The 57,671-nt window shown below is 50.4% G+C and carries 48 protein-coding genes (1 of these 48 running past the window's edge); 13 read left to right on the top strand and 35 right to left on the bottom strand.

Features of this window, described 5'->3' with window-relative positions:
• Positions 1 to 2,137 carry the 3' portion of a YidC/Oxa1 family membrane protein insertase gene (locus tag JSQ97_RS04790; RefSeq protein WP_205075008.1) on the top strand. The gene continues 569 nt to the left of window position 1, outside the view, so the window shows 2,137 of its 2,706 coding nt (coding positions 570–2,706); its start codon lies off the left edge, out of view; it ends in the stop codon at positions 2,135 to 2,137.
• Positions 2,138 to 2,203: 66 nt separating this feature from the next.
• On the opposite strand, the gene JSQ97_RS04785 is transcribed toward JSQ97_RS04790, so the two are convergent.
• Both JSQ97_RS04785 and JSQ97_RS04780 read right to left on the bottom strand, forming a co-directional pair.
• Entirely contained in the window at positions 2,204 to 3,970 is a 1,767-nt protein-coding gene (locus tag JSQ97_RS04785; protein WP_205075007.1) for a hypothetical protein, read from the bottom strand.
• Between the two features lie 113 nt (positions 3,971 to 4,083).
• A complete protein-coding gene (locus tag JSQ97_RS04780) occupies positions 4,084 to 5,583 on the bottom strand; it encodes a DUF3943 domain-containing protein (RefSeq protein ID WP_205075006.1) in 1,500 nt (499 codons plus the stop codon).
• Between the two features lie 148 nt (positions 5,584 to 5,731).
• Between JSQ97_RS04780 and JSQ97_RS04775 the strand changes: the two genes are divergently transcribed.
• A complete protein-coding gene (locus tag JSQ97_RS04775; RefSeq protein WP_205075005.1) occupies positions 5,732 to 6,982 on the top strand; it encodes a CDP-glycerol glycerophosphotransferase family protein in 1,251 nt (416 codons plus the stop codon).
• Here the strand turns inward: JSQ97_RS04775 and JSQ97_RS04770 are convergent, their stop codons facing one another.
• From JSQ97_RS04770 to JSQ97_RS04750, 5 genes are all read right to left on the bottom strand, one after another.
• Complete coding sequence (locus JSQ97_RS04770; protein ID WP_205075004.1) at positions 6,983 to 8,104, bottom strand: phosphotransferase enzyme family protein; 1,122 nt, start codon at positions 8,102 to 8,104, stop codon at positions 6,983 to 6,985.
• A gap of 249 nt (positions 8,105 to 8,353) precedes the next feature.
• Complete coding sequence (locus JSQ97_RS04765) at positions 8,354 to 10,387, bottom strand: DUF5107 domain-containing protein (protein ID WP_205075003.1); 2,034 nt, start codon at positions 10,385 to 10,387, stop codon at positions 8,354 to 8,356.
• A gap of 14 nt (positions 10,388 to 10,401) precedes the next feature.
• Positions 10,402 to 11,202, bottom strand: coding sequence for a carbohydrate ABC transporter permease (locus tag JSQ97_RS04760; protein WP_486389578.1), 801 nt, complete (start codon positions 11,200 to 11,202; stop codon positions 10,402 to 10,404).
• A gap of 86 nt (positions 11,203 to 11,288) precedes the next feature.
• A complete protein-coding gene (locus JSQ97_RS04755; protein WP_205075001.1) occupies positions 11,289 to 12,203 on the bottom strand; it encodes a carbohydrate ABC transporter permease in 915 nt (304 codons plus the stop codon).
• Positions 12,204 to 12,401: 198 nt separating this feature from the next.
• Positions 12,402 to 13,640 (bottom strand): ABC transporter substrate-binding protein, encoded by a 1,239-nt coding sequence (locus JSQ97_RS04750; RefSeq protein WP_205075000.1) that lies wholly within the window; start codon positions 13,638 to 13,640, stop codon positions 12,402 to 12,404.
• 184 nt (positions 13,641 to 13,824) lie between these two features.
• On the opposite strand from JSQ97_RS04750, the gene JSQ97_RS04745 reads away from it, so the two are divergent.
• Entirely contained in the window at positions 13,825 to 14,748 is a 924-nt protein-coding gene (locus JSQ97_RS04745; RefSeq protein ID WP_205074999.1) for a helix-turn-helix domain-containing protein, read from the top strand.
• Positions 14,749 to 14,760: 12 nt separating this feature from the next.
• Here the strand turns inward: JSQ97_RS04745 and JSQ97_RS04740 are convergent, their stop codons facing one another.
• From JSQ97_RS04740 to JSQ97_RS04655, 18 genes are all read right to left on the bottom strand, one after another.
• Positions 14,761 to 16,755 (bottom strand): AMP-dependent synthetase/ligase, encoded by a 1,995-nt coding sequence (locus JSQ97_RS04740; RefSeq protein ID WP_187384407.1) that lies wholly within the window; start codon positions 16,753 to 16,755, stop codon positions 14,761 to 14,763.
• Between the two features lie 144 nt (positions 16,756 to 16,899).
• The gene (locus JSQ97_RS04735; RefSeq protein WP_205074998.1) at positions 16,900 to 19,032 is read right to left on the bottom strand and encodes a methyl-accepting chemotaxis protein; all 2,133 of its coding nucleotides are present in this window, start codon (positions 19,030 to 19,032) and stop codon (positions 16,900 to 16,902) included.
• A 268-nt stretch (positions 19,033 to 19,300) separates the two neighbouring features.
• Positions 19,301 to 21,313 (bottom strand): alpha-amylase/4-alpha-glucanotransferase domain-containing protein, encoded by a 2,013-nt coding sequence (locus JSQ97_RS04730; protein ID WP_239446942.1) that lies wholly within the window; start codon positions 21,311 to 21,313, stop codon positions 19,301 to 19,303.
• Positions 21,314 to 21,467: 154 nt separating this feature from the next.
• Positions 21,468 to 22,031 (bottom strand): hypothetical protein, encoded by a 564-nt coding sequence (locus tag JSQ97_RS04725; RefSeq protein WP_205074996.1) that lies wholly within the window; start codon positions 22,029 to 22,031, stop codon positions 21,468 to 21,470.
• The gene (locus JSQ97_RS04720; protein WP_205074995.1) at positions 22,024 to 22,644 is read right to left on the bottom strand and encodes a hypothetical protein; all 621 of its coding nucleotides are present in this window, start codon (positions 22,642 to 22,644) and stop codon (positions 22,024 to 22,026) included. The genes JSQ97_RS04725 and JSQ97_RS04720 overlap by 8 nt, the downstream gene beginning before the upstream one ends.
• Complete coding sequence (locus JSQ97_RS04715) at positions 22,641 to 23,108, bottom strand: hypothetical protein (RefSeq protein ID WP_205074994.1); 468 nt, start codon at positions 23,106 to 23,108, stop codon at positions 22,641 to 22,643. Before JSQ97_RS04715 ends, JSQ97_RS04720 begins: the two co-directional genes overlap by 4 nt.
• A complete protein-coding gene (locus JSQ97_RS04710; RefSeq protein ID WP_205074993.1) occupies positions 23,105 to 24,181 on the bottom strand; it encodes an RnfABCDGE type electron transport complex subunit D in 1,077 nt (358 codons plus the stop codon). The genes JSQ97_RS04715 and JSQ97_RS04710 overlap by 4 nt, the downstream gene beginning before the upstream one ends.
• Entirely contained in the window at positions 24,178 to 25,584 is a 1,407-nt protein-coding gene (locus JSQ97_RS04705) for a 4Fe-4S dicluster domain-containing protein (protein ID WP_205074992.1), read from the bottom strand. Before JSQ97_RS04705 ends, JSQ97_RS04710 begins: the two co-directional genes overlap by 4 nt.
• Positions 25,581 to 26,978, bottom strand: coding sequence for a hypothetical protein (locus JSQ97_RS04700; protein ID WP_205074991.1), 1,398 nt, complete (start codon positions 26,976 to 26,978; stop codon positions 25,581 to 25,583). Before JSQ97_RS04700 ends, JSQ97_RS04705 begins: the two co-directional genes overlap by 4 nt.
• Before the next feature lie 5 nt (positions 26,979 to 26,983).
• Complete coding sequence (locus JSQ97_RS04695; RefSeq protein WP_205074990.1) at positions 26,984 to 27,466, bottom strand: divergent PAP2 family protein; 483 nt, start codon at positions 27,464 to 27,466, stop codon at positions 26,984 to 26,986.
• Positions 27,467 to 27,561: 95 nt separating this feature from the next.
• On the bottom strand, positions 27,562 to 27,966 hold the full coding sequence (locus tag JSQ97_RS04690; protein ID WP_205074989.1) for a GtrA family protein: 405 nt from the start codon (positions 27,964 to 27,966) through the stop codon (positions 27,562 to 27,564).
• Between the two features lies 1 nt (position 27,967).
• Positions 27,968 to 29,794, bottom strand: coding sequence for a hypothetical protein (locus JSQ97_RS04685; protein ID WP_205074988.1), 1,827 nt, complete (start codon positions 29,792 to 29,794; stop codon positions 27,968 to 27,970).
• Between the two features lie 14 nt (positions 29,795 to 29,808).
• On the bottom strand, positions 29,809 to 30,666 hold the full coding sequence (locus tag JSQ97_RS04680) for a glycosyltransferase family 2 protein (protein ID WP_370590036.1): 858 nt from the start codon (positions 30,664 to 30,666) through the stop codon (positions 29,809 to 29,811).
• Between the two features lie 199 nt (positions 30,667 to 30,865).
• The gene (gene truB, locus JSQ97_RS04675) at positions 30,866 to 31,930 is read right to left on the bottom strand and encodes a tRNA pseudouridine(55) synthase TruB (RefSeq protein ID WP_205074987.1); all 1,065 of its coding nucleotides are present in this window, start codon (positions 31,928 to 31,930) and stop codon (positions 30,866 to 30,868) included.
• A 6-nt stretch (positions 31,931 to 31,936) separates the two neighbouring features.
• Positions 31,937 to 32,347, bottom strand: a complete 411-nt coding sequence (gene rbfA / locus JSQ97_RS04670) for a 30S ribosome-binding factor RbfA (RefSeq protein WP_205074986.1) — start codon at positions 32,345 to 32,347, stop codon at positions 31,937 to 31,939.
• Positions 32,344 to 34,971 carry a translation initiation factor IF-2 gene (infB, locus tag JSQ97_RS04665; RefSeq protein ID WP_205074985.1) on the bottom strand — a complete coding sequence of 876 codons (2,628 nt, stop codon included), beginning with the start codon at positions 34,969 to 34,971 and terminating at the stop codon, positions 32,344 to 32,346. The genes rbfA and infB overlap by 4 nt, the downstream gene beginning before the upstream one ends.
• An 8-nt stretch (positions 34,972 to 34,979) precedes the next feature.
• Positions 34,980 to 36,452: a transcription termination factor NusA gene (nusA, locus tag JSQ97_RS04660; RefSeq protein ID WP_205074984.1), complete on the bottom strand. Its 1,473-nt coding sequence runs from the start codon at positions 36,450 to 36,452 to the stop codon at positions 34,980 to 34,982.
• A gap of 62 nt (positions 36,453 to 36,514) precedes the next feature.
• Entirely contained in the window at positions 36,515 to 36,973 is a 459-nt protein-coding gene (locus JSQ97_RS04655; protein ID WP_205074983.1) for an LSm family protein, read from the bottom strand.
• Positions 36,974 to 37,167: 194 nt separating this feature from the next.
• Here JSQ97_RS04655 and JSQ97_RS04650 point away from each other — a divergent pair, with 194 nt between their 5' ends.
• From JSQ97_RS04650 to miaA, 3 genes are all read left to right on the top strand, one after another.
• Positions 37,168 to 37,794 (top strand): HAD-IA family hydrolase, encoded by a 627-nt coding sequence (locus JSQ97_RS04650; RefSeq protein WP_205074982.1) that lies wholly within the window; start codon positions 37,168 to 37,170, stop codon positions 37,792 to 37,794.
• 525 nt (positions 37,795 to 38,319) lie between these two features.
• The gene (locus tag JSQ97_RS04645; protein WP_205074981.1) at positions 38,320 to 39,576 is read left to right on the top strand and encodes a class I SAM-dependent rRNA methyltransferase; all 1,257 of its coding nucleotides are present in this window, start codon (positions 38,320 to 38,322) and stop codon (positions 39,574 to 39,576) included.
• A complete protein-coding gene (gene miaA, locus JSQ97_RS04640; protein ID WP_205074980.1) occupies positions 39,577 to 40,554 on the top strand; it encodes a tRNA (adenosine(37)-N6)-dimethylallyltransferase MiaA in 978 nt (325 codons plus the stop codon).
• Positions 40,555 to 40,660: 106 nt separating this feature from the next.
• On the opposite strand, the gene JSQ97_RS04635 is transcribed toward miaA, so the two are convergent.
• Positions 40,661 to 40,879 carry a hypothetical protein gene (locus tag JSQ97_RS04635; protein ID WP_021331480.1) on the bottom strand — a complete coding sequence of 73 codons (219 nt, stop codon included), beginning with the start codon at positions 40,877 to 40,879 and terminating at the stop codon, positions 40,661 to 40,663.
• 55 nt (positions 40,880 to 40,934) lie between these two features.
• Between JSQ97_RS04635 and JSQ97_RS04630 the strand changes: the two genes are divergently transcribed.
• Positions 40,935 to 41,738 (top strand): TatD family hydrolase, encoded by an 804-nt coding sequence (locus JSQ97_RS04630; RefSeq protein ID WP_205074979.1) that lies wholly within the window; start codon positions 40,935 to 40,937, stop codon positions 41,736 to 41,738.
• Here JSQ97_RS04630 and JSQ97_RS04625 read toward each other — a convergent pair.
• A complete protein-coding gene (locus tag JSQ97_RS04625; protein ID WP_205074978.1) occupies positions 41,713 to 42,063 on the bottom strand; it encodes an Hpt domain-containing protein in 351 nt (116 codons plus the stop codon). The two genes, JSQ97_RS04630 and JSQ97_RS04625, sit on opposite strands and share 26 nt — an antisense overlap.
• A 329-nt stretch (positions 42,064 to 42,392) precedes the next feature.
• Between JSQ97_RS04625 and lepB the strand changes: the two genes are divergently transcribed.
• On the top strand, positions 42,393 to 44,138 hold the full coding sequence (gene lepB / locus JSQ97_RS04620; RefSeq protein ID WP_205074977.1) for a signal peptidase I: 1,746 nt from the start codon (positions 42,393 to 42,395) through the stop codon (positions 44,136 to 44,138).
• 116 nt (positions 44,139 to 44,254) lie between these two features.
• Here the strand turns inward: lepB and JSQ97_RS04615 are convergent, their stop codons facing one another.
• Positions 44,255 to 45,049 (bottom strand): type III pantothenate kinase, encoded by a 795-nt coding sequence (locus tag JSQ97_RS04615; RefSeq protein ID WP_205074976.1) that lies wholly within the window; start codon positions 45,047 to 45,049, stop codon positions 44,255 to 44,257.
• A 34-nt stretch (positions 45,050 to 45,083) separates the two neighbouring features.
• Between JSQ97_RS04615 and hisS the strand changes: the two genes are divergently transcribed.
• Positions 45,084 to 46,391: a histidine--tRNA ligase gene (hisS, locus tag JSQ97_RS04610; protein WP_205074975.1), complete on the top strand. Its 1,308-nt coding sequence runs from the start codon at positions 45,084 to 45,086 to the stop codon at positions 46,389 to 46,391.
• Between the two features lie 17 nt (positions 46,392 to 46,408).
• On the opposite strand, the gene JSQ97_RS04605 is transcribed toward hisS, so the two are convergent.
• The 4 genes from JSQ97_RS04605 to JSQ97_RS04590 all read right to left on the bottom strand — a co-directional run bounded on the left by JSQ97_RS04605 (position 46,409) and on the right by JSQ97_RS04590 (position 49,220).
• The gene (locus tag JSQ97_RS04605; protein ID WP_205074974.1) at positions 46,409 to 46,762 is read right to left on the bottom strand and encodes a hypothetical protein; all 354 of its coding nucleotides are present in this window, start codon (positions 46,760 to 46,762) and stop codon (positions 46,409 to 46,411) included.
• Between the two features lie 8 nt (positions 46,763 to 46,770).
• Positions 46,771 to 47,202: a hypothetical protein gene (locus JSQ97_RS04600; RefSeq protein WP_205074973.1), complete on the bottom strand. Its 432-nt coding sequence runs from the start codon at positions 47,200 to 47,202 to the stop codon at positions 46,771 to 46,773.
• A 188-nt stretch (positions 47,203 to 47,390) separates the two neighbouring features.
• Entirely contained in the window at positions 47,391 to 47,954 is a 564-nt protein-coding gene (locus JSQ97_RS04595) for a hypothetical protein (RefSeq protein WP_205074972.1), read from the bottom strand.
• 57 nt (positions 47,955 to 48,011) lie between these two features.
• Entirely contained in the window at positions 48,012 to 49,220 is a 1,209-nt protein-coding gene (locus JSQ97_RS04590) for an LIC_12708 family protein (protein ID WP_187384435.1), read from the bottom strand.
• A 65-nt stretch (positions 49,221 to 49,285) separates the two neighbouring features.
• Here JSQ97_RS04590 and secA point away from each other — a divergent pair, with 65 nt between their 5' ends.
• From secA to JSQ97_RS04570, 4 genes are all read left to right on the top strand, one after another.
• The gene (gene secA / locus JSQ97_RS04585) at positions 49,286 to 52,093 is read left to right on the top strand and encodes a preprotein translocase subunit SecA (RefSeq protein WP_205074971.1); all 2,808 of its coding nucleotides are present in this window, start codon (positions 49,286 to 49,288) and stop codon (positions 52,091 to 52,093) included.
• 251 nt (positions 52,094 to 52,344) lie between these two features.
• Positions 52,345 to 52,626 (top strand): BrnT family toxin, encoded by a 282-nt coding sequence (locus tag JSQ97_RS04580; RefSeq protein WP_205074970.1) that lies wholly within the window; start codon positions 52,345 to 52,347, stop codon positions 52,624 to 52,626.
• Entirely contained in the window at positions 52,613 to 52,822 is a 210-nt protein-coding gene (locus JSQ97_RS04575) for a hypothetical protein (protein WP_205074969.1), read from the top strand. The genes JSQ97_RS04580 and JSQ97_RS04575 overlap by 14 nt, the downstream gene beginning before the upstream one ends.
• 111 nt (positions 52,823 to 52,933) lie before the next feature.
• On the top strand, positions 52,934 to 53,788 hold the full coding sequence (locus JSQ97_RS04570; RefSeq protein ID WP_205074968.1) for an arginase family protein: 855 nt from the start codon (positions 52,934 to 52,936) through the stop codon (positions 53,786 to 53,788).
• Positions 53,789 to 53,919: 131 nt separating this feature from the next.
• Here the strand turns inward: JSQ97_RS04570 and JSQ97_RS04565 are convergent, their stop codons facing one another.
• From JSQ97_RS04565 to JSQ97_RS04555, 3 genes are all read right to left on the bottom strand, one after another.
• Positions 53,920 to 55,038: an N-acetylneuraminate synthase family protein gene (locus JSQ97_RS04565; protein ID WP_205074967.1), complete on the bottom strand. Its 1,119-nt coding sequence runs from the start codon at positions 55,036 to 55,038 to the stop codon at positions 53,920 to 53,922.
• 255 nt (positions 55,039 to 55,293) lie between these two features.
• On the bottom strand, positions 55,294 to 56,916 hold the full coding sequence (locus tag JSQ97_RS04560; protein ID WP_205074966.1) for an SPOR domain-containing protein: 1,623 nt from the start codon (positions 56,914 to 56,916) through the stop codon (positions 55,294 to 55,296).
• Between the two features lie 20 nt (positions 56,917 to 56,936).
• Positions 56,937 to 57,464, bottom strand: coding sequence for a hypothetical protein (locus JSQ97_RS04555; RefSeq protein ID WP_205074965.1), 528 nt, complete (start codon positions 57,462 to 57,464; stop codon positions 56,937 to 56,939).
• Positions 57,465 to 57,671: the final 207 nt, after the last annotated feature.

Below are 57,671 nucleotides of genomic sequence, written 5' to 3'. Positions count from 1 at the left end.
TCTCGTTCTCCTGTACAAATCGCCGGCGGGTCTCGTCCTCTACTGGACGATGAACAACGTCTTTTCACTCGTAAAAAATATCTTTTACAAAATAAAACGCCCGCTCCTTGTCCTGTATATCATACTGTGCGCTTGCATTTTGGGAGCCGATTATTTTTTACTCTTCAAACATAACGGCCTTTTCCACAAACGGATTTTGCTCACCTGCGTGCTTTCGCTGCTGCTCTTCACACCGCTCGCCGTAAAGCTTTTGCAGCGCCTGCTCGACACCGCTCTTTCCCCGCTCGTCGAAGATAAAAAATTGCGTTTTACGCTTTTTATCGCTTCGGCAGTATCGTTGTGCCTGCTCGCAGGCTTTGTGATCCCCTCCTACGTTATCAATTCATCAGCCGTTGAATTCGCCGACATCGACGGTTACGGAAGCCCGCTCGCCTTTTTGCTCGAGTCGACGATGCAGATGCTCGGTCTCTGCGTTTTTTGGCCCGTCTGCATCTATTTTTTATTCAGGTCCCGCATACAAACGCTCATCACGCTTTTTTTGACGACGGTGCTCATAGCGGGCATCGTCAACACTTTTTGCTTTTCGGGCGATTACGGAACACTGTCGCGCCTCATCACTTTTTCGACATCGATTTCACAGCCGCCGAAATTAATAATAATTGTTAATATCCTTGCGATACTTGCCGTCATCGCTTTACCGATCGTCGTTATCGCACTCGGACGGCAAAAGATCTTACACGGTATCGTATCGATCGTCCTCATCGCAGAATGCGCCGTGACCGCCTTTCACGCTTTTTCGATACAGAGCGCATACCGCTCGTATAAAAAAGATATCGCACACTCGGTTCAAGAAGCGTCGTCGGTTACTCCGGTATTTCACCTGTCGAAAGACAAATTAAACGTCGTCGCCTTTATGCTCGACAGAGCGGAAAACGCCTACGTCAAACCGATATTCGATGCCTATCCCGAATTATACGATCAGTTCGAAGGCTTTACGCTGTACAAAAACACGGTGTCGTACAATCAGGGAACGCTGCTCGGCGCGCCTCCGCTTTACGGCGGCTACGAATACACGCCTTATGAAATGAACAAGCGTGCGGATCAAAAACTCGTCGACAAGCACAACGAAGCGCTGCTCACCGTGCCGCGCATCCTTACCGAACAGGCCGATTTCCGCTCGACGGTTTCCGATTTGAGCTGGGCGAATTACAGCTGGATCCCCGATATGAGCATCTGCGATCCGTACGAAAAGATCACCGGCGTCAACACCGAGCGAAAATACACGAGCCTTTGGATAAAACAGAATTCCGACAAAGTGAAACCGAATATCACGAGCAGCGCCCTCAAACGCAATCTCGTGTGGTTCAGCCTTTTTAAAATGGTTCCCGTCGTCATGAGAGACAGCGTATACGACGACGGCTTATGGTGGGGGTCGGACAGTCAGACAAATGACAATACGGAATTCATCGACTACTATTCCGGTCTCGCGTTTTTGCCGGAACTCACCGATTTTACCGCCGATACGAATATGTACTGCATGATCGTAAACGAAACGACGCATTCCAATCAAACGCTGCAGGCACCGGACTTTACGCCTGCGGCAAAAGTAACCGACAGAGGCCCCGAAGCCATCGCGGATTTCGGCGGCATCGGCGGAAATATCGCTGCTTTGAAACTGCTCGGAAAATGGTTCGACTATTTAAAAGCGAACGGCTGCTACGACAATACGCGCATCATCCTCGTAGCCGATCACGGTATCGGAACGTCGGACGGCAAGAAGCTCGATTTTCCCTCAGACTGGCCGATGTCGTACAACCCCGACCACCTCCACCCGCTTTTGCTCGTAAAGGATTTCAATGCTTCGGGAACTTTGACGATCAATCACGATTTTATGACGAACGCCGACGTGCCGTCGATCACGCTGAAAGATATCGTAAAAGATCCGATCAATCCCTTTACAAAAAAACCGATCGTCCCGATTCCGCCGGATGAAAAAAAAGCGTCCGGCGTCGTGCTGACGCATAACTGGCAGCCGGGCGCAAATTTGATCAATAAATTCCGCGTACCCGATGCGGACTGGTATACGATCTCAAAGGATATGTTCGACATTGCAAACTGGGAGCAGGGCGTTCACTGATCGAAAAAATCACCTTTAGCGATTTTTTCGGGATTTCGACGAGTTGTAAGTCGCTGTGTACGCGAGTTACAACATCGTATAGGTGCACGAAAGCGAAAGCTCGATACCGTGTGCAAAGGAGCCGCTCACGTTTTTATTGTTAAAAACAAAGGAATACGAAGTTTGCGCGCCGAATTGAAAATGCTTATTCAAAATATAGTTTCCTTTCAGCGTAATGCAGTTCGTATACTGCACGATCCCCGTAAGACGGTGGGTGCGTGCGAGCGAAGCGGCGTCGGAAGCGGAAAGCCCCTGCGTGCCGCCCTTTTTTTTATATATTTTATACAGCACGGACGGATAATAGCTGTAATACTTTTTGCCGCCTTCTACGTCGATCTCGTTTCCGAAAAGGCCGAACGAGTTCGTGCCGTGCGCGACGAAGAGGTATTCGAAATCCGCCGACCATTTGCCCGGCTGCACGTAGCCGACTCTCGCCTGCGCTCCGATACAGTCCGGCCCGAACGGAGTGCCGATCCACGAACAGATCGGTATGTTGCAGTTGTCCTGCATATCGAAGCGCTCTCGGTACAGCGACCACTCGGCGCCCTGCTTGACGTAGCAAAACGGCGTCGTATAAACGGCTTCCGTCGTCGCGATCCAATAGCCTCCCCCGCTTTCGGGAAACGTCAGCTCTACGCCGAGCTGCACACCGAAGCTGTCGGGGAAAGTTTTTCCCGTTTCCGACTCCAGTTCTATCGCCGACTGTATTTCGTTCTGTGCATACAATCCGTATATGCGCACGTTTTTACACGGCACGATATCGAAATCGATCCCCATATATGCGCAGACATGCGCTTCTCCGTAATACGGATCGTCTTCCGGGCTGATATATTCCGTCCACGCGCCGAACGAGTGCATGATCATGAGCGGATTTAAAAAACGGAACTCAAAGGGACGGGAAACGAGTGTTCCTTCGATAACGCCGGCGCGTATCCATTTAAAAGGCGCAGCTTCGATCCTGTGCGTATATAAAAATTTATCCCGTGCGATTTCGACGACGTTCATGCCGTACCTGATGTGCGGCGAATAGAGATTGAACTGCACGTAGGCGTCCGTCTCGAACGTCGAATTATAAATGATGCTGCCGGTCTGCGTTTTTCCGATGCGCATCCCCTCGTGCGCAATATTGACATTGACGCCCCATTTGTTAAAATACGCGCCCGCGCTTCCGTAGGCGTTGCGCGGCCACAAAAAATCGAAATCGTTAAAATCGTACGGCAAATTCGTAAAATTTCCGTCATTCGACATTCCCCAAAAACTCTTTGCAAAGCACGGATCCGTTTCGATGACGAAGGCGTTTCCGAAAGTAAGATAAAGAGGAACGGTGATAAAGGGATCCGATGCGTCGCTTCCGATAAACGACGATGCGGCACCGTAGGGTTTCGGTCCCGCGTGCCCCGTATAATCGGTCGCAAACGTCCAATCGATATCGCCCGTACTTTTGTACATAAGAGACGGCTTTGCGATCATATTGAAACCGAAAGCAACGTCTCCGTATTTCAAAGAAAACGCATCGCGCTTCAAAAATGCTTGCGCTTTTTCATAGAGCTTTTTTCCCGAATCCGACAGCGCGTCGTAATCGATATCGGCCATATACATTTTGATTTCGGAAACCGGAAGCGGCGCGTTGTCCGCAAGAGAAATCCTTCCCGATTCGGAATTGAGCATATACAGGGCGTCGTATATCCAGTGCTCCGACGGAATAAGCTGCTGAGAACTGTGAATTTGCGCAAAGCAAAAATGCGAAATCGATAAGAGAACGCACAGCGTGCAGATTTTTTTTACGCTCGTCATATCGCTATAATAATGATATTGGAGATGAATGTCGAGATTTTATTCGTACGGGTGATCAAGCGTTCGCCGTAAAGTGCGCGCGTATCTTTTCTCCGCGATGCGTATGCAGCATTTTAAAAACAGCGCTTCACGTACAGTTTCCAATCGCTTGTCGTTTGAAAGACGTCGAGTCCTCTTTTGTAGAAGCCGAATTTTTGATACAAAAAAAACGACAGCCCCGCATAATAATTTTTATAGATACGGTGTTCGTAGCCCGCGTTCCCGTACCAGATGAGGTTGTACCCCGAAGAACCTTCGGGAGGAGCGGAACCGGGTATCGTGTAAAACGCACTGAACGCTCCTTCGAGAAAAAAAGTTCCCGCCCAAGGGTTCGACGCTTTAAATCCCGTCTTTGCGTTTCCTCCGATGCCCAAATCGTAGAGACGCTGTTCGCTCCCGTCGTATATCGATTTTCGCTTGTTCGCTTTGAGATTAAAATAATAATCGGACGCACCCAAGTATGTAGCTCCCATGCCGCTTTTCCATTCGATCGTCCACTCGTGCGGCAAAGCGTATCTTTGGCGCACCGAAAAACCGAACGAATTGTTTTGATAATTCACATCCGTCGCCATGATAAAATCATACGACAGATCGAGGGCAAGCGTTGTCGCAAGCGTATCGCTCGCATCGAAAACCCACGAGCGCAGCAATCCGTTTGCAAATATTTTTATATCGTAATAATTTCCGTCAAAGCCCGCGTCGGTCGAAAGCGTAAACTGTTCGAAGGGCTTTTGTACGTCGCGCACGTACGGGCTTCCGTATACGAGGTCGAAACCGATGCCGCCTGAGACGGCATTTCGGTAACCGTCGTCTTTATAAGCTTTGTCGGAAAAATCGAAGGCGGTATCGATGTGATCGGCCGACAAGCGGATCGAAAACTCTTCGATCCGGTCTTTTTCCCGCGGCGCTTTTTCTCCGGTGAGGAACCGGTTTAATGCGGCCTGCGGGCTTGCGATCCATGAAAGATAGGGATACTTGTCGTCGAGAGAAAGGTAGATACGGTGAAACATTTCGCCCAAAAAACTTCCGCCGATCGGCGTATGGATGACGTCGTTAAACGAAGGCGGCTCGTTTTCCATCGTATATTCCCACATCAGCGAACCGAAGGCCGCAAACGCAAAGGATTGCCAAAAATTAAAACCGTTCGCCCTGCCCGCCGCAAAGTACACCGAACCCTGATACGGATGACCGATTTGGTTTACTTCGAATTCGTCCTGATCCCACACCCACGGATGCGTGATATTGTGAGCCATCGTCGAAAGGGAAATGTCGGCGAATTCCGATCGCGTGACAACTCGGTTAAACGTCGTTATAAAAATATTGAACGAAAAGACTTCGCCCGCGGCGATCGCACCGTGCCGGAAATCCGCTTTCGTAAATTCCGCTTCTTCGAAATCGCGCTCAGCCTTTTCAGCGCCGTCGCCCGTACCCTCTTTACCGAAAGCGCTATCAGCCTTTTCAGTAAAATCGATCGCTTGGGTTTCGGCAACATCGCCCGCATTTTGTTGTGCGTAAACAGCGGTACAAACGCACAATAAAAGCACACAAGCCGACAGCCGTATATTTTCTTTCATAGAGCCGCCTTTATACAGCCGTACTGTACCATAAAAAATGTCGCCTGTAAACGGTACGCATTTTGCTGTTTTATGTTTTATTGATTGAAACGGCGATCCGTGATAAAATAATACTTATCCGCACAAAAAAGTTTTTAAGGGAGTAATTATGCAGACGGTTTTATTTTTATACATAGATCCGGGAACGGGCAGCATGCTCTTTTCGATCCTCATCGGAGCGGCTGCGACGCTTTTTTTTCTCGGCAAAGCGGCGCTTTTAAAACTGAAATTGTTTTTTTCGGGAAAACGCGGCAAGGGAGCTCAAGCCGCCGACGCGTCGTATAAACAGTACGTCGTCTACTGCGAAGGAAAGCAATATTGGAACGTCTTTAAACCCGTCGCGGACGAATTCGAAAAACGGCGGCTTTCCCTCGTCTACTACACATCGGCCGAAGACGATCCTATTTTCGAACAGCAGTATCAATTTGTTAAAGCAGAATATATCGGCGAAGGAAACGCCGCATTTGCACGCCTCAATCTCTTAAGCGCGGGCATTGTTTTGATGACGACGCCCGGCCTCAACGTGTATCAGCTCAAGCGCAGCAAAAACGTAGGTCACTATTCGCATGTGCTCCACATGCCGAACGACGCGACAACGTACCGCCTCTTCGGCCTCGACTACTTCGATTCCGTGCTGCTCACCGGCGATTATCAAAAAGCGGACATCCGTGCGCTCGAAGCTCAGCGCGGCATCGCGAAAAAAGAACTCGTCACCGTCGGCTGTACCTATCTCGATGTGCTTGCGCAAAAGATCAAAGCAATCCCCGAAGAAGAACATCACGTCTTTACGGTGCTCGTCTCTCCGTCGTGGGGAGATGTCGGCGTTTTAAAAAAATACGGCGAACGTCTCCTCGATCCGCTTGCCGCGACGGGATGGCGTATTATCGTGCGTCCGCACCCGCAGTCGAAAAAGTCTGAAGCCGATATGCTCGACCGTCTCGAAAAGCGCTACAAAGACAGCAAAAACGTCGAATGGGATTACGATCGCGACAATATCTACGCGATGAAAAAAGCGGATATAATGATTTCCGATTTTTCCGGCATCATATTCGATTATGCATTTTTATGCGATAAACCGGTCATGTACGTCAACGCCGACATGGATCTGCGTCCCTACGACGCCTACGATCTGCAAAAAGAGTTGTGGCAGTTTGCAATGTTGAAAAAGATCGGCATCAAACTCGATGAAGCGGATTTTCCGGCGATCAAAGACGTCATTCAGAACGCGAGCGACAGCCCTGCCCTCGCCGCAGGACGCAAAGAAGCGAAAGCGACCGCGTGGATGTACGAAGGCAAAGCCGGCGCGAATATCGTCGACTTTATGATCGAAACCGTAAACGCGCTTAAAGCCGCCGTATAATCAGCAGATGCAGGCTACGGAGCGTACGATCGCTTCGAGCGAATCTTTTCGTTTTTCGAATTCGCGGACGAGTTTTATCTGCGTGCGGGAGCGGTCAAGGTTGTGAGATCCGCGGTCTGTCTTAAAATAGCGGTCGCCTTCGATATAGTCGGCGAGAAAGCGCATGCCGCATTCGAGCGTCATAATCTTTGCTCCCGCCGGAAGCAGGCGAAGCTCGTCTTCGGTGAGCGTACCGCGCGAGCCTGCGATATATCCCTCCGCACCGGCGCGGAATAATTTTTCGTCAAGGCACACCTTCGACAGATCCCTTTCGTCTTCGGCACCCGTGCTCGCGCCGAAGCGTATCGCATCTCCGAAATCGAAACCGGCAAAACCCGGCATCACCGTATCCAAATCGATAACGCATAAACCTTTGCGCGTCTCCTTGTCGAGGAGCACGTTATTGAGCTTCGCATCGTTGTGCGTCACGCGGAGGGGAAGGACGCCTGCGCTGTATGCGTCGGCGTATGCGCGCATATCGCGTTCGTGCGAAATATAAAAATCGATTTCGTCCCGAACGGATGCCGCTCTGCCGCACGCGTCGCGCTTTACCGTATCGATAAAATCGCGGTAGCGTTTCGGCGTGTCGTGAAAAGCGGGAATCGTTTCATGCAGAGAAGATGCCGGAAAATCGGAGAGAAGATATTGAAATGTGCCGAACGCATAAGAGGCGTTGTAAAAATCGGTTTCGCTTTGCGCGGCGTCTATACTCAGCGCGTCTTCGATAAAACGATACGCCCTCCAGCACGCGCCTTTTTTGCTTCGGGTATAGAGAGCACCCTCTTTATTTTTAATAAAGGTCATCGCTTCACGCGACGCGTCTCCTCCGTTTTTAATAATTTTTTCTGCAAGGAACGAAGTAACGCGCCAGATATTGTCCATGAGCGCGTCAACGTCTTTGAATACGTCGGTATTGATACGCTGTACGATATAACGGTTTTCTTTTCCGCCGTCGTCATAGGTTGCAAAAAAAGTGTCGTTGATGTGGCCGCTTCCGAAGCGAACGCACGAGCGGCAGACTCCGGAAAACGGATAGGATGAGAGGATATCGCGTATTTCCGTATTCGCTTTTTCGCCGGTCATAATGGCTCCCATAAAAACTTTTGCAGGATGTTTCGACATCCGAAAAAGTTTTTAGCCGTGCGCGTTTCTCGCAACGAGGAGCTTCGCTCCGACGTTTCAAGCGAGCGCACACGTTGAATAGTCGAGTTTGCGAAATACGGTATATCATATCTATTCTGTTTTTATCAAAACGATACACATACACTTCTTCTGCAAACATCCGTGCAAACTCGAGATAAAAAGCGACGGCGATATTTCAGACGGCGCTTTTTATCGTACCTCCTTTCGACCGCTCGATCCGCCGGAAGACTTCATGCTGAAATCGAGGCAAAAGGGAGGCGGCGAAGCGTGCATCCTGCTCCAAATATCGGCGAGAGGGGATTCGCTTTCGCGGATATTCGCAAAGTTGCGGGAAAGCGTTTTGTACGCTTCATCTTTTTTTCCGAGCGATGCGCATGCCCTGCCGTACGCGATGGCAAGAGAGTCGCTGTTTTTCCACGCATCGGGAAGCGAGCTATAGAGTTCGATCGCTCTATCATAGCGTTCCGTTTGTACGAGGAGGGCTGCGTATTCTTCGGCGACGGAGACGTCCGCGTAAAATCCCGCAGCCCGGGAAGCGCACTCATAATGCGAAAGCGCTCCGGTAATATCGTTTTTGAAAAGCGCAAGCTGCGCGAGATTTCTCTGCGTCCACGCGGTGCTGCACGCTTTTTCGGCATTGAACCAACACGATGCGGCACCTTCTTCATCGCCGTTTTCCATTTTCATAAGGCCCAAGTGATAGAACGCATTCCACGGGGGCATCTCTTTCGAAGCGGCTATGTATGCTTCAATCAGTTCCTGCCATTTTCTCCCTGTCATAAATTGACCCGGACCGTCTTCGGGGGCGCGATACGGAAAGCTTCCTTCCGTAAGCAAAAGCCGCCATGGGTTTTGATCGTCCGAAAAACAAAACGCCGCAGACGGCGGTATATCGTTTTCGCCCTGCATCATCCGCCGCTCTTTTTCGAGCGCACCCCACTCCCCCGCATCGGAAAGCGTTTTTGAAATCGGAAGATCGGCTTCAGCCGCATAGGATGCGTCGAGCAAATCGAGCTTTGACGTGTCGATCGAATCGCGTACGCGGCGCTCGACGGCGCTCGCGGCGAGGTTCCAATCGTTCGATGCGACATCGCTTGCCGATACGCAAAGAAGTCCGAAAGCCTGCGTCCACTCCCACCTGTCGCGCGGGGGCATACTGACGCCGTGAAGCTGCGTCTGCGAAAGCCCTGCCTGTATTTCAAAGTAGCGGCAGTCGGCAGTTTCCTCTTCTCCTTCGCGTGCGCCAAGCGACGTTTCGGCTTCCCCTGCGAGAAAGCTCCCCCAATGCCTCCCGCCGCGGCAGTTTCCCCAGCAAAACATTTTACGGTATGAAAGCTCTCCGGTCGAAACGTCGAACAAACCTGAGCCGTCTTTTTCGAGGGCTGCTTCCCACGGATGGGATTCATCGGTACAGTTAAAAAAGTATTCGCTCGAAAAAGGTATGCGCGCAGGATAGGACAGGTCGATGTCGGGAGCTATGGGAAAAAACGGCATACTGCCGTAACCGAAAGTCGGTCTGCCGTTTTGATCATCCGGCGTCTTATACAGGGCATGACGGGAAGAAGCGAATACGCGGGACGATTCCGTCTGCGGCACTGCGATATTCGTCCAATAATAAACGGAAAGCGGCTCGTCGTTTATGTTGAAGATGACCGGATGCGCATACAAAAAATGCGAGGATGAGGGAAGATGAAAATCGATCTGCCAAAAAAAATCTTTACACCGCTCATACGAATACATGCGCAGAAATTCTTCGCCGTCCGATGCGCGCACCGACGCAAAGCCGACGGTCGAACAGGTCGTAAACGCGTGCCCGTACTGCCCCACATTCCATTCGATGCCGCCTGAAAACCACGCGTTACGTATGGCGAGATTTGCCGGCTGGAGCACTTCGTTTTTGTACAAAAGCTCGCGCCCCTCCGTTTTGTCGACGAGCGACCAAAGCCGCCCTCCCCAATCGGGAAGAAATTCCGCTTTGATAAAATCGTTTTCCATGACGATCGTGCGGATATCGCATTCCTTTCTGTTACGGTCGTATCTGTCCTGCACCGTATACGGCAAAATCCGATAACCGCATGAAAAACCCGCTCCGCTCAAACAAAAGGGCGGCGTTCCTTTGCAAAACTCGACGCGCATATCGTGTTCGCGAGAGCGGAAATGCGGCAGCGGGTTTTCCCCCTGTAAAAGTGCGGCGGATATTTTTTCGGTCGAAGCATATATCATACGATAAAATCCTCTCAGCCCTTGATCGCTCCGCTCGTCACTCCGGTGATGACTTTTTCCGAAAGAAAAAGATACAAGATAAACGTCGGCAAAAACACGATGACGACGCTCGCAAACATACCGCCCCAGTCGCCCGTGTAACGCATCGACTGAATCATATTGTAGAGTCCGACGGCGACAGGACGCACGGCGGTTCTGTTTGCGAATATGAGCGACATAAAATATTCGTTCCACACGGTGATAAAATTGAAGATACTCACCGTAACGATACCCGGCTGTGCAAGCGGAAAGATGATGATCCAAAATGCCGCTATCGGATTGCAGCCGTCTATAGCCGCGGCTTCTTCATACGACGGACTCAAGTTTCTGAAAAAGGCGGAAAGGTAGAACACACCGAACGGAATGTTCATCGCCGTATACAGGAAGATAATAAGGGCGCGATTGTTCGTCAAATGCAGCTGAGACACGAGACCGAACAACGGCATGATAACCATGATGAGCGGTATGCCGAGTCCGGCGGCAAACATATTCTGCAGCAGCGCATTCCCTTTGAATTTAAAACGGGAAAGCACGTAGGCTGCAGGCGCGGAAATAACGACGATCGCAGTGCAGGATGCGAGCGTATATAAAAGCGAGTTCATAAAAAACACCGAAACCCTTTGCGTACTCCACGCTTTTACGTAATTGTCGAAATGAAAACCGCTTACGAATTTGAACATGTGATCGGAGAAAATCTCCTGCGACGTCGAAAACGATGCGAGGACTACCCAGCCGATGAGGATAAACGTAAATAAAACCCAAAGCCCTACCAGCACATATCCTCCAATAACGGAATACCGTTTCCCGACATTCGACTTACCTGTATGCAATGTATTGAATTTGGACATCGTATCGCCTCCCCTTATACTTCCGTGTCGTCGTTTTTAACGATGCGGCTTGTGAGCAAAAATACGACGACAACGATGAGCATCATGATAATGCCTATCGCGGCTCCCGCACCGGTATCACGCGCCGTATTCGCCGCAGATGAAGAGCCGAACACGAGTTCGTACATATAATTCATCGGAGCGACGGTATCGTTCGAAAGATTTACCGGACTGAACAGCTGCCCCCACACAAAAAAACCGACGGTATACACCGTCCACATGACGAGGTTCGTGCGTGCGACGCCGCGCAAAAACGGAACGGTTATGTGGATAAAACGCTGCCAGCCGTTGCATCCGTCGAGCAGCGCCGCTTCGTAATAATCGCGCGGGATCTGTTCGATACCGCTCATAAAGATAAGCATGTGATAGCCGACCATACCGAAACAATATGCGATGAGCATACTCCAAAAGAGATTTCCCGGCCCCGTCCACAATATCTTTTCCGCTCCATCCAAAATGCCGATATGATGCAACACCGTGTAGAGCAAACCGTAGTCGGGATTGTAGATGTAATTGATCCACATCGTTCCCATCGCGACGGCACTCACGACGTTCGGAAGATATATGGCGCTTCTGAAAAACGATTTTGCGCGTATGCCGCTCGACAGGATAAAGGCGAAGAGCAGACTCATGAACATCGTACCGAGCCCGCCGATACACCAAATGCGCGCGATATTGTACATCGACTGCAAAAAAATAGGAGTCGAAAACAGCTTTTTATAATTACCGAAACCGAAAAATTTCCATGTTGAAACGGGATCGGAAATACTTTCGATACGGAAAAAACTCATGACGAAAGTTCTGATTGTCGGATATAAAAAGAAAAGCACGTAGCATATAAGCGCCGGAGTTAAAAACACGGCGATCATCGTTTTATTTTTTTTGAGCATGGCAAAACCGTCCTGAATTAAAGAACACGAAGCCGAGCGCTTCGCGCCGGAGACGATCGGCGGCGTCCGGAAATTGCGGGGCGCACTGCCGTGCGCCCCGCATGTCTCTCGGCTGACTCCGAAAACCGCAGCTTTCAGAGCTTGTTTTTTAAATGACACTTTTTCTAATACCGCTTTTTGAAATCGATATCCGTTTTGTTATTTTGTCATCGCATCGGCAAAGGACTGCGCCGTATGTGTACCGACGATGAGCTTTGCAAAATTTTCTTTTATTCTTGCGTTTATGTCGGGACTGTCTTCCATGCCGCACGCATACGGGAAGCGCTTCGTCGTCGAATCGACGATCACTTTCGCATCGGCGAGCTGCATCGGCCACTCCGAATCGTTCGCGACGGGGATGCCGATGCTTTCGGATGCAAGCTTTTCATCCCATTTTCCCGTCGTCATATAGACGATAAAGCGGAACGCTTCTTCGGCGTGCTTCGAGTTTTTATTGATACCGAAACTTTGCGCTCCGAAATTATTCGCTTCCGTACCGTCGCCCGTCGGCGCAATTGCCGGCCATGCAAATTCTCCCCAGTTCATATCGGGCGCATTCCCTTTGATTTCATTAGGAAGCCATGTACCGTTGAGATACATCGCGGCTTTTCCCGTCGCGATATCTTCAACCTGTCCCGCAGGAAAAATATTCGATGCGGCTTTCGGGATGATATAGCCCTTTTTCGCCATGTTTTCCCAAATCTTTCCGAACTCAAGCACTTGCGGACCCGTAAAATCGTTATTTTTTACCATCGCAAGCGTGGCATCTTTACCGACGAGGCGATCCATGCAGTAGCCGAACAGAGCCGCCATATACGCGTCGTCGACGGTGATACCGTATACACCGATCGCTTTGAGCTTTGCGCACGCATCGAGCATTTCATCCCATGTTGCAGGCACGGAAGCAATACCGGCTTTTGCAAAGAGGTCTTTGTTGTACAGAGTGACGAATGCCGAAGGCTGGTACGGAATATTTTTTACCGTGCCGTCACCCAAATCACGAACGACGGAAAGCAGCAGCGTATTGACGACATCCTTATACGCTTTGCCGCCCGTCGTCGGATAGCTTTTGTCGATAAACGAATCCAGCGGTAAAAGGTATTTTCCCCATGACTTGGCGACTCGTTCGATATCTTCATCGAAAAGGTCGATCGACTCTCCCGCGTCGAGCGCCGGTTGAAGCGTTTTTCTGATTTCCCTGCCGTTGAAATTGACATCGATTTTGATGCCCGTTTCTTTTTCGAATTCCCGAGCCGCTTCGGCAATGACTTTCCCCTGCGGCTCCGCTTCGTTCCACATACTCCAATATACAAGTTTTTCGTTTTTTTTGCCGCCGCAACTCATAAAAAGCGCTGCGCACATAAAAACCGCACATACAGCTGCAATCGATTTTTTCATATATCCCCCTATTGCAAATCCTAAAAATCCGTATCGGAATCAACGGCTTCTGCACAACACCGCAGGAAACGTCGATTTCCAAAGACGCCGTATCGATAAAAGTGTAGCATGTGAATTTTCGGTTGTATTTGCACGATACGGTGTAAAATTTGTTATTTTCGGAAAATCGATGTATAATTGAATTATGGATATCGACAGCACTGCACGGTATACGCCGTTTTATCCGCAAAAATTGATTTCCGTCGATGCGATCGTAACCGTTCATTATTTCGAATACCGGAACACGTTTTCATTTGCGGGAGAACGTCACGATTTTTGGGAACTTGTCTGCGTCGATAAAGGTGAGATCGAAATATACGACGGAAAGGCTTGGTCGCGTCTTCGCCGCGGACAAATCAGATTTCACAAACCGAACGAATTTCACGCACTGAAAGCGAACGGTATCGACTCCCCGAACGTCATCGTCATTTCGTTTATATGTACTTCGTACGCGATCGACTTTTTCAGAGATAAAACACTTTCGTATACGCAAAAGGAACAGTCGCTGCTCGCCGAAATCATCGCCCACGCAAGAAATTTGTTTATCACGCCGCTCGACGATCCGTACCTAACAAAAATGGAAGCGCGGACTTCGGCGCCTCATGGTGAAGCTCAGCTTATCGTCAGCAATCTCGAACTGCTTTTACTGTCGCTTTATCGAATGCACACCGAAGGAGAGCCTGCCAAACAGACGCGAGTGAGTTCTTACGCACGCTTATCGTATGAAGATGAAATCGTCAAAGCTGCGCTCGAGTATTTTAACACAAATATGTTTCGGATGCTCCGTTCCGATGAAATCTGCGACAACGTACACGTCAGCTACGATCTTCTCAAAAGCATCTTTTCCAAAAGGTTCGGCTGCGGTCCGATGAAATATTTTGCACGCATGCGCATCGATGAGATAAAAACGCTCATACGCAATTCGGTGATGAACGTTTCGGAACTCGCATCGCATTTCGGCTATTCGTCGATCCATTATTTTTCGCGCCAGTTTAAAAACGAAACGGGCATGTCGCCGACTGAGTATGCGACATCGATCAAAGCGAAAACGGAAAAGAAATTCGGCTGAACGCACTTCGTATTACGCGAAAAGCGATTTGATTTCCTTTGCGTAGATCTTCGTGATCTTATAGCGCATCATTTCGCCTTTTGCGTTGACTTCCTTTCCCGCTTCGAAACTGTTCGGAAGCAGTACGAAGCGGTTGATCCGCTCACAGGTGCGGAAGCCCGTCTTTTCGTTCACGCGGCGTTCGATCTCTTCGCGGAAAAACATCTGCACTTCGTTCGATTCAAGCAGGCTCTCCCACGAACTGTACATGACAAGAGAGGTGTTCGCCCATTCGGTGAGCACGTCTTTTGCCGGAACGATGAGGGCTGCGATATATTTTTTATCCTGCCCCACGATCATGACGCGTTCGATATAGGGGCTGTTCAAAAGTGCAGCTTCGATAACCGCGGGTTCGATATTTTCTCCGCCGAGCAATACGATCGTATCCTTCGCGCGGCCGGTGATTTTGATTTCATTGTCCTGCGTCATCATGCCGATGTCGCCCGTGTTGAGCCAGCCGTCTTTATCGATAACCTGAGCCGTCAAATCGGGACGCTCGTAGTAGCCTTTCATGATTTGGCGGCCTCTCGCTTCGACGATGCCTTTTTTGCCGGGCGGAAGCGCTTCGGTACCGAGCGAGCCGTCTTCGTTGAGCGAAACGACGCGCACTTCGGCCGCAGGGAACACGACGCCGACGCAGCCCGAGCGAGGCTTTAAAGGATTGCGCACCGAAAGAACGGGAGCCGCTTCGGTAATGCCGTAGCCTTCGAGGAGATTGAAACCGATCGCGTGATAGAACGAATCGATATCGCTTTGCAGCGCTCCTCCTCCGGAAATCGCCGCGACCATGTGACCGCCGAGCACTGCGCGGATCTTTTTAAAGACGACGACTTTGCAGATACCGTACCACGGCGCGAGAAGTATAAACGGAACGATGCCGTACAAAACGTCGAAGATGCGCGTGCCGTTTCTGTAACGGCACACACGACCCCTCACGCGGTCGCTCGCCCACGAAAACGCTTTTCCGATTTTGATCGCAAGGTTGAACGAGAACTGCGTCACGCTGTTTTCCTTTTTCATTTGCCGGAAAATACCGTTTGCAAGCGATTCCCACAGGCGCGGTACACCGCACATCCACGTCGGATGAACTTTTGCCATATCGGAAAGCATGATAGCGGCCGACGGTTTCGAATACGCGATGCTGCTTTTGAGCGCGACGATAAAATACTGGAACGCGCGCTCGAAACTGTGCCATACGGGAAGCACCGACAGCCAAATGTCTTCGTCCTTCGTCGTCGGAAGGGCAAGCTTTACCGCTTCGCACTGCGCGATATAGTTGTCGTGCGTAAGCATAACGCCTTTGGGAGTTCCTGTCGTTCCCGACGTAAAGATGATCGTCGCCGTTTCGTCGGCGCCCGTTTTATCCATTTCAGCTTCAACCGCTTTTCGCTCTTTTTCGGAAGCGTGGCGTCCTTTGTCCTCAAGATCGATGTATTTCCAAATTTTGATTTCGCGCGCTTTCGCCTGTTTTTTTATCTCGTCATCCGTAGGCGAATCGATGAGGATAACGGTTTTCAACGTCGGCACGTCCGTTCCGCAGTCGAAGAGCTTTTGCAGCTGCTTTTGATTTTCAAAAATACAGATTTCGCATTTGACGAAATTCAAAATGAACGCCATTTCGGTTCCCGTCGAATCGAGCCCTCGGGGAATATCGGTTGCGCCGAGCGACAAGATCGCGTGGTCGAGTATAAACCATTCGCGTCGGTTGTCGCACATGAGGCCGATAAAAGCTCCGCGCGTTACGCCGATCTTTTGCAGCGCGCACGCCGTTTCGACGACGCGGTTATAAACGCGCTTGTAGCTGTAGTGCTCGTATTCGCCGACTTCGTTTTTTACGATCTGCAGCGTATAGTCGGGATAGGCTTCGGCTCGGGCGCGAAGCAAAAGCGGTATGTTATGCGGCAGCTTTTCCGCCGCATCTTTTTCAAAAAGCGATTTGATTTTTTCAATCGTTTTACTCGTGTTCATAGGGCTTCTCCCATAAAAGCTCTCATAAAATAATCACTGCGCCGACCGGATGTAAGGTCCGTAAAAAGCGCATTCATGTGATTATTTATTTTGACAAAAACAGGGGATTATGTCAAGATAGAAATAACAGTCTGTCGGATCACCTTATATTTTAAATTTGGCGACTTCCAGAGCCAAATTGTCGATGCTCGTTTTATTTTTCTGCGTTATTTCGTTTACCTCTTCCACCGCATTCGATATCTGTTCCGCGCCGCTCGCGATTTCGTTCATACTGTCGGTGGTTTCCCGCGTTATGTCGGAAAGCTTTTGCATTTCGCTGCCGATCTGCCGGCCGCCGACGAGCATTTCCGCCGCTCCCGCTTTCACTTCGTCGGTCACGTTGTTAATTTGCGTTATCGCATCGAGCACACGGCGGCTGTCCGCGCTCTGTTCGGCGATGGTTTCGATGATCGAATCTTCTTTGTCGGATATCATGTGTACCGATTCATATACATCGATAAACGTTTTTTCCGCCTGCATACCCGCTTCGATGAGACGACCTATGATTTCGGTCGATTCTTGAATAACGGCACCGATCTGTTTTCCCTGCGTGTTGGATTGTTCGGCAAGCTTTCGAATTTCATCGGCGACGACGGCAAAACCTTTCCCCGATTCGCCTGCGTGAGCGGCTTCGATGGCCGCATTCATTGCCAAGAGGTTCGTTTGGTTTGCAATATTTTGGATAATTTCACTCGCTTCGAGAAGCGATTCCGATCGTTCGGCAATCTGCTTGACGACTTCGTTCGCCGTCTTCGCTCCGTCTTTTCCGACTTTCGTTTTACCGTACACTTCTTTGATCAAGTCGTTGTTTTGCATGAGCGTGTCGTTGATGCGGGCAGTGCTTTCCGCCGTATGCGTTATAAGGACTGAAGACTGCTTAATGTGTTCGGCCTGCAAGTCGATACTCGATACGAGCCGGTTCAGATTTCCGTTGATCTGTTCAACGGCGGAAACGGTTTCGGTAACGGCAGCCGCTTGCACAAGAGATTTTTCTTTTACGGACATAACATTCGCGCCGATCTGTCTGATGCTTGCCGCCGTCTCTTCCATATTGCCCGATAAATCGGAACCGATAGCGCGCATCTTGTCGGCCTCATCGCGAAGTACGCATATCATCGCATTACTGTGTCCTATGGCCGTATTGAGGTGTGTCATAAGGCTTCCGATTTCGTCGTTGCGTTTTACTTCGACTCTGTCGGTCAAATCGCCTGAAGCGATTTTTCCGAGTACGGTTTCGAGTCGTTTGAAAAAGCGTTTCAAATGGCGGGCAAAGAGAATGGCGAGCGTAAAATAGACGACGAACATCAAAAGGCCGATCACGATCATGCTCCGGATAAGTGTATAAAAAATCGAAAAGATTTCATTTTGCTCCACGACGACAACGAGTTTCCAACCGAGTTCCGAAAGCGGGAACACGTATGCTTGACGCTTTTTCCCGTCGAGATCGACAAGGACGGAACCGTCTTCGAGCGCTTCTATTTCCGTATAAGCGGGGACTTGCGTTTCGCTTACGTTTTTAAAATTGAATTGAGGATGCATCGGATCGGCCAAAATGAGTCCGTCGTTTTGCAAAAGCATACAATAGCCCGTATTTCCGACGCGGACGTCGCCTATAAATGAAGTCAAATCGGAAAGAGCGATATCGAGTCCTATGCAGCCGATAAAATCGCCGGATGTATTTTTTACGCTTCGAACGATGGAAAACAGGAGTACGCCGTCTCCCGAAGGGTACGCTTCGGTTACGACAGTCTTACCGTCCGCCAGGGCGGCATTTTTATACCACATACGTCCGCGAGGATCGAAACCTTTCGGCACTTGGGTATCCGTAAGCCCCGCCAAACCGCCCCATTTCGTTCCCATATAGATTTCTTCGAATTCGCTGTAATGCTTTTTAAATTGCCGGAACTCGGCGTTGATGGCCTGCTCGACTTCGCCGCCGTGCGTATACGTCCTGCCGCTTTGCCCGGCTTCCTCAGTATAATTGTAAATCGTTGCATCGGCATTCCGTACAGCAGAAGAGTCGGCAAGCATATCAACGACATTTTTACCGTTTCGTATAAATATATCGATGGATTTTTTTATATTGGAAAATTGCTGCGCGGTAACTTCATCGAATGTCTTGCGCCTTTTCTCGTACAGTTGGAAACCGACAACCGCACATATAAACGAAACGATCGAAATGATCGTTATAGTAACCGCACGCAAAAATCGAAATGTAATTGAAGAAGCTTTTTTCATCGTAATTAATCCTCTTGTTGCACATCATCTTTCTGTTCCGGACATAGGATTTTATTATTTTACACAGCTGTGATTATTTTATATTATTTTTTATTTATCTTCAAGCAAGCGACAGAGCTTTGACAGAGCACGAGACTGTCGACAAAAGGAGGGGAAAGGCTGCCGACGCCGAAAAGAAAATTTATTAATATAACGTTTGAAACGAAACACTACATGCGTCTCTAACGACTGCTGCTTTTAGAAGTTTCCGCTTATTTACTATGCCGCTTTACTTTCCGCGTTTTTCGGCTTTTGTGCGCTTACGCTTCATCGCGATTATGCTGAAGTTTATCGTCTTTTCCGTTTCCATACCGGGAGCAAGATCGATCGGCCAATGCATCGCGGCGCACAGCGTCATCGCCGCGGGAACGATCTTTCCGACTGCCGATTCGGGACGCCGGAAGGTGATCGGCATAAAAGAAAGGGCGCAGCTTTCGTTCGGCTCACACATAAACGAAAGCGAATTTTCGGCATCGGAAAGCTGAACGGCCGACACATCCGAAATAATGCCCGACGGAGAGAGTGCGGCGGACGATCGTGCCGAATCGCTTTCAAAGCGCGTATCCCCCGATGCGATTTCGATCGTATACGGAGTAAAATCGAGGGGATCGTAATTGGCTTGTGCGAAATTCGATTCGACGACGAAATCGGCACGGAGCGCTTCGGCACTTTCGTTTTTTACGATGTACTGCAGCGTAAAGCCGTTCGAATTCGCCGCGTATTTTTTTCGTACGGATAACGCCTGTTTTTTCTCGCCGAATTCGCCGGAAAATAAAAGCTGCACTTCTTTGTGCTGGGGAGAAAATTTTTGTTCGGTATATTGCGCTCTTAAAAACGTCTCCCGATTTTCACATTTGCCTTGCACATAGCCTTTGACGTCGGTATCGGAGAGGATGTAATCGATAAAGAGCGAACGGACGTAATCGTCGGTACAGCCGTCGAAGGCTTCCATGCGGCTCAAATTGTCGGCGTAATTGCCCGCGCTCTGCATGACGTCGAGTTCGGAGATTGCCCCTGCCGTCCTCGTTATGCATGCCGTAAAGCCCGTCATGCGGAACATGTATTCGTCGATGCCGTCGGCGTTGTAATCGAAACGGGATGCGGCCTCTTCGAATTCGCTGCACTCGCGGATGATCTTTTCCGCTTCGGAAAGATTTCTAAAAGCGATCCTGCGATAGGCTGCGCGCACGAGCGGAGAGCTTGCAGTGCTCACAAAGCCTTCCCCGCTTTGGGCCGCCCAGAGTTTTTCGCGCGCGACTTTTTTGCGCGCTTTATCGCCGTGACATTGATTGGCAAGCATACTCACGTACAGCATGCGGTTGCACAGCGCCTGGCTTTCGGGATAGGTTTGCAAAAAATCGTAAATCGTAACGGGATAGCCGTCGCTTTTCGAAACCGCCGTATACGGAACTTTCGCCCACTGCGCGATTTCCGCATCGATACCTGCTGTGATAAAAGCGGGGACACGGGCGCCGGCCGTCTTCAAATAAGCGCCAGGATACGAAAAGCGCAGCGTACCCGAAAACTGAGCAGAAGCGCTGTCGGCAAGTTTTTGCAAGTACCCCGATTGCAAAAGCTTTTGAAATTCCGCATGCGTCAGCTGTATATCGACAAAGCGTTCCGAGGAGGCGGCATCGTACGCATCGCTCCTCACGCTTTTTTTTACCGCAGCAAAAAGAGAGGCCAAATACTCTTCGGCGGGAACGTCGAGAGACGGTTTATGTTTTCGGTAAACGGGGACTATCGTTACGGATTTACCGCGGTCGAACATGATGACGGGAAGATATGACTGTTTTGCAGGAGGAATAAGCGAGCTGTCGAGGACGACGTATTCCATACCGCAGGTTTGAAAACTCGTCACGAGGGACGCGTCCCAGCTCGAAGCACACAGCGTCATGCCGCGCGGACGCTTTCCGAGCGTCTGCCGTATTTCGGCGGAAAGCAATTCGATTTGATCGGTGCGGTCTTTCGGATACAAAAGCGGAAATACGGGATTATAAAAGCCGCCTCCGAACACTTCTATCTGCCGCCGGGAGATGAGCTGCTGCAATATCGCAAGGAATTCGGGATGCTTTTTTTTAAAAAACTGCAATTCGTTTCCGTTAAATGAAAAAGTCATACAAAAACAGGGGTTGGCGTATAAAAATTTTGCCGCCGGTTTATAGACATCCAGATAATCTTTTTCGTTGTCGGAAACCGTCTTGCCGGCCGGTGTTGACTCGAGGCCGAAACAGATACACATCGCCTTCACTTTGGCTAAAACTCCTTCCGGCTATTCTACACTATCTTCGCCATATTTTAAAGGTGTTTTTCGATTTTTATCGATTTTTTTGTCGTCAATTTCGGAATTTTTCGCTCCTGCTGCGACGCGATTCTTTTCGTCTGCCCTTAAAAAATCACCGTGCAGGATAATCGCTGAGCCACGAAACGTTCCACACCGCGCATGCGATGACGAGGATCGCAAAAAGGATCATGACGAGTACGTGCCGGTTCATACCCTCGTTTTTCGCCCGAGCGATATCGATCCGATAGCGGAGTGAAGAGAGGACGGGCAGTACCAGCACAAAAGCGAATATACAGCTCGCCGCGATAATGAGGGCATCGACGGGACTTGCGCTTTCGGAAAGCGAAAGGAGTACGATGAGATATGAAGCCGCGCATTCGCCCTTCTGTATTACCGACGGAGTTTTCATGAAGAACCCTATTCCCGACAAAACCGCCGCAAATACGAGCAGAGCTGCAAGCGGATAGAGTTCCGAAACACCGAGCGGCGAGAGCAGATGTACGGCGATGAGTTCCGTGAAAAATGTCGCCGTAAGGGCGGAAACGCCGCATTGAAGAGCGGGGCGAAAAACGCTTTTATCGAAAGCGACGCTTAAAGCTGCGGTGCGCTCAAGCCCGATACCGTAAAACAGGACGGCCGAAGCGTAAAACGCATAATACAAAACGATGTCAATCATGGTTCGTCTCCGCTTTTTCGGCCGCTACCGATTTCGCTGCGATAAACACGGAAACGGCGAGGATGAGCGCCAGAGCGATAAGAGCGCCGGGGATCGTTGCGAAAAACGACACGGATGCGATGCGCCCCGAATCGAACAGCACTTTTTCCGCTATACCGCGAGGCCCGATATACGTGATCGTTCCGAAACCGACAATATCGCGCAGCAAAAAAAATGCAAGCGCGAAACAGGAAAAAAGCGCTGCAGCGCTCATATTCCGTTTTAAAATCGATTTTACTCCCATCGTTTCGTCAGTCGGAAAAGAGCCCGCAACGAATGCGGAAACTGCCGGCACGTAGAGTGCAAAGCCGAGTGTAAGGGCTGCAAGCGGAAGAAGCGCCGTAAGGATCTGTCGAAAAAGCATCGTAAGAGAGACGATGAACGACATAAAAAGCAGATTTCCGATCCGAACGAATTCGAGCCTGCGGATCGCGTCACGCAACAGCGTCGCGGCGAAAACGAGCATAAAAACTTCGGCAACGAGGATGAGACCGTACGCAAAGCGGCCGGGAAACGGGATCATACAGGCGAGGGATGCCGAAAAATACAGCGGAACGAATCTTTTGCGCATCACGGTCTTTCCTCCTCGAGGCGTATGAGCAGGGGAATGCGCTCCGCCCAATATCGGATCTGGCTTTTCGCTCCGCCGCTTTCGATCGCAGCATATACACGGCCGTGCAATCCCGCTATGCCTACAAAGCGCGCGGTATGCCTTCCGTCCGAGATAAAAACCGCAGGAAGAGGTCCGTACATCGTTTCCATGCGTACGATGCACGCATAGCCGCTCCCGCTTCCGCCTTTTACGCTGAAACACGCCGCACTCGACGATACGGGAGCACCGAAATCGACAAAGTCTCCGATATGCCACACCCCCGGCTCGGCTTCTTCGAGCACGCGCGCTATTTCGGTTTTAATTCCCGCATGCCCGGCGCCCTTCGTAAAAATCGCCGCGACGGACAACACGACGGCGAGCAATACGATGCAGCCTGCGAAAATGCCGTACTCCTGCAATGCTTCTTTTGAAAATCGATCCGTCATCGCCCTGCCCTTCCTTTACGGTTTTCCGCAAGTGCGGCACGCAGCCGCGCCGCATCCCGCTTGTCTTCAGCGGCTTGAATGAGCGGCGAAACGACGTTCGCGCACAAAAGCGTAAAGATCATTCCTGCCGGCGACATACCGCAGCCGGCGATCAAAAAAGCGAAAACGCCTGCAAGCATGCCGTAAAGTATTTTCCCGTACTTCGAGAGCGGCAGCGTGCCGTACTGCTGCACGACGAACACCGTATAAAAGAGCGTTCCTCCGGTACACAGCGCTAAAATCATATCGCCCTGCCCTGCGACGCCCCCCGCAATCGCGGGACCGGCAAAGCGCACAAGCAGCGCATACGCAATCACAAAGCAGCTCGGAACGAGCAGCCCCTGCATACCCCATGCAAACAAAACGATCGACGATAAAAGCGTCAGCGCATTGAATCGAAAAGCGGGGATGACCGAATGCGTATCCCACAAAAGCGAAATATAACCGTCCGGGATCGAAATATTGGCAAAACCGAATACCGTATTGTTGAGCGTTTCCGTTATCGCTCGGTCGATGCCCGTAATCGGAAATACGCCGTTTTGAATCAACACGAACGAAGGATTTTTAATCTGCAGCATATCGCGCGTTAAATCGCTTTCGGGAAAGGCGCTCATGCCGATCATCCATGCGACGGCGGCGATGAGGACGGCGCTGTTCGCCCAGTCTCCCGCAAAGGGTCCCGAAAGATATTTTAACAAAAGCACCGTACAAAACGCGATGCAAAAAACCGTTACGGGAGAAAAGGTCGACGGAAGCAGCATCCCCGCGACGATCCCCTGCACGATATCGGAAAGCGGCGAGAGGCGGCAGCGCGCGATACGCTTTGCATACAACAAGTCGGCGGCAAAAAAGCCGGCAAGCGACGAAGCGATGACGATGAGCGCACCGTAACTTTTCGTCGCCGCAAGCATGAACACTTGCAGAGCCAGCAAAAGCGCCGTGACAAGTAAAACGTTTTTCGTCGACGGGGACAAGTATAAAAAAGGACGTTCGATTTTTTTTGTCCGCAAAAGCGCGTCCGGCGTATCGTTCATATCGGTCCTCCTGAATATCGTATGCGCTTTATCGCTTGGCTTATCGACAGTCTTGAAGGACATACCGAATTGCACAGTCCGCAGCCCGAACACAGAGCTGCCGATTCGATGTATTCTTTCGACGCTTCGGCTCCGCCCGATGCATGCCGGTACAATATATCGGGCGACAGATGACGGGGACAGACGACGCGGCATTCACCGCAGCGCACACAAGGCAATTCTCTCTGATCGGGGATACGGTGCATCGGCAAAAACGAAACAGATTTGACGTATTTCGTCACCGGAGCGTCGAGACTCGCGGCAAAGCTTCCGAGCATGAGACCGTTTATGATGACGGCGGCGGGATGGCGCTTCAATCCGCCGCATTGTTCGGCAAGGAAGCGCATCGTCGTTCCTATGCGGACTTTCATAAGACCCGCCGCCGGTACGCATTCGCCCGAAACGTACACATATTGTTCGACGCAGGGCACCCCGCAGCGAACCGCATTGTGCACCGCTATCATCGAAGACGCATCGGCAAAAACGCATTCCGGAGAAATGTCGCCGAACGGCTTTTCTTTCACCGATTTTTTTACCGCATCGATTATTTCATTGCGGAAACCCGCCGGGTATTCGGTGATGTCGACGGGAACGAAGCATACGGGGACGGGAGCATCTTTGACGCGATCGAAGCCGAACGCCTGCAATGCCGACTGCATCGACGACGACGTCACGCGGGCTTTCGCTTCGTGCGCCGTGTTTGCCGTCCGCTCCCGGCGCTCAGCTTGTCCCTTTTGCATTTCCGCAGCATCGTATGCGAAGACTATAGCGGCGTCTCCGAGCGCACGGGAAACGATAAAGGCTCCCGTTTGTATATCTTTGAAAAACGCTTTCGATAAAACGGAATCGGTAACGCGCTTGGGATCGTCGTCATAGAGGCGCACGACGAGTACGCGGCGGCCTTTTATTCCGGTTTCGTCGATTTGAGACGCGAGGGATACGGGTTCGGTCGTATCGAAAGTATTGATGACGCCCGCATCCGCGATCCTCTGAACGATTACCGATGCGGGGAGCGCTCTCCAATTTTCGAAAGAGCGCTTTTTTCCGAGATAGGAAAATCTCCCCGACAGGCGGATTTTTACCGCGCTCTCTTCGCACCCGTTCGGGCTGATGCACGGAACGATATCTTCGACGATACCCGGTACGCTTGCATGGAGCTTTGCACCGTAACGCTCGCCCGCATTCAAAGAAGGAACGGCTATGACATCCCCTTCGCGCACGCGGTCTCCCTGCCGAACCAGACAAACGGAGCGGCTTCGCGTTTCGTGAGAAAGGGGAACGGTCACGACCGGCTGCAAAAAACCGTTTACGGCGCCTTTGACGAGGTTTCCTTCACTCGTGTATATGGCGGGGATCATCTTCATCGCATTTTACTCCGTACTAAGAGGATCGACGGTAGGCACAGCGCAAAAGCTACGAGCAGCGTGTGCAAAAGCCCCCCGCCTCCCGAAGCCGAAAACGCGTAGCCCGCATGCACACGAGAGCCTTGCGCTTTTATCAATTTTTCGACTGCGGGATACGGCAGCGCATCGATATCGCCGAGTGCCGCATCGTAAAAATTTTTATCGAATACCATAGAGACGCTCGTCTCCGAAATCCCCGCCTCTCCGTCGGAATAACGGGGAAAAACGACAGTGTCACCCGTCTTCGGATGCCGCTCGTGCGCGCTTTGCGCGTTCACCGAACGGTACGGAGCGGTTTTCGTGTTCCAGCACCACGCAACGTATTCGTCGAGCGTCGGAAAATTCCCCGCCGACGACTGCGCACGCGCCGAAGGAAACTCGAGCGCGGAAGCGTGCGAAAAAGGAGAAGCGGCAAAACCGATCGAAAACGAGGACAAAAGTGAAGCGGCAAAAAAAACGGCAATGCTCGAAACGCATGCGGCCGTTCCGCGAAACGTCGCTTTCGTAAAAAGCGGGATCGCCCGAGCGGGACGGATCGGGATAAGCGTAAACCGATAGCGCGCTTCGTACAATCGCTCACCCGTCGAAAACGCGGCAAGCGCGGATAGGGTACCGGCGGCAAGCGGCATAAAAAGTAAGGCGCTCCGAAAAGAGGACGCGCAGGAAGCGATGAGGGATGAGGCAAAAAATGCAATGACGGCAGGATTCGTTTTGACGACCGAAAACGCTCCGCGCCTTCCCCATAATCTCAGCGCGATAAAAAGTCCGTACAAAAAGAGGCAAGCCGATGCCGCCGTCGAATATAAGGGCACACATGCGGCGAAGAAAACCGGAAAAACCGCTGCAACAAAAAAAAGAAAACGGTGGAAAGACAAAAAGCACAGGAGAAGCGCAAAGGCAGTACAGATGAGCGGCACGATAAACGGATAGACGCCCTGCGTGTCGATGCCCGCCGCTATGCCCGCCGCACGGAATTCTCGTACGGCATCTTCGGCAAGCGGCGCATATCGCTCTTCGATATAATAGAGCCGATACTGTGCGCCTCTGTCGAAAAAGTACGCTTTCCGCTTTGCAAGATAGCCGTCCGCATCGGCAAAGGCGAGCGCGAGAGACACTTCGGGAGAATGCATCGGAAGCGTAAGCGGAAGCCGCTGAGAAGAAAGGCTTATGACGTTTTCACATCCGGCACGATTTAAAACGTCGGCCGCAAAATCTTCATCCGAAGCGTCATCGACATAGACGATGCGGTAACGCTCCCACAGATTTCCCGACGGTACCGTCCGAAAAACAAACAGAACGAAAAGCGAAACGACGGCGATGCTGCAAAAAATCAACATTTTTTTTACTGCGGTCATAGTTCCTACTGCAGCAGCGCAAATGCAAATCCGATCGAAAAACCGATCAAAAGACCGACGATCACTTCGAGCGGCGTGTGCCCCTGCACTTCCTTTATGGGCGTATACGCGATGATCTTTTGCCGGTCGAGCTCTTTTCCGATTTCGTTCAAGCGCTTGGCTTGAATGCCGCTTGCCCGTCTGACACCGAGCGCATCGCGCACCGTGACGAGCAAAAAGCACAGCGACAATATGAATATATCGGAATGAATCCCCGAGTGAAAACCGATCGATGTCGTGAGCGCAGAAACGATCGCCGAATGGCTCGACGGAAGGCTTCCCGTCCGCCACACCATCATTTCAAAAAGTACGGACAAGCTGCGGATTTTGTGAGACAGCAAAGCGATGATCGTTTTCAAAAACTGCGAACAAAACCAGCTGCAGATGCACGCCAAAAAAATGGGATTGGCTAAAAAAAGTCTCAGTTGTTCTTTTACCGACGGCAACATATTCCCATAGTATCACGATAGCATTTTTTTTACAACACGCCGGCACGATACCGATACGGCTCGTAAGCGAAGCGCGATAGCCCCCGCCGCAATCGTCAGCGCTTTTTAAAAACGATATACTTTTGTCCGAAAAAATTCATCGCGGTAAAAACGATACTACCCAAAATCATCGCGGCGTTATCCTGTATCCGTTTCGCATACGGAGAAAAAGTCATACGGATTACGGGGCGCGCAATGCCGTAACCGACTGCATAACAAAAAGCGATGCACAACACGAAGCGCAGCGCTTCTTTTACATTCAAACGTTTTGAACGGAACGTAAAATACTTATTCAAAAAAAAACTGCAAACGCTGCCGACGATATAATTTGCAGCCGACGACATCCAATAGCCGGCATGAAACGCATTGTACAGCACAAACATGACCGTGTAACCGATTGCCGTATTGACGATTCCGACGATGATGAATTTTACAGGCTCCCAAATTTTCTTGTCAAACACATTAAAACCCGTCGATAAACGCTTTTTTATTTTTGAATTCGAACACACGATAAAAATCATCCGAATAGACCTGTCTGCCGTTTTTAAATACGGCACGTTCGGGCGAATCGTCGTATTCTTTTTGAGTCACAAGGAAAAAAACCGATTCATTTGCTTTGTAATCATCGCGATAAAAACGCTTCGGCGTTAACCATAAATGACATTGAAATTTTTCAGGAATGTAATCGATGCCGTCTATCGTATCGGGATACAGATTTCCGAATTCAAGTCTGCCGTCCGTCATCATCGTAAAAATATTTGCATTCCAAAACGTCGCATAACCGAAATCATAGCGATCGTCGAGAAAGCGGCACACCGCGCGCTTATCAAGATTTCCGTCGGAAGTCAAAATATCGATATAGGTAATGAATGCTCCCGCAATGAGGACAACGGAAAGCGACAGACCGGCAAGGTATTTTTTCAGCGCGGAAAGGTCCGGGCTTTCGAGAAACAGCGCAAAGCATGGAACACAATAAACAAGGGACGGGATAAAATATCGCTCGCCGTATTCGATATGAATTATTGCAAACGAATTCAAAACGATCATAACCGCCGTTATGATAAAGAAAAATCGCTTATGGGCAGATTCATATTTTTTTATGCAGACGATAAAACACACTATGAAAAAGATAAAGGCGATATAAAGCATAACGTTATTTATCCCTGCAGGACCGAACACAAGGGCATCGCTATGATAACCGAAGATTTCGAATACCGCACGATACACATCGGAAAAGCTTACATCACCGATCGCATTAAACTTTTTATCGTTATATTTCAAAAAATAAAATAATTTTGAAAGCACCGACGAGTTCACGATATATCCGAAAGCGCTTACAAAAATATTCATGACGGCATAAAATACCGGTCTGTCTTTTATAAAAAAACGGGAAAAAGCGAACGATTCCTTTTTGTTGACAAGACGATAAACGACACAAGAAACGATTGCAACGGCAATCGGAAGCTGGAAATTCAAAATGTATCGTATACCGGACGCACCTGAAATAAAGGCAAGTGCGAAAAACAGTATGCAAAACGTTTTTCGTTTTTTTTCCGAAAGCTCCGAATATGCGAGCGATAAAAAGAGTCCTATGTAAACAAAGCTCATCGCAATATGCGGAATATAATAATTTCCGAATTGCACCATCCCCCACATCACACGCGACCAAGGTACAAAAACAAACAGCGTACACAAAAGCTTTATCCACAGAGTTTTTACGCCGAGCGTTCCGAGCAAAAACCACAGCGAAAGCGGCAGTGCAAAACAAAGGATAATCGCGGAAACGACTTTTACCGTAATCCAACTCGACGTAAATGCAAACAGGGGTGCTGCGATAAGCTGTGTGTTTAAAAGGCGGAATTCGGTTGAATAATACCACGAGCGCGGCCAAAATGTTTTATGCGTAAAACATTCTTTTGCAAGCATGATTTCCGAGGCCATATCGCTATCCATGTTTTGTATACAGCGCGAAAAAGCGCAGACTGCCGTCAAAAGCGCCGCTGCGATAAAAAACTGCACGATCAAAATTATTTTCGCCTTTTTTGAAAATTTAACAAAAAACAAAGCATCGAAAAAAATAACTGTAAAAACGGGAAATCCGATGAACGGCGTAATTTTCTGACGGATCATTGCAGGATTCAACGGTCGATGCAAAACTTTCGTTTCGATAAGGTTTTGAATAAATGTAAAAATCACTGCGGAATATGCGATCACAATGACGCTCAAGATAAAAGCCGCCGTCGATACGATCAAAAGCGTTAAATCCGTTTTTTTGGAAAAGGCGTTCATTTCCGTTTACTCCCTTATATTTTCGTTTTATTATCGTCAAGCACGGTTTCAATGATATAGCGCGGTCGTCGCTTCGTTTCCAAATAGATTTTTCCGATGTATTCGCCGAGCACGCCGATCGACATTTGAATCAAACCGCCGATAGCCCAAATCGAAACGGCAAGCGACGACCAGCCGACGATCGTTTTGCCGGTAAAGTGCCGAATTAAAAAATAGATGAGCATTCCGATGCTCGCCAAAAAGATAAAAAATCCGAGTGCACTGATTATCCGCATCGGCTTTACGGAAAGAGACGTAATACCCTGTACCGCAAAGGCGATCATCTTTTTCAGCGGATATTTACTGACACCGGCGACGCGCTCGTTCCGTCCGTAGTAAACCGAATCCTGACGATAGCCGATCGCAGGGATGATCCCGCGAAGATAAAGATTCACTTCCGTGTATTCCGACAAACCGTACAATGCACGGCGGCTCATCAGCCGGTAATCGGCATGATTGAAAATGATATTTTTAGGGTTGTCCGAAAAAAAACGCAAAAACTTATAGAACGTTTCAGCGGTAAATCGTTTGAAAAACGTATCCCGCTTCCGTTCCGATCGTACGCCGTATACGATATCCGCTCCGGCAAAAAATTTTAAAATCATTTCATCGACGGCGTTTATATCATCCTGTAAATCCGCATCCATCGAAATAACCGCATCGGCTTTTTCTTTTGCAGTCATCAAACCCGCCAAAAGCGCATTTTGATGTCCTCGGTTTGCCGCAAGCTTTACACCGCAAAAAGTCGTATCTTCAGCTGCGAGATTTTGAATGATATGCCAGGTATTATCGGATGAGCCGTCGTCGACAAAATAGACTTTATAAAACGAAATCGATTTAAATCGATCGTCGGCTTTAAGGGCGGCAAGTTTTTGTTTTAATGCGTCCGCAGTTTTGGGAGAGCGGCTTCTTCGTTATAACACGGCAGTACAAACGCGAGCGTAAGTTTTTTCATAGCACTGCGTTCAATTATATATATGTATGTATATATGTCAATGATAGCTCATTGCCCCCGCATCGCTTCATATCCCCTCAATCGGGAACCACGAACTCATACGAATACGCACCCGCGCCGCGCCGCAAAATCATTCCCAAAAAATTACCGTGTTTTCCGAAAACCGCAATCGACCTCTCACCGCCTGCAGTGCACGTACCGTGCACCGCCGTCGCACCGTCTGCCGCACATACGCCGCCCGCCTCTTTTTCAAACATTGAAGAAGAAAGCGGACGCCCGTGTTTGAAATCGTCTTCGTATTCTGGAAAGATGTGCGCCGTACCGAAGCCGCATTCGGCTGCGAGGAGAGCGGTCATCGTCTGCATCTTTTCACACACTTCGCTTTGTATGTCCTCTCTCGGATGCGGGGTATGTTCCGACGCGTCCGCCTTATATGAAGCGGATTGCGCTTTTTGCATGTCGGAAATCGTTTCATACACCGACTGAATCGTAAACGGCGCAAGCGATGAAAAACCTGCAGCATCTTCGAGGCGAAAGCTTCCGACCGAAAGCCGCCTCAAACCTGCAAGACCGGCTGCGCTTTTACAACACGATCCGATATCGCGGGCAAGACTTCTGATATACGTCCCCTTAGAAACCGAAAAGCGGACGCGGACGGCTTTTACACGACCGTCTTCCAATAAAAACTCTTCCGCTTCGGAAGCATATACGCTAACGGGACGCGAAGGCATTTCGGCGCTGCGTCCGCTCCGCGCAATATCGCTTGCCCGCTCGCCGTTTATGTGCAGCGCGGAAAAAAGCGGAGGCGTCTGCAGTATGTCGCCCGTATAATGCTTGATTGCGGAAAGGACATCGTCTTTTTTCGGAAGAGGCGCGGTTTTAATAATTTTTCCGGTGTATTCGAGCGTATCGGTTTCGACACCGAATTCGATAACGGCGTCGTAGATTTTATTAAAAGAAGTGATGTATGACGCAAGGCGAGTGAGAGAGCCGGTACACACGACGAGAAGACCGGAGGCGAAGCTGTCGAGCGTTCCCGTATGTCCGACTTTTTTCGTGGCGAGCGCGCGCTTGATCGAAAAGAGAGATGAAAAACTTGTCAGACCCGGACGCTTTGCAAAAAGAACGATGCCGCCCCGCATCCGAGTCTACTCCGTCTCACGAATATCCGAAACCGCATCGGCATTTTTTGCGTCTCCGGCAGTTCGCCCTTCCCTTTCAAGTTCGTTCAGCTTTTGTATCATTTCAAAGCCTTCTTTCATCGCCGTATCAACGAAAAAGGTCAAATGCGGAAATTGGCGGATGCGGAGCTTTTTTGCGATCGTCGATTGGATAAAGCCCGCGGCGCTGTTTAAACCTTCGACGCCCGTCTTTACCTGCGCGTCGGGAAGAAAACTCGAAACGTAAACTTTTCCGTAGCACAGATCGTTCGACACGTCGACGCGGTTTACCGTCAAAAACGTCGACACGCGCGGATCTTTTACCTGCTCGGTGATGATGAGCTTTGAGATTTCATCGCGCAGCTGATCGCCGAGTCGCTGCATGCGGTACTGCTTCACTCTTTTTCGCCCTCGCCCGCATCAGCTGCGGCGGCTTCTTCGGAAAGCGAATCGCCGAGCTTTCTCGCCACTTTGATGAGTTCGAACGCTTCGAGCGTATCGCCGACTTGGATATCCTGCCAATCTTCGATGCCGACGCCGCACTCGTAACCCGCAGCGACTTCTTTCGCATCGTCTTTAAATCGCTTGAGCGATGAAATCTTTCCGGTGAATTTGACGATCCCGTCGCGGATGAGGTGAACGCTGCCGCTCCGCTTGATGATACCGTCGGTAACATAGCAGCCTGCGATGACGCCGATACGCGGTACTTTGAACGTATTGCGCACTTCAAGCGTACCGGTAACTTCTTCCTTCGTATCGGGCGTGAGCATACCTTCCATCGCCGCCTGCACTTCTTCGACGGCTTTGTAGATGATCGAATACTTTCTGATTTCGACACGCTCCTGATCGGCCAGCAGTTTTGCTTTCGCCGTCGGACGCACATTGAATCCGATAATGATCGCATTGCGGTCCGCGCTCGCAAGCGTAACGTCGCTTTCGTTGATGGCTCCCGCCGACGAATGGATGACGACGAGACGGATATCCTTTGTCGAAAGTTTTTCGAGCGCGGTTTTGAGCGCTTCGGCCGAACCCTGCAAGTCCGCTTTGATGATGACACGGAATTCTTTGACGTTGCTCGCGTCGATCGTCTGGTAAAGATTTTCGAGCGTAACTTTTTTGACCGCGCGCGCTTCTTCGAAGCGTTTCAATTCCTGCCGTTTTACCGAAACTTCGCGCGCGTCTTTTTCGCTTTCCGTCACTTGGAACGGATCGCCCGCATTCGGCATACTTTCAATGCCGAGCACTTCGACGGGCATGGACGGAGAAGCTTCCTGAATGCGTTTTCCGCGATCGTTGAACATGGCCCGCACGTGACCTGAGTAAATACCTGCGACAAAAGGATCGCCTTGATGAAGCGTACCGCGCTGCACGACGACCGTCGCGACGATACCGCGTCCCTGATCGACCCTCGATTCGAGGATCTTTCCTTCGGCGCGGCAGTTGTAGTCGGCTTTCAATTCGAGCATTTCCGCCTGCAGCAAAACCGCATCGAGAAGATCGTCTATGCCTTCGCCTTTGAGCGCGCTGATATTGACATACTGCGTATCGCCGCCCCAATCCTCAGGCGTAAGCCCGCGTTCGGAAAGCTGCGTGCGCACGCGGTCGGGATTCGCTTCCGGCTTATCGATTTTATTGACCGCGACGATGATCGGAACCTTTGCATCTTTTGCGTGGTTGATCGCTTCAAGCGTCTGAGGCATAACGCCGTCGTCTGCCGCGACGACGAGAACGACGATATCGGTTACCTGCGCGCCGCGCGCCCTCATCATCGTAAACGCTTCGTGACCGGGCGTATCGAGGAAAGTGATCGTTCCCTTTTCAGTCGAAACGGAATACGCGCCGATCGACTGGGTAATGCCGCCGAACTCTCCATCGGCGACATGCGAATGGCGGATCGCGTCGAGCGTTTTCGTTTTACCGTGATCGACATGTCCCATAACGGTGACGATGGGCGGACGCGGCTTTACCGTTTCCGCATTGTCTTTTTCGCTTTCGATGACGGTTTCATCGTACAAACTGACGAGATGCACTTCGCAGCCGTATTCGGACGCGACGAGTGTCGCCGTATCCGAATCTATCGATTGGTTGATCGTAACCATCATGCCTTGCGACATGAGCTTTTGAATGATATCGGACGCCTTTAAATTCATCTTGCGCGCGAGATCGGAAACGGAAATCGATTCCATGATATCGATCGATTTCGGTACTGCATTCGCAATCGTTTCGGTCTTTTTCTTTTGCGCAAAAAATTTATCGTCTTCGAGCTGTTCGTCGGTTTTGCGGTAAACCTGTTTTTTGCCTTTAAACGATTTTTTTGCAGGTCCCTTCGGAGGCGGAACTGCAGCGGGAGAACCGAATCCGCCCGGCCTCGCTCCGCCGAATCCCGGACGACCGTTTTGGAAACCGGGACGAGCGCTTCTGCCCTGAAAGCCCCCCGTCCTGGGACCTGAAAATCCGGGACGACCGCCCCTTCCCTGCGCATATCCGCCCTGTTGGTTTTCGCGTTCTCTGTTTTGATACCCGGCACGCGCCTGCGCTCCGGTAAAACCGGTACTGTCGCGGTACGGACGAGTGCCGTATCCCGTCCCTTGGGGACGAGGCGAAGATGCTCGGTAAGACGAACGGCTTCTGTCGGAGAGATTACCCGCTTTGACATTGGGACGGACGGCATTGAAATCGAAAGCTTTTTTTACCGGCGCTGCAGCGGCGCTTTTTATCGGTTTCGCGGAAACATCGACCGACGACTGCGATACGTTCGCGTGCGAAACGGGCGGCGCCTTTTTTTCGGCGGCAGCCGGTTCTGCGGGTTCGGACAGCTTTTGCACGGGCGGAACCTGTGAATCCGTCTTTACGACGATGCGCGGTTTTTCCGGTTTTGCAGCATCGGCCGCTTTGGAAGTACGCTTAACGATAACGACGCGCTTTTGTTTTTTTTCCGCAGGAGACGCGGAAGCTTTATCGGCCGTCGGCTGCTTTTTGTGATGAATTACGAATTCGGGCTTTTTCTCTACTTCATCCGCCATAAATGTTTTTATTCCTCGTCCTCTTTAAATTCAAACTCGACACCGCACTTTGGACAATGTGTCATATCGAGTGTAATCACCGCGCCGCATTCCGGACAGTGGTATACTTCTTCATCTTCATCGCCGCCGGTTTTTTCCACGCCGTTTTGAGAAGCGTTTTCATCTTCGACGAATTCGACGGTATTTTTAATGATCGCATCGACGCCGTCGATATCGCTTTCGGTCAGCCCTTCGATATGCTTTAAGCCGCCGTTGTCGTAAGCTTCGACAAACTGTTCGATATCTTCTATGCCGGCCGTTTTAAGGATTTCCGCAACACGCATATCGATACCGGGCAGTTCGGCAACGGTTTTGATTTCGTCGTAATCTTCGTCGCCCGTATCGTCGCTGAAAAGATTTTGCGCCGTCTGCATCGTAACCGACTCGGACAGATCCATTTCGGCCGCCTGCTCTTGAGTTTTAACGTCAATGCTCCAATCGCACAGTTTGTTTGCGAGGCGCACGTTTTGTCCCTGCTTTCCGATCGCAAGCGAAAACTGGCTGTCTTCGACGATCGCAAGCGCTTGACGTTTTTCCTGATCGAGGATAAACACGCGCTCGACTTGAGCGGGTGAAAGCGCATTTTTAATAAACACTGCAGGGTCGGGATCGAATTTCAAAACATCGATTTTTTCGCCGAGCAGCTCCCGTATGACGTTTTGGATGCGCACGCCTTTTAAGCCGACGCATGCTCCGACCGGATCGACGTCTTCGCGGTTTGACGAAACTGCGATCTTTGTACGGTGACCGGCATCGCGTACGATTTTGACGATTTCGATCGTACCGTCGGCGATTTCGGGCACTTCCATTTCGATGATCGAACGCACAAGTTCGGGATCGCTCCTTGAAAGGATAACCTGCAGCCCCGTCGATATGCGCCTGAGGTTGACGATGAGCGCTTTGATGCGGTCGTCTTTTTCGTAGTGTTCCCTCGGCGATTGGAATTTAAACGGGAGCACGCCTTCGAGCTTTCCCGCATTTCCGAGATCGACGTAGATATCGCCGTTTCGTTCGTATTGATAATAGCACACGACGATTTCGCCGATTTTATTTTTATATTCGTTATACAATGTATCGCGATAGCTTTCGTTGAGTTCCTGATGAGCGGTTTGTTTTCCCGTCGTAACGGCGGAACGGTCGAAGGTTTTCGGATCTTCGAGGATATCGATTTCGTCGCCGAGCTCCACTTCGTCACTGAGTTTTTTTGCATCTTCGAGTTCGATTTCCGTCACCGGATCGTATACGCCGTCGACGACCGTTTTTCGAGAATAGATGGCCACATCCGACATATCGTCGTTGAATTTGACGATCGCGTTGTCGGCTGTTCCGTAGGTGCGTTTATATGCGGCTTTGAGCGCGTTTTCGATGATCGTTTTTACCGAATCTTCGGAATATCCTTTTTCCTGTATCAACTGACGGATCGCCTCTGCCATTTCCGACATGGAAAACCTCCTAATGCTGTCCCAACAAAATTAATAATTAATAAAAATGCGGTAAAAACCGACTACTGCACGAACTTCGCTTTCGCTATTTCTCCGTAAGGCACCGTAACCGCCTCTCCTTTTTCAGTTTCCATCGTAAGAGCCGCTTCATCGGCACAGACGATCTTTCCGCCTATCCAATCGTTTTCTTTTTTGCTCCACACGCGCAGGGATCTTCCTATAAACAGAGAAAACTCCGCAGCGTTTTTTATATTGCGGTCGATACCGGGCGAAGTAAGTTCCATCGATGTATTGTCGGTGCCGAGCAGCGCTTCAAGGCGGGGAAGCAGCGCATGGTGAACGCGAGAGCAATCGTTTACGCTTATGTTCCGATCCGGCTCTTTCGGCGCGATGACCGCAAAGATTTTCGTCACCGTCTTTGCCGGAACGATTTTCAATTCGATAAGATGATAGCCCAGCCCTTCTACGAGCGGAGCGCATTCCGAATAGTACGGAACGGCGTCAAATGCAATATACTCCATCGTCACCTTGTATCAAAAAAAAAGACCCGTGTGTCACGAGTCCATCTTAAAGCATAATTAAAATGTACAAAGGTATAGTATGTTTTTTTTTATGTTATGTCAAGAGCGCAATCCGCACAATCAGGGGCTTACAACGAGTGAGAAGTTCCCCGCGCATTTGTTTCTTTTTCCGGAATACGTTATACTCGTTTTCCATGAAGCTTTTTATATTTGACATGGGCAATGTCGTCGCCCATAACGTTGCGGTTGAAGGCATTGTCGCAAAAGCCCTCGGCATGAGCGAAGGAGAATTCTATGCGGCCTGCAAATACGACAGGGCAGCCCGCGGTAAAATTGTTAACAAAAAAATCGATATAAAGGACGCCGATATCATGACGATGCTTTCGAACGGCGAAGTGACGACCGAAGAGTTTTGGAGCGAGTTTACGCGGCGAACGGGAGTGCGTGTGCCGACGGATTACCTCGGTCTCTTTTTTAATCCGGTGCTCGATGACGGTGTGGTCGATATCGTCAGATCGCTCCGCAAAAAATACCGCGTCGTGTGCGGGACGAACACGATCCAGAGCCATTACGATATTCACCTTGCGCGCGGCGATTATGCGCTTTTCGAAAAAACCTATGCGTCGAATATGATCGGCGCGTCGAAGCCCGACGTCGAATTTTGGAAGCGTATCATGCTCGCAGAAGACGTTGCGCCGGAGGACATCTTTTTTACCGACGACAACGAAGCGAACTGTGAGGCTTCTTCATCGCTCGGCATCCGCACTTTCCGTTTTACAAACGCGGACGATCTTCGAAACGAAGTGCGCCCTTGGCTCTGATACATCCTCACGGGAGCGGAAATTTTTCGAATTGACGGCAGGCGCATCAGGAATTATGCATGAAAATATATACACAGAAAAATATAAAATAAAAAAGGCGGAACGCGAGGCAGCGGCAATGCCGCCGAGCCGCTCAGACCGAGGTTAAACGGAACGCTAAAATAGCGCGTCCCGTTTAACTGCAAGTTTGCGAGGCAAACTTGTGTATATACGTGTGCGCTTTCGCACACGAGTACGGCATTTTCGAAAATTGACATTTTCTGCAATGCCGTACTATAAGGAATGGCAAGCAAAATTTCGAAGAAATTTTGCGCAGTCCGATTCCAATCACGGTCTGCCGCGGCACTTGCAACGAGCGCAAAGCGCGAAGTTCCCCGCGCAAACGGCAGGGCTGCTGCCGGGAGTGCAGCCGATTTTTTACGGTAACTGTTATTTTCTTGGAATATAGATTCTTATGCGTAAGTCCTGGCAGGCGTATATCGGGTCATTTACAAAACCCGGCATTCGCACTAGTATGCTTTTGCTATGAATGACGCGCTTCGTATCTTTTTAAAACCGAAAGAAGAAAGGGAAGTCGTACAGGGCTTCCCGTGGGTATTCGACAACGAAATCTCTCATGTAAAATACTTTGCATCCGACGGGAGCGGCCGAAAAGATGCGCCGCTTTCCGAATGCGAAAGTGCCGACGGGAGCGCGTGCGAAGTGTTTACGGCTGCAGGCGGATTTATCGGTACGGGCATTATCAATCGAAAATCGAAGATATGTGTACGTATGCTCTCTTCGGCTCATGCGGACAAAGTGTTTGAAAATACGAAAGCGTTTATCGATGCACGCATCCGCGATGCCGCGAATATGCGGCGCATCCGTTACGGAGAGCGCGATTCATACCGTCTCGTTTTTGCCGAAGCCGATTTGCTTCCCGGTCTCATCGTCGAACGCTTTGCATCCGTCGACGGTTCCGTGTATCTTGTCGTTCAGTTCCTTGCGCTTGCGTGCGAAGTTTTCCGTAAAGAGATTACGGCAGCTCTTATTAAAACGTGCGATCCTCAGGGCATATACGAGAGGAGCGATGTCTCCGTCCGTGAAAAGGAAGGGCTCGAAGAAAGGACGGGCTGGATATACGGAAGCGGCGGCGACGTGATCACGATAAACGAAAACGGCATCCTCTTTTATGTCGATATCGCAAAAGGACAAAAGACCGGTTTTTTTCTCGATCAAAAGGATAACCGTAAAGCGATCATGCCGTTTTGTCACGGTAAGCGCGTGCTCGACGCGTTTTCGCATACGGGCGCTTTTGCGCTCGCGGCAGCTTTTGCCGGTGCGCGTGAAGTAGTCGCTGCGGAAATCTCCGAAGACGCCGTTTCGATGATCGAAAAAAATGTCACGCTCAATAAAAAAGAGGATACGGTCAAAACCGTCCTTGCCGACGTTTTCGATTTATTAAAAAAATATGAAGGATCGGGTGAAACTTTCGACGTGATCGTCCTCGATCCTCCGGCCTTTACGAAGAGCGCGAAAAATATTCAAAAAGCGTACGGCGGCTATAAAGAAATCAACTTGCGCGCGATGCGCCTGCTCCGCAAAGGAGGCATTTTAATAAGCTGTTCGTGTTCCGCATTTTTCGATGCGAATACGTTTTACGATATGCTCATGCACGCAGCCGCCTCAAGCGGCCGCCGAGTACAGATATTGGAAAAGCGGGGAGCGGGAGAGGATCATCCGATACTCCTCGGTTATGAGCGCTCGGAATATTTGAAATGCGCGATTGCACGGGTGCTGTGAGTGGCGGAAAACGGAAAGAGCTGCAACTGCGTCATCCTTTTGGGACCGACCGCCTGCGGCAAAACGGCGATAGGAGTTGCGATTGCGCGGGAGCGGAACGGTGAAATCGTTTCGGCGGATTCGCGGCAAGTGTACAAGGGACTCGACATCGGTTCGGGAAAAGACTTGGACGAATACGTTTCGGGCGGAAGTCCCGTTCCGTATCACCTCATCGACATAACCGACCTCAAAAGCGAATACAATGTATTTCAGTATCAAAAAGATTTTTACCGCGTTTTTCAGGACATCGTCGGTCGGAAAAAATTGCCCGTCGTCGTCGGCGGTACGGGCATGTACCTCGATGCGGTTATCAGAAATTACGATTTGGTTGAAGTGCCCGAAAACGAAAAGAGGCGTGCCGAACTCGAAGCGATGTCGATCGAAGAGCTTTCGCGCCTTTTGCTTTCGCTGAAACCCGATCTCCACACGCGCGAAGACCTCCGCGATAAAGTGCGCTGCATACGCGCTATAGAGATAGCGGAGTATATGAAAAGTCCGGAAGCCGCTCTCATGCGAAAGACGATGACGAGCCGTCCCGACATCCGTCCGCTTGTCATCGGTACGACGCTTTTGCGGGAAGAACTGCGGGAGCGCATTGCAAAGCGTCTCAAAGCCCGCCTCGATTCGGGTATGATAGAAGAAGTTGAAGCTTTGCACAGGGGCGGCGCATCCTGGGAGCGGCTTGAAACGCTCGGTCTTGAGTACGGATTCGTCGCCGAATATTTACAGGGGAAAATCGTCTCCCGCGGCGAGCTTTACGAAAAACTCGTTGTTGCCATACGGAGATTTGCGAAGCGGCAGGAAACGTGGTTTCGCGGTATGGAGCGTAAAATGAAAGCGCAGGGAAGCTCGATTCATTGGCTGCCCTGCGTTTCCGATATCGATGTGCGCGTCGGAGCCGCGCTTTCGTTAGTCGATGAGTACGTTGCGCTCCGCTGAACGCACATCGGCTGATGCATACGTTACTCAGCGCTGAGTTTACATCGACCGATACGTGCCGCGTGAAATTTGCTTGAAAGCAAAAGCGGCGCGTTTATTTTCCGCGCTATGCGTTGACGGCGATTTTTACCGGTTCCGCGATTTCGACGAGATAGCCCGTGCGGATGCAGGTTTCGAAGAGTTCTTTGCCGATATAATCGGTTTTCACTTCTTCGTATCCGTCTCTGTCGCGAACGATGCGCACGACGTATCCGTCTTCCATTTCACGCACGACCGTCATATAATCCGATGAGTTTCCGATGCTTTTTAAAGTGTAGCTTTTCAATTGCAACCTCCCGATGTTTGCATTGCTTTTTTATTTTCGGTACAATGCAATGCGGATGTTAGCGTTTTCTGTGTTGACCGATGCACATTTTCATCTCGCCTGCTGCGCCGAAAAATCGCTTGAAGATTCGTTTCGCGGACTTGGATCCCTATCCTATTACGGCGTTTCCTGCGCTCACGACAGGGACGAGTTTTTAAAACAGGAATCGCTTTCGGTAAAGCTCAACGAAAACGAAAACACGCAGGTACTGTGCGCCTTCGGTATGCACCCTCAGCTTCCGCTTGTCGAAAACGCAGGTTTTATGGAAAAGCTTCTCAAAGAGCGACGCATCGGCGCGATCGGAGAGGCGGGATTCGATTTGTTTACAAAGGAGTTCAAATCCGATATCGCGCGGCAGGAAGAGGCGTGGCGTATTTCGTGCGAGCTTGCATCTGTGTACGGCGTTCCGCTCGTCGTACACTGCCGCAAAGCGCTCGATAAAATGTTCCGCGATTCGAAAGCGCTTTCGAAAATTACGGCCGTCGTGTTTCATTCGTTTACGGGAAGCGTACAGGATGCGTCTTCTCTTTTAAAGCGCGGCGTGAACGCGTATTTCAGTTTCGGAAATCCGCTTATTTTCGGCGATAAAAGCGCGATCTGCTGCGTGCAAAAACTCGATGCCGGTCGGCTCCTCATGGAAACGGATGCGCCGTACCAGACGATGCGGGGAGAGACCGAAACGAAAATGAGTGCAATCACTCGCGTATATGAGAGGGCATTTTTTCTTCGATACGGGGAGGAAAGCTTGGCAAAGGAAAAAACGCAAATCTTTTCCGATACGGTTTTTAATAATTTTAAATCCGTTTACGGTATTGCCTAAGGGCAGAAAGCGTTTCGTCGTATGTTTTAAAAAACTCCCGTGTCAGCGCCGCCTCGTTTCCCGCTTCTTTTCCGCGCAGCACGCTCTCGAGTGCGAGGGCGGCATCGTAGAGCGCTTCGCAGCCGATTTGTCCGGCAGATCCTTTTGTTTTGTGCACGAAAGAAACGAAGTCTTTGTCTTGAGCTGCGTTTTCCGCAAGAGATGCAAAATGCGTTTTGTCGTTTACATTTTCTTCTAAAAAAGAATCGACGAGCGTTTCGTACAGTTCCGTATCGCCGGAAAGCATATCGAGACCGGAAACCGTATTTAAAATCGAACGCGGCATGACGTTACCTACCTTAATCTTAGGGCAGGGTCACCGGAAGCTGTATTCTCTAAAAAACAGCGTGTATCATAAAAATCGGCTGCACTCCCGGCAGCAGCCCTGCCGTTCGCCGCGGCAGACCGTGATTGGAATCGGACTGCGCAAACTTTTTATTAAAAAGTTTGCTTGCCATCGGTCTGAGCGGCTCGGCGGCAGTTCCGCTGCCTCGCGTTCCGCTTTTTTTTATTTTATTATACACTTCTTTTCCGTATACACATTTCCGGTATCCTTGCCCCAATCTTAGTATTCGTAGTATACACTAAGGAAGGTATTTTTGCTATACTGGCGTTATGACAGAATCAAAAACCGAAACATTGTTTATTTTGCTTTTCGCTTCTCTTGCCGCTTCTTTTCTCTTTGCGCTTTTTTGCATCCCCCTTTCCGCCGACATATCGATTTTAGCTTTTCCGATTTCGTTCGCGTTTACGGCCGTCGTTTTTTACAAATCGATACGGCTCAAGAAAGGAGATGCTTCCGTAATCCCCGCCGTGCGGAAAATGATGCAGTATCTCCCGTACGTGCTCCTCGCATCCTTTGTGCTTCGAAGGGCGGGCAAAAACGGAACGCCGTTTTGGTACGATATCGCAACGGTCTCTCTGTGGTGCATCATCTTCGTTTCGTCGCTTGCGGCGCTGTATTTTTTGAACGAAAAGCGTGTGTATACTCTATCTCCCGAATGGAAAAAATACCGCGAAAAAAATCCTTCCGTAAAACCGCGCGGCTTTGCGCGCGCCGCCTTCGAAGCTCTCGATTGGGCGGATGCGCTCGTGCAGGCTATCTTTATGGTTTTGCTCATTCAAATTTTTATCGTGCAGTTATATATGATTCCGTCGGAATCGATGGTACCCGAATTTCTCGTCGGCGACCGTGTCGTCGTTTTAAAAACGGCGAGCGGCCCGAAGTTTCCGCTTTCCGATGTCGGCATCCCCTCTCTTAAAACCTACGAGCGGGGCGACATCGTCGTGTTCCGAAATCCTCATTACAGCATGGACAGAAAATCGGAAGTGAAAACCGTTACGAGCCAGCTCGTCTACCTTCTCACCTTTATGGCGGTAAATCTCAATACAGATGCGAACGGTATGCCGAAACCCGATCCGCTCGTAAAGCGTGTCGCGGGCGTGCCGGGAGAGCAGCTGGTGATGCAGGACGGAGTCCTCTATGCGCGCACAAAAGACGGGGACGATTTCAAACCGGTTGAAAAAGATGCGCGCTTTGCCGCGTGGAATTTAAACGATGTTGCGGCAAAAGCGAAACGCGGTATACGGGACTTTCCGCTTTCGCAAAGCGAATACGATCTCATGATCGAGTGTGAAAAAAAGCGCCGCGAATACGATATCGATGCGGCCGCCCTTTCGTGCCGCGCTCTCGCCGAACGCTTCAGACGCGCAGTTCCCGACCGCAGCGGAACCTTTACGATGGATGCCTCTTCGATGCACGAATACAATCTCTTTGTCAATTTCGATGCCCTCACGCAGCGTCTCATGAGCGCGGACGGAGGGACTGCGTGGTTTTCGTCCTTTATGACCGATTGGATCGCATCGAAGCCGGAAGCGGGAAGCTATGCAGGAGGCGACATCTACAGCGATGCGAATTACCGGCTCAATATCATGATAAAGGAATGCGTCGGAAGCCTCATCGTCCGGAACGCCGAATTGATAAAAGCGGCCTCTTCTTCCGATGCGCGCAGAAGCGACGGTGAAATCCGCTCGCTTATGGAACGGGCTGAAATGCTCAACCTGTACGTGATGATCCTCGATCAGCGCAATATGCCGGTCTTTCCCGAAAACAAAAACGGCGAAGCGCAGTATATTCCCGAGGGCGCTTATTTTATGATGGGAGACAACCGCTTCAATTCCGCCGATATGCGCCATTCGTATACGAAGACGCTCACCCCCCTTTCAAAACTCGACGCCTACTCTGTAACCTATGAATCGAATATGAGTCCGCAGTATGTCGGAAAAAAATACATACTCGGCACGACGCTCTTCCGCTTTTGGCCGCTTTCCCGGATCGGCGCAATCGGAAAACGCCGATAAAACGGGGCTGTCTCAAAAGTCGCTTACTTTTTCGACAGCTCCTCGAGTCTAAAATCAAGTTTTTGCATTGTAATGACTTATCGGCACGTTATTAATTTATGCCGCCCGGTTTTACGTCAGAGACCCGCGTACAATGCGGCGCGGCGGATGCCTGAGAGCGTAAGCTCTTTGTCCGCTTCGTCGAACACGTCGGTGATCGGTTTTATCATGCTGTTGAGACCGCCTGTTGCGATCGTTTTTATATCGGCCTGTCCGACACCCGTCGATTTTTCCAAATCGCACTTCATTCTCTCGATGAGACCTTCGGTAAGGCTTTTGTAGCCGAGCATGATGCCCGACTGAATCGCGACCGTCGTGTTCGTGCCGAGGCTCGTCGCAGGAATTTCGAGTGGTACCGACGGAAGCTGCGCGGTATTCGTAAAGAGCGATTTGAATGCGGTGCCGATGCCCGGTGCTATCGCCACTCCGGCGATATTCGCGTCAGAGTCCACGACGACGAAAGAGAGGGCGGTGCCGAAATCCGAAACGATGCACGCGCACTTGTTGCGCTCCCACGCTTCGAGCGCATCGCACAAGAGGTCCGTTCCGATTTCGTGGACGGCGCTTTCAGGAATTTTTACGGGGAGAGATGCGTACATGTCGGGTCCGATGATGAGCGGCTTTTTGCCGATAATGTGCTGCGTGACGTTTACGAAGGGGCCGGTTAAATTCGGTACGACGGAACTTATGACTGCCGAATCGATGTCGGAAAGGGAGACGGAAGCGTCGCGGATGAGCGTCCGTATCGTCGAAAAATATTCGTCGCCGGTGCGTTTTACGTCGGAGCTGATCCGCCACACGTGGACGAGTTTTTCTCCGTCGAAGAGCGCGGTTTTGCAGTTCGTGTTGCCGATATCGAAACAGAGCATCATTGTAATTTTCCCCCGTTTCAGTTAGTATAGCGCTATGGAATCGATCATTCAACCGCGCGTACTCAAAGGTTTCCGCGATTTTTTGCCCGCTTCGGAAATCGCGCGCGCGGATTTAATTGAAAAAATAACTGCGGTGTACCGATCCTTCGGATTCGTTCCGATCGATACGCCGGTGCTCGAATATACCGAAATACTGCTTCGCAAAAGTAACGGCGAAACGGAAAAACAAGTGTTCCGCTTTGAAGACAACGGCGGGCGCGATGTCGCGATGCGTTTCGATTTAACCGTTCCGTTTGCGCGTTTTACGGCGGAACATAAAAGCGAACTGTATTTTCCGTTTAAGCGTTATCACATCGCAAAAGTGTGGCGCGGCGAAAAACCGCAGGCGGGCCGCTACCGCGAATTCGTTCAGTGCGACGTCGATACGGTCGGAAGCGACAGCGCCGCATCCGATTTCGAAATACTGCTTGTCATACAAAAAGCCTTTGCCGCGATAGGAGTTTCGGGAATCACCGTGCGCGTCAATCACCGCGGGATTTTCAACCGCTTTTTGACAAAGCTCGGCGTAAATGAAAAAAGCGACGATATTTTGCGCACGGTCGACAAGCTTGCAAAAATCGGCAGGAACGAAACGGAAAAAGAGCTTTCGGAAATCACCGGAAGTAAAGATCGTGCGGCGGAAATCCTTTCCTACACCGAGGGAGCGGAGGATTTCGGTACGACATTAAAAAAAATCGAAGAGATGGCGGGCGGAAAAGATAGCGACAGCGAGCGTATGCGCGACATATACGAAATGCTCGAAGCGGCCGGCATCGAAAAAAATTATACTCTCGATCCGAGCATCACGCGCGGACTGGATTATTATACGGGCGTCGTCTACGAAACGTTTTTAAACGATTTACCCGAGATAGGCTCTGTGTGTTCGGGCGGCCGCTACGATAATCTTGCAGGCTTGTATATGAAAGAAAAGCTCCCCGGAGTAGGAACTTCGATAGGACTCGACCGCCTCATTGCGGCTATGTCCGAGCTCGGCATCGTTTCAGGGCGCGCAAGCTACGTCGACGCGGAAATTTTCTGCCTCGATGCAAATGATGCGCTCCTCTATCAAAAAGCCGCCGCATCTTTGCGCGCACAGGGGCTTGCCGTCGAAGTGTTTCCCGATACGAAAAAAATCGCTCAGCAGTACGCGCTTGCCGATGCGAAAAAAATCCCGTGGGGAATCTTTGTCGGAAAAGATTATGAAAAAGACGGCACGTTCGAGCTCAAAAATCTTTCGACGAGGGAGCTGTCTGCGGGCATTACGGCGAGCGAAGCGGCGAAAATGATCAAGGCTGCAAAATAGAAAGCGATCGGCGGCGTTTATTTCAATTTTCCGGCAGCGCTTTCGGCACGGTAGCGGTTTGCGTAGATCGTGACGGCGGATTCGGAAAGCCAGCCGTCTTTGAATTTGTACCACACGCCGCTTTCTTTTACGGCGGCTTTTCCCGTCACCTGCAAAATGTCGCCTTTTCGGCAATAGCCCGCGGCGGCACTATCCCACGACGGTATCGGACGGTATGCGGCATAGGGATCGAGCACGACAGCCCAGCTGATGTCCGGCGCGAGCGCAAGCGGCTCGGATGTGTCGAGCGGGATCGCTTCCGAGGATTTTTTCGTACACGAAACAAAAGAGGCGATGGCCGCAAAAAGCAGCGCCGCATATAGAGCGCGCATCGGTACACCTAGAACAAAAGCACGTCTGGGAAACTGAAGTGGAGGACGGCGGCCGCGACGCACGCATAGCCGACATACTTTCGTTTTTCGATAAAGCACAAATCGATCCAATGAGGAAGGGTGAGTTCGGATGCGGAATTCGTTTTGTAGAATTCGACGAGGAGGCAAAAACCTCCGAACAATCCTGCTGCCGCAGGGATCAAATCGCCGACGACCGGCACATCGGTACGCACGACCGAAAGCAATTTCATAATGCCGACGAAGACGGTCAAAATGCCGAGTACGAGGCGGAACGTTTTGTCGTCGAAAAATGCGTTTTCGCCGAGTATGCCTCGTGCCTTGCTTTCGGGACTTTCGCCTGAGATGAGGTTTTTGCCGTAGACGAGGATGATCCCCGTAACGAGGTTTAATAAAATCGATAAAAAATAAAACTGCAGCATAACATATCCTTCCTTAAAATTATACAGCGAGTAAATCTTAGGATTTAGGAGCTGTATAATTAGTGCGCGAGCTTCGGAACGAGCGCATAAGCGCGAAGTTTCGAGCAGCGCACAGGTATATGGGCGAGTTTTCAAAAGAAAACTCGAAGTTAAAAGCGGCGCGCCATTTCAGCGGTGCTTTTAACTTTTTACTCGCGCACGACGCGAGAAGAGAGCGTTTTCGTTTCTCCTCGGAATCGCACTTCCGCGCGCACCGCTACTATATCATAATCGGGGAACTTTGTCCGCACCGTAAGCTCTTCTCCCGTATAACTTTGCACATCTTCGAACTCGCCGACGACAGCCTTTTGCACGTCGATCGACGAAAAGCGTACGGTAATCGTACCGCTTCTCATCGCTTTTTCCGTGTCGCTTCCGGGGCGAACGGTAAGGCTTGCGTAAATTTCGTCCGCATACGAAAAAACCGCGAGCGTCGCTTCGACTCCTCCGACGATTTTGCGGTAGGGCTTTTCGCCGACAAGCGAATAGACGTAGATGAATGCGCAAAAGATCACGATGCCGAAAAGACCGAAACGGTTTGCCCTCGTCGCGACAAGCGATTTTAAAATACCCTTCGGGCTTTGGATCCCCTCACCGTTGTAATAATCCTGCACGATTTTCGGCGCCCGCTTTATGCGCTCTTCGTGATTGAAATAATAATGCAGCGCTTCTTTTCCGTCTTCGTGCCCCTCGTTCATATTGCTGAAATCCATTGTCAGATCCTTCTTTTGCTTTGTGCGCCGGCGGCATCGTTTACGCGGAGGGCGCCTTTACGATCGTACGATCGCGGCCGTAAGCGAATCCGTCCGCCACCATACAACGCGCGCTTTTTCTTTTTCAATAAACAGCGCTGAGATGATGCCGCTGTCCGACAGAGAAAGCACGTAATAGAGGATGTCGTCGTGCGGTACGTCGAAATGCCGCTTGATGACCTTTTGTCCCGAAGACTGCACCATTTCGATACCGAAGCCCGTATCCGTCGAAATGATAAAAAAGAGCCAGCCGCTGTTCGAAACGCCGAGAAAATCGTAGGGCAGACGGAACACGAGTTTGCTGTAATCGGCGGAAACCGTCTCTTCATAGGGAGGGACTGCGACGGGTGTGCCGTATTTGCCGCTTTCTACGGCGAGCGGAAATACATAGGTTTTTACAAAATCGATGCCCGCTTCGGTTTTGGAATCTTCATCGATGCGCGGCTCATAGTAATCGACTTTGACAAAGAGCCTCCTCGACGTACAGTCGGGTATGACGTCTTGCAAAACGGAAATCGCGTTTGCGCCCGCTTTGGCGTCGGGCATTTTCGGCGCGTCTTTTGTTAAAATCGGAATTTGATACATGAGAAATCCCGCTTCGGAAAACCAATAGACGATCGTTCCTTCCGTCGTAATGCAGACGACGACGAGTTCGTCGCTCGACGTCGTATAGATATTTTTTATAAACGGAAAGGGCGTACCGCCGATGCCCTGCTGTCCGATATAATCTTCGGACGTACCGTCGCTTGCAAAGCGCAGTATGATTTGGCTGTACAAAAGCGTTCCGTCTTCGTTTTCTTCCTGCCGCTCTTTCGGCATAGTACTGACGACATACATGCGTTTTCTCGAATCAACGGCGACAGCTCCCGGATTGCTGAAGGGATAGACTATCGCTTTGCGTTTGCTCGCCGCGCTTTCGTGAGTTCGGGTTTCGGATGCGTCTTCCGTTTCGTTGTAGTACAGCGTTAAAAGATCGCCGTACGAATTGAGCTCCATGATCTTTTCGGCTTCACCGTTTGCGATGTAAAAAAAACCGTCGCGCATCGTCATGCTCGTATGTACGTTTCCGATATCGGCCAAATCGAACATATTGAGCTGGTCTTCGAAGCGCCCGTATGAAAGCGAAAAGAGTTCGTCTTCTTTTACCGATTCGACCGACGGCGAGTTTTTGCACGAAAAAAAGCAGACGGAAAAAAGAATCATACACGCGGTGATTTTTTTCATCATGCGTTCAGCATAAACATTGATTTTCGTCTTGTCAATGCACTGCAAAATATCGTATATTTATAGGTATGTTCATTGATAAAATCCTTACGTTTTTCTTCGGCTCCCAAAACGAACGCGACGTCAAAGCGCTCGCTCCGATCCTCGCAAAGGTAAACGAAAAAGAGAGCTGGGCAAAATCCCTTTCGGCGGAAGATTTTCCGAAACAGACCGCGATTTTTAAAGAGCGCATCGCAAAAGGCGAAACGCTCGACGACATACTTCCCGAGGCTTTTGCGCTCGCGCGCGAAGCGTCGTTCCGCGTATTGGGCGAACGTCCCTACGACGTGCAGATCATGGGCGCGCTCGTGCTGCATTCGGGGCGCATTTCGGAGATGAAAACGGGCGAAGGCAAAACGCTTATGTGCGTCGCTGCCGCATATTTGAACAGCCTTTCCGGAAAGGGAGTGCACATCGTCACGGTAAACGACTATCTTGCCGGGCGCGATGCCGAATGGATGCGGCCTGTTTACGCGTACATGGGGCAAACCGTCGGCACGATCCTTTCGGATATGGACAACGCGGCTCGGAAAGCGGCGTACGACTGCGACATCACCTACGGGACGAACAACGAACTCGGTTTCGATTATCTCCGCGACAATATGCAGATAGAGCTTTCGCAAAAAGTACAGCGCGGATTCAGCTTTTGCATCGTCGACGAAATCGACTCGATTTTGATCGACGAAGCGCGTACGCCTCTTATCATCAGCGGGCAGGGTGAAGACGACACGTATAAGTATCACGAAGTCGATAAATACGTCGGACAGCTTGTCGAAGTGGAAAAGGATCCCGTCACGGGGCTTTATCCCGACGAAGTGAACATGGATCCCGAACAGCGGAAAAATATCAAAGGCGATTATACGCTCGATGAAAAATCGAAGCGCGTGTCGTTTACCGACGCGGGCATGAACCACATCGATGAAATCCTTCATCAGCACAATTTGATAACGGGAACCGTCTTCGACGAAAACAATTTCGAATACGTGCACTATTTTACGCAGGCGGTGCGGGCTCACACGTTGTACAAAAACGACGTCGATTACCTTGTCAAAGACGGACAAGTGCAGATCGTCGACGAGTTTACCGGCCGTATCCTCGAAGGCAGGCGTTACGGCGACGGGCTGCATCAGGCGATCGAAGCGAAAGAGCATTTGCGCATCGCACAGCGGAATCGAACGCTTGCGACGATCACCTTTCAGAATTTTTTCCGCATGTACGACAAGCTTTCCGGCATGACCGGAACGGCGGCAACGGAAGCGGTCGAATTTAATAAAATTTACAAACTCGATGTCGTTTCCATCCCGACGAATAAGCCGGTTATCCGAAAAGACGAAAATGATGAAGTCTACCTCAACGAAAGCGACAAGTGGACGGCGATCTGCGACGAAATCGCCGCGGCTCACGCAAAGGGACAGCCCGTACTCGTAGGTACCGTTTCCGTAGAAAAATCGGAACACCTTTCGGCGATGCTCACGCGCAAAGGAGTTCGCCACGAAGTGCTGAACGCAAAAAATCACGCGCGAGAAGCGCTCATCATAGCCGAAGCGGGTGCAAAGGGCGCGGTGACGATCGCAACAAATATGGCAGGTCGCGGTACCGATATCAAACTCGGTGGCAATCCCGAATTCCGCGCGCAAAAAAGAGCCGGAACGAATGCAACGGCCGAACAATACGATGCCGCCTACAAAATCGAAAAAGAGCAGTGGAAAAAAGATTACGAAGACGTAAAAGCTTCGGGCGGACTGTACGTCATCGGTTCCGAACGTCACGAAAGCCGGCGTATCGACAATCAGCTGCGCGGTCGTTCCGGACGACAGGGAGACCCCGGTCGCAGTAAATTCTTTATTTCGATGGACGACGATCTCATGCGATTGTTCGGCGGCGAGCGCATGAAAGTGATGATGAGCAGGATCGGCATGAAGCCCGGAGAGCCGATCGATCACCCGTGGCTGAACCGCGGCATCAAAAAAGCGCAGGAAAAAGTCGAAGACAGAAACTTTGAAATCCGCAAAAACCTGCTCGACTACGACGACGTTTTAAACGAACAGCGCGGCGTCGTCTACAAACAGCGGGACAGCATTCTTGCCGACGAAAACCTTTCCGTGCGCGTCATGAACAACGCAAAAGACGTCGTAAACGATATTTTCGACGAATACGAACTGCACACGAAAAAACAAAAAGATGCCGCTTTGGCGGAGCTCAACGATCGCATCAGAAACATGTTCGGCATACAGCTGGCACCCGAACAGCTTTCGCGCGAAACGCTCGAATCGATGCTGCAAAACGATTTGACGGAAAAAGAAACGCTCGCCGGCAAAGAAAACCTCAATATGTTTATCCGCTACCAGTACGTGCAGACGATCGACAAAAAATGGCTCGACCAACTTGAAGAGCTCGAAAGCCTGCGCGATGCGGTACACTTGCGCTCCTACGGCAGTAAGAATCCGCTTACCGAATATAAGATCGACGGTTTTAATATTTTCGATGAAATGATGGATTCGATCCGGACGACCGTTATGTCGCGCGTGTTCAAAGTGCGCATCCAGCTTTCACCGGCTGCAGCAGAAGCGCGGAGGAGGATGAGCTCTCGCGATATGAGTGCACAACATTCCGAAGCCGCGTCTTTTGCAGGAGGCGCGTCGGGCGAAGATCGGCGTGTCGCTTCCATGCAGATGAGCGGAGATGCCGCGCGGAGGGCCGCCGCAGGCGGGGCGATGCAAAAGCACACGCAGGGGCAATCGGTGACCGTCCGCCGCACGATGCCGAAAATCGGCCGAAACGATCCCTGTCCCTGCGGCTCCGGGAAGAAGTATAAAAATTGCCACGGACGTAACTGATAACAGAGTCCGTGACAATTTTCGTCAATGATGCGCGACAGCGCATCTCCTTTGCACGGACGGAACGGTTGATATAGTCCGTGACAATTTTCGTCAATGATGCGCGCGAGCGCATCTCCCTTGCATGGAAGAAACGGATAGCAAAATCCGTGACAGTTCTCGTCAATTGATGCGCGGCAGCGCATCGATCGTAATTGTATATAATTTGACAAATATGTATAACGGGTTTACACTATTATTACAGGTTATCGATGATATTTGAATGGGACGAAGAAAAGAATATACAAAATCTAAAAAAACATGGAATTACATTCGATGAAGCTGTACGAGTTTTTTTAGATGAAAAACGCATAGAAAAAATAGATTTCGAACATTCAAATACGGAAGAAGAACGAATAAAAGTTTTGGGAATGGTTCATAAAGTTGTTGTTGTGATTTATACGGAACGATATGAAAATATTCGAGTGATTTCTGCACGTTTTGCAGAGAAGGACGAAATCGATGAGTACTATCGTAACTATGACTTTAGATGAGATAAAAAAATTGCCTCCTTTGTCGGAAAAGAGAAAAAAAGAAATGGAAGATTTTAAAAATAAAGATTTTTCCGATTGTCCCAAGCTGACACGAGATGAACTCTCGGAATTCAAGCCATGGTATACAATTCATCCCGAATGGGCGGAAACGGAAAAAGCCGATAGCGAAAATTTAAAGATATCCGTTCCGCGATAAAAAAATCGCTTCTTAAATTTTCGGAACACTTTTACATGTGTACCGTATACGAGCGCATCTTCTTTGCACGGGCGGAACGGCTGATATGGCATCGATAAACGAAGGATGCATATGAACACGATCAGATTATTATATCCCGATTATGTGAGCGGCGGACTGGAAACCTACTATTTCGGAGCGAATTTGTTGGCGCATATTTTACCCCAAAACGACGCACAGCCGCTTATCAGAGTTGCAATTTCGCCGCCCGACGGAACGCAAAGATCGATAACGGACGGTATTTACGGAAAAGACGAGGTACTGTGCGGCATCAAAGACGCAATGAAAAAAATCGATGCCGAAAATCCCGACAGGATTATCACGATCGGCGGCAACTGCATAGTCTCGCAAGCTCCGTTTGACTATTTGCACGGTAAATATAAAAATACGGGCATTCTATGGATCGACGCGCATCCGGACGTGTCTACCGCAAAAGACGGCTATCCGAACGCACACGCGATGGTGCTCGGCTCATTGCTCGGCCGCGGAGAAAAAGCTTTGTCCGACCTCATGCAAAACCCGAAATTTACGGCGGATGAAATTCTGTATATCGGTTTGCAAAACCTTCATGATTATCAAAAAGCTTTTTTGGACGCGGCGGGCGTACGGTATACCGTGCAGACGGAATCTTTTGTTTCGGATGATGAAATCAAAACGTTTATCGGCCGCTTCGATCATATTTTGGTGCATTTGGACATCGACGTGCTCGACGAGCACTTTTTTCATTCCACGTATTTTGCGAATCCCGAATTAAAAGGAGACGGTGCCCGCGGCGGTAAGATGACAATGAAAAAATTGCAGGAAATACTGCAGTGCATCGAAGCGCACTTCGATATTGTCGGTTTTACGATCGCCGAATATTTGCCGTTCGACGAACACAAGTTGCACAAAATGTTTGCGGGAATGAAATTGTTTTCCCGAAAATAAAACGGGAGCAGGCAAAGGCGTACATGCTATATGTACCCGATTGAAGTTCAACCGTTCCGCGATAAAAAATTGCTTTGCGGATTTTCCGGTGTTTTTCAAAAACCATCGTTGTACGGCGCTTATTTTCGCGCTCACCGGCGGTGCACGATGTCTTCCCAATCGACGCCTGCTCCAGCGCGGACGTCCCGTGAAAGGCGCGCATTTACAATCGTTTCAAAGTATTCCGGTGAAATGCCGGGCGTGAGCGTTTTTTCGGTGCGGAGGACTGCGATATCGTTTTCTTCGACGACGTCGCCCGCTTTCATCGCGTGCATAAAGTGGAGCGAGCGGTTCGTCCTTCCGTAGTTTTCGATTTCCGACGGTGCAAGCGTTTTGATTCCCGTGCCGAGAACTTCGCGCACTTTTTTTCTGCCGTATTGTTCGCGCATCTCTTTTAGTATGCGCGCCCCTCCTCGTTTATCGCCGTAGCGCCGTTTTGCCGCTTCACACTGGCGGAGAGAACGTACCATCAGGGCGAACTGTTCGCCCTCAAGCGCGACGGGGTCGTCGAGTCCGTCAGTCTTTTTGCTCAGCGTGATGTGCTTTTCGGTCATAACGCTTCCACAAGAGGCGGCGAGGACGGGAACGAGGACGGGATCGAGCGAGTGATCGCTGATGCCGCAGGGTACGCCGAACATGTCGTGCAGCGTGGAAACGAGGCGCACATTGTATTCGGTTTCGGGAGCGGGGTAGCTTGTGATGCAGTGGAGCAGCGTGACGTTTTCTTTTCCGATGATGTCGAGAGAGCGTTCGATGTCGGCGAGCTTTGAAACGCCGCTTGAAAGGATGACGGGGACGACGGCATCTCCGAGCGCTTTTTGCACCGTACGGAAATCCGACAAAGCTCTCAAAAGCGGGATGTGATTCAATTCGGGAGATGCGATTTTTACGGCATCGGGCTTTAATGTGAGCAGTTCGCGGAGACTTTTGAGACCGAAGGGCGAGCAGACGAAGAGGAGATTTTTTTTGTGTGCGTACGCCATCGCCGATTTAAAAAAATCGCTCGGCACTTCGAGCGCTTTAAATCGATCGTAAAGCTTTATTTTTCCGCCCGGCAAATCGACCGTGCCCGTATCGGGGTGCAGGATTTCATCCGCATACACCCATTGAAATTTTACGGCGTCGGCTCCGGCAAAAAAAGCCGCGTCGATGAGCTTTCTCGCTTTTGCAAGCGAGCCTCCGTGTGCCGTTCCTATTTCCGCGATGATCATACCGAAACTATAGCGCTTATCGAAGCGGATGTCGAGAATGAAAAAAAATTAAACCCCTTCGCACAACATAAAGCCGTGCGTTCGGCAAGAACTCCGTTCGCGGACTCACGCCGTTCGGCTTCGCTTCACTCGCGACTTTGCTTCGGAAACTCACCGTTCAGATACCGCAAAACGAAAGAAAAATCGAACTTCATAAAAAAAAAGCCGCCTCGAAATAAGGCGGCTTTTTTAATAATTATTAATTAACAAACGGATTCAGCGTATTTTCCTAACGAAGGCATCCTTGTAGCCGTACGATTTGAACCGCTCCAAAACGACCGCATATTCGTCGACGGAAAGCGGACCGATCATAATCTGTGTCGACGCTTTCGATGCGAGCGGCACGAGCGTTACCGGATAATCGCGGCCGTACTTGCCGAGCGTTTCACGGATATTGGACGGATTCGAAAGAGAAGCTATCTGCACGTAATAAGTACCTTTATCCAGCGACGAAAGATTTTCCGCCGTGCGTGCGCCGTATTCGCGCGCGAGCGAAGCGGCAGTCGAAACTCCTCCCGCATCGCGCGGTGAAGGAACCGGAACCGTGCTTTCGGCAGCAATCGCCGCGCTCTCGGCGACGGATTCGGCTCGTACGCTTTCGGCCGCTCGGACTTCTGCTACAGCATTCGCCGTATTTTCCGTTTTATTTTCCGAACCATCCTCCGGTGTAAGTACGATCGCTTGATAGGAATTGTCGTCAGACGGGGGAGCGCTTTCGACCGATTCGGCAATGAGTTCTTCCGCGTTCCCCTTCTCCACCCCTTGAGCTTCGTCGCTTTCAGGCAGCGTATCGCCTGCGATCTCCTGCACTTCTTCAGGCGGAATATCGGCGGCGATCTTTTCATCGGCTGCTTCGGCAGGCGGCGCGCTTTCGGCAAGTGCGGCATCTTCAACCGCCGCGGGCGTTTCATCCGTTTCGGCTTCCGTCACGACAGGTTCGTCGGTCACGCGAGCTTCATCCCCCGCCGATTCCGCCGGTATGTCTTCGGCCACCGCTTCCGACGTTTCCCGTACATCTTCGGGTACATCCTCTGCAATGATTTTTTCATCGGGTAAAACTTCTTCTTCGGTCGCAGCTATCGTTTCGGGCACGGCTTCGCTTTCATCAGCTGCAGCATCCTCATGGGCTGCCGTTTCCTCGGCGATGCGTTCGCTCTCTCCATCGCCCGCTTCGGTCACAACGGGTTCCTCGCTCACGCGCTCATCGGAAATCGCCTCCGCTGTCGCAATGTCATCTTCCGCCTTATCGAGTTCCGATTCGGCGCTTTCAAGATCGGCTTCCGCCCGTTCCGTATCGTCTTCAGCTTCGGAAATCAATTCATCGACATCCGTTTTATCCCCACTCTCTTCATTATCGGTTTCATTCGCATCCGCTTGCTCGGTGTTGTCTTCGACGGTGTTTTCATCCGCAATCTCTTCATGCGCATCTTCGACGGCGGGCTTCGGTTCCATACCGGATGAAAGCGACGTCTCCCCTTGCGCGATAACGGCCGTACCCGAAACCGCTTCATCAAGCTCGCCGCTGCGTTTTGTGATCTTTACAATGACGTTCGAATCTTTTACGATGCCGAGTTCGGCAGCAGCTTCGGGCGATAAAAGGATCGCAACTCCTTCGGATTGATCGAGAGAGCCGACAACGAGGATATCGAGCGTCTTTTGCGATGCAAGGTTCGACACCATAATGCTGTCGCCCGGAAGATAGCCGACCGTCTTTGCAAAATACCCCTCGGGCAAAGTGCCCGGATCGGCGACGACGGCGCGTCCGTCGAGGGAAGGGCTGAACGATGCAAACAGCAGACAGCCGATCAATAAAAAAAACAGATTGATCTTTTTAATCATGGCTCTATCCTTATCGCTTGTCAGCGTTTCGATTTTTTATCGATATTCTTGCGTATCGCTTTCCGCATCGCGTCTGCGATCGAAGCCGCAAATTCTTTTACACCTGAAGCATCCGTTTTTCCCGATGCCGGTTTTCGGACTTTCGTTTTCGCCTCCGCGATCTTTTTTCCCGTCTTTACGTCGGCGATCGTCCACTGCACGCGTTCAAGATCGTTGAGCGACAGGTATGCGGGATCGCGGGAAGAGCTGCTTCTGTAAAAAAGACGCAGCTCTACAAAATAGTCGGCCCCTCCCGTCACGGCAAACGCGTATGCCGTCCTCCACAGGTTTTCGGCATCTGCAGGGACAGCCGCAACGGCAGGCTCGTTCGTAACGATATCGCCGAGATTAAAAAAGTAGTCAAGAATTTGATCTTCGATGACGAGCGTCTGTTCGCATACCGTATCGAGTACATCGTTATGCTGGACGACTTGAAATGAAATATCGGTTCCCCAACAACAGACGCCGCACAAAAACGCAGAACACAGCGCTATCGATAATTTTTTCACGGATGCCTCCCTGTATATATCCACACTTCTATCATCGGAATAAAATAAGAGCGTGTTTAGATTTTTTTACAGGCGGGGGAAGCCTCCCCCTCTCCCGCGCACAAGCGGACTCGCGGACGCGCAAACTTGATCTTAAACTTGACAGACCGACGGTCTTGAAAGGCGGGCAGGGATTACGCATGAAAAAAGTATACACAGAAAAGAGAC

Origin of the sequence: Treponema sp. Marseille-Q4523, from assembly GCF_016901105.1 — a bacterium.
Taxonomy (GTDB): Bacteria; Spirochaetota; Spirochaetia; order Treponematales; family Treponemataceae; genus Treponema_D.
Note: the sequence above shows the minus strand (reverse complement) of the source record. Positions and strands in the feature narration are given on the sequence as shown.

Excerpts from the sequence above, each read along its gene's own strand:
- truB (WP_205074987.1), bottom strand. The coding sequence starts at position 31,930 with ATGCGGGGCGGCATCGTTCTTTTTGCAAAGCGTCCGGGTCTGACAAGT.
- infB (WP_205074985.1), bottom strand. The coding sequence starts at position 34,971 with ATGGCGGATGAAGTAGAGAAAAAGCCCGAATTCGTAATTCATCACAAA.
- JSQ97_RS04710 (WP_205074993.1), bottom strand. The coding sequence starts at position 24,181 with ATGAACGATACGCCGGACGCGCTTTTGCGGACAAAAAAAATCGAACGT.
- JSQ97_RS04655 (WP_205074983.1), bottom strand. The coding sequence starts at position 36,973 with ATGGAGTATATTGCATTTGACGCCGTTCCGTACTATTCGGAATGCGCT.
- JSQ97_RS04745 (WP_205074999.1), top strand. The coding sequence starts at position 13,825 with ATGGATATCGACAGCACTGCACGGTATACGCCGTTTTATCCGCAAAAA.
- JSQ97_RS04725 (WP_205074996.1), bottom strand. The coding sequence starts at position 22,031 with ATGATTGACATCGTTTTGTATTATGCGTTTTACGCTTCGGCCGTCCTG.
- JSQ97_RS04580 (WP_205074970.1), top strand. The coding sequence starts at position 52,345 with ATGATATTTGAATGGGACGAAGAAAAGAATATACAAAATCTAAAAAAA.
- JSQ97_RS04590 (WP_187384435.1), bottom strand. The coding sequence starts at position 49,220 with ATGATGAAAAAAATCACCGCGTGTATGATTCTTTTTTCCGTCTGCTTT.
- JSQ97_RS04755 (WP_205075001.1), bottom strand. The coding sequence starts at position 12,203 with ATGCTCAAAAAAAATAAAACGATGATCGCCGTGTTTTTAACTCCGGCG.
- JSQ97_RS04565 (WP_205074967.1), bottom strand. The coding sequence starts at position 55,038 with ATGATCATCGCGGAAATAGGAACGGCACACGGAGGCTCGCTTGCAAAA.
- JSQ97_RS04630 (WP_205074979.1), top strand. The coding sequence starts at position 40,935 with ATGTTAGCGTTTTCTGTGTTGACCGATGCACATTTTCATCTCGCCTGC.
- JSQ97_RS04700 (WP_205074991.1), bottom strand. The coding sequence starts at position 26,978 with ATGACCGCAGTAAAAAAAATGTTGATTTTTTGCAGCATCGCCGTCGTT.
- lepB (WP_205074977.1), top strand. The coding sequence starts at position 42,393 with ATGACAGAATCAAAAACCGAAACATTGTTTATTTTGCTTTTCGCTTCT.
- JSQ97_RS04615 (WP_205074976.1), bottom strand. The coding sequence starts at position 45,049 with ATGATGCTCTGTTTCGATATCGGCAACACGAACTGCAAAACCGCGCTC.
- JSQ97_RS04560 (WP_205074966.1), bottom strand. The coding sequence starts at position 56,916 with ATGATTAAAAAGATCAATCTGTTTTTTTTATTGATCGGCTGTCTGCTG.
- JSQ97_RS04600 (WP_205074973.1), bottom strand. The coding sequence starts at position 47,202 with ATGCTGCAGTTTTATTTTTTATCGATTTTATTAAACCTCGTTACGGGG.
- JSQ97_RS04775 (WP_205075005.1), top strand. The coding sequence starts at position 5,732 with ATGCAGACGGTTTTATTTTTATACATAGATCCGGGAACGGGCAGCATG.
- JSQ97_RS04625 (WP_205074978.1), bottom strand. The coding sequence starts at position 42,063 with ATGCCGCGTTCGATTTTAAATACGGTTTCCGGTCTCGATATGCTTTCC.
- JSQ97_RS04750 (WP_205075000.1), bottom strand. The coding sequence starts at position 13,640 with ATGAAAAAATCGATTGCAGCTGTATGTGCGGTTTTTATGTGCGCAGCG.
- nusA (WP_205074984.1), bottom strand. The coding sequence starts at position 36,452 with ATGTCGGAAATGGCAGAGGCGATCCGTCAGTTGATACAGGAAAAAGGA.
- JSQ97_RS04705 (WP_205074992.1), bottom strand. The coding sequence starts at position 25,584 with ATGAAGATGATCCCCGCCATATACACGAGTGAAGGAAACCTCGTCAAA.
- JSQ97_RS04765 (WP_205075003.1), bottom strand. The coding sequence starts at position 10,387 with ATGATATATGCTTCGACCGAAAAAATATCCGCCGCACTTTTACAGGGG.
- JSQ97_RS04735 (WP_205074998.1), bottom strand. The coding sequence starts at position 19,032 with ATGAAAAAAGCTTCTTCAATTACATTTCGATTTTTGCGTGCGGTTACT.
- JSQ97_RS04605 (WP_205074974.1), bottom strand. The coding sequence starts at position 46,762 with ATGCGCGCTCTATATGCGGCGCTGCTTTTTGCGGCCATCGCCTCTTTT.
- JSQ97_RS04595 (WP_205074972.1), bottom strand. The coding sequence starts at position 47,954 with ATGGATTTCAGCAATATGAACGAGGGGCACGAAGACGGAAAAGAAGCG.
- JSQ97_RS04780 (WP_205075006.1), bottom strand. The coding sequence starts at position 5,583 with ATGAAAGAAAATATACGGCTGTCGGCTTGTGTGCTTTTATTGTGCGTT.
- JSQ97_RS04785 (WP_205075007.1), bottom strand. The coding sequence starts at position 3,970 with ATGACGAGCGTAAAAAAAATCTGCACGCTGTGCGTTCTCTTATCGATT.
- JSQ97_RS04740 (WP_187384407.1), bottom strand. The coding sequence starts at position 16,755 with ATGAACACGAGTAAAACGATTGAAAAAATCAAATCGCTTTTTGAAAAA.
- secA (WP_205074971.1), top strand. The coding sequence starts at position 49,286 with ATGTTCATTGATAAAATCCTTACGTTTTTCTTCGGCTCCCAAAACGAA.
- JSQ97_RS04575 (WP_205074969.1), top strand. The coding sequence starts at position 52,613 with ATGACTTTAGATGAGATAAAAAAATTGCCTCCTTTGTCGGAAAAGAGA.
- hisS (WP_205074975.1), top strand. The coding sequence starts at position 45,084 with ATGGAATCGATCATTCAACCGCGCGTACTCAAAGGTTTCCGCGATTTT.
- JSQ97_RS04695 (WP_205074990.1), bottom strand. The coding sequence starts at position 27,466 with ATGTTGCCGTCGGTAAAAGAACAACTGAGACTTTTTTTAGCCAATCCC.
- JSQ97_RS04645 (WP_205074981.1), top strand. The coding sequence starts at position 38,320 with ATGAATGACGCGCTTCGTATCTTTTTAAAACCGAAAGAAGAAAGGGAA.
- JSQ97_RS04685 (WP_205074988.1), bottom strand. The coding sequence starts at position 29,794 with ATGAACGCCTTTTCCAAAAAAACGGATTTAACGCTTTTGATCGTATCG.
- JSQ97_RS04570 (WP_205074968.1), top strand. The coding sequence starts at position 52,934 with ATGAACACGATCAGATTATTATATCCCGATTATGTGAGCGGCGGACTG.
- JSQ97_RS04650 (WP_205074982.1), top strand. The coding sequence starts at position 37,168 with ATGAAGCTTTTTATATTTGACATGGGCAATGTCGTCGCCCATAACGTT.
- JSQ97_RS04730 (WP_239446942.1), bottom strand. The coding sequence starts at position 21,313 with ATGTGTATCTGTTTCGGCCTCGAGTCAACACCGGCCGGCAAGACGGTT.
- JSQ97_RS04715 (WP_205074994.1), bottom strand. The coding sequence starts at position 23,108 with ATGACGGATCGATTTTCAAAAGAAGCATTGCAGGAGTACGGCATTTTC.
- JSQ97_RS04770 (WP_205075004.1), bottom strand. The coding sequence starts at position 8,104 with ATGACCGGCGAAAAAGCGAATACGGAAATACGCGATATCCTCTCATCC.